This window comes from Aeromonas sp. AE23HZ002T15 (assembly GCF_054165525.2).
Map to the genome: position 1 here is coordinate 3,136,402 of NZ_CM201342.1, position 55,441 is coordinate 3,191,842.

A 55,441-nucleotide genomic window follows, 5' to 3' on the forward strand; every position below is an offset into this window, starting at 1 on the left:
GTTGGATTGGGATGAAGCCTTTCACCTGCCCCTCGGCCATGAAAGCTACGAGTTCGGGGTCTTGAGCAGGGAGGCGCGCCAGACCATTCACATCACCCATCGACTGGGGGCGCTGGCCGCAGCCCTGCTGGTGGGAGGCTTCGCACTGGGCCTGATCCGTCATGGTGGGCCGATGCGAGCGTTCGGAGCTCTGCTCCTCACCCTGCTGCTGGTTCAGATAGCTCTGGGACTGGCCAATGTGCACCTCGCCCTGCCTCTGGCCAACGCGCTCGCCCATAACCTGGTGGGGGCGCACCTGCTGGTGCTGTGTGTGCTGGCTCGTCGGCGCCTCTCCCACGCTGCCACCTCCCCCTCGTTGTCGCCTCTGGCGATCAGGAGCCGGATATGAACGACAAGTCGCTGGCGCAGCTATTCGATCTCCAGTTGCTACGGGACTATTACCAGCTGACCAAACCCAAGGTGGTGGCCCTGCTGCTGCTGACGGCCTGGGTTGGCATGTTGCTGGCCGAGCCGACACTAGCCTCGCTGGATCGCATAGCGTTGGGACTGGCGGGCATAGGTTTGCTGGCGTCGGCTGCGGCAGCCATAAATCACAGCCTGGATAGCGGCATCGACGCCCAGATGCGCAGGACGCGCTGGCGCCCGGTCGCTCGGGGGCGGATCAGCACTCGGGCGGCCATGATCTTTGCTCTCTGGCTGGCCCTGCTGGGATTTGTGCTGCTCTATTGGGGCGTGAACCCCCTGACCGCCTGGCTGACCCTTGCCAGTCTGTTTGGCTATGCCATCGTCTATACCCTGCTGCTGAAGAAGGCTACCCCTCAAAACATCGTCATCGGCGGGCTGGCGGGGGCCATGCCGCCGCTCTTGGGTTGGACATGCATCACGGGGCAGCTCTCGGCCGAGCCCTGGCTGCTGGTGATGATCATCTTCGCCTGGACCCCGCCCCACTTCTGGTCCCTGGCCATTCATCGGCGGGATGAGTACGCTAGCGCCCGGATCCCCATGCTGCCCGTCACCCACGGCATCGCCTTCACCAAGACGGCTATCTTGCTCTATCTGCTGATGCTGACCCTGATCTGCCTGTTGCCCTATCTGATCGGCATGTCTGGCCTCATCTATCTGGTGGGCAGCCTGGGGCTTAACCTGCAATTCTGTTGGCATGGCTGGTTGTTGAAGGTCTCTGACCGGCCTGCCCAGGCGATGCGCACCTTCCGCTTCTCCATCTACCACCTGATACTGCTGTTCGGCCTGCTTCTTCTGGATCACCACTGGTTATGGCGGTTGTCATAAGAAGTGAGATTGAGGGAGGATCCAGAGGGAGGGGAAAAGCAGGAAATGACAATGCAGCGAGGCTGGCCCGGGGCCAGCCTCGTTATTTTCAGAGCTTGACCATGATGTGGCGCGGCACCGTGTAGTCCTCCAGCGCGTAGAGGGAGAGGTCCTTGCCGTAGCCGGACATCTTCATGCCGCCGTGGGGCATCTCGGAGCAGAGCATGAAGTGGGTGTTGATCCAGGTGCAGCCATATTGCAGGTGGCTCGCCACCTTGCTGGCGAGGCCGAGATCCCGGGTCCAGACCGAGGAGGCGAGGCCGTAGTCCGAGTCGTTGGCCCACTGCACCACCTGCTCGGCGTCATTGAAACGCGTCACCGACACCACGGGGCCGAACACCTCTCGCCGCACGATTTCGTCCTCCTGACGGGCGCCGACGATCAGGGTCGGCTCGAAGAAGAAACCGTTGCCTGGGCGGATCTTGCCCCCCGTCGTCACCTCCACGTGGCCGCTGCTCTGGGCCCGCTCCACGAAGCTGGCGACCCGGTTGCGCTGGCGGTCCGAGATGAGTGGCCCCATCTCCACCCCCTCCTCGCGCTGGCCCCCCACCTTGATGGAGGCCACGGCCTCCGTCATGGCGGCGACAAACTTGTCGTAGATCTTGCCCTGGGCGTAGATGCGGCAGGCGGCGGTGCAGTCCTGGCCGGCGTTGTAGAAGCCGAAGGTACGGATGCCCGCCACCACGGCTTCGAGATCTGCATCGTCGAAGATGATGACAGGCGCCTTGCCACCCAGTTCCAGGTGGGTGCGCTTCATGGTGCGGGCGGCGCTCTGCAGGATCTTCTGGCCGGTGGCGATATCGCCGGTGAGGGACACCATGCGTATCAGGGGGTGTTCCACCAGTGGTGCACCAACGCTCTCACCTCGGCCACAGATGATGTTGATGACCCCCCGGGGGAAGAGCTCGCTGGCGAGCCCCGCCAGGCGCAGGGCGGTGAGCGGGGTCTGCTCGGAGGGCTTGAGCACCACCGTATTGCCAGCGGCGAGCACGGGTGCCATCTTCCAGGCCGCCATCATCAGCGGATAGTTCCAGGGCGCTATGCTGCCCACCACGCCTATGGGATCCCGGCGGATCATGCTGGTGTGCCCCTCTAGATACTCTCCCGCCAGCGGTCCTTGCAGGCAACGGGCCGCCCCGGCGAAGAAGCGGAAGCAGTCCACCACGGCGGGCAGCTCGTCGTTCAGCACCGCCAGATAGGGCTTGCCGCAATTGAGGGATTCCAGCGCCGCGAACTCCTCGGCGTGGCGCTCGATCGCATCGGCCAAACGTAGCAGCAGGTTGCTGCGCTGGGCCGGGGTGGTGCGGCTCCACTGGGCGAAGGCCCGCTGGGCGCCGTTCACCGCCCGGCTCACCTGCTCGAACGAGGCTTCTGGCACCGAGGCGATGAGCTCGCCGGTGGCGGGGTTGAGGACGGGCTCGGCCGGACCGTCACCGGTGACAAACTGGCCGTCGATAAGCAATTGGGTATTGAGCTTCATGGTTGCATCCTTGCGCACGCGTTGAGTCGTTATTTGCCGCTGCCGGCGACGTCCTGGCCGTCGCGGGTAAGGTAGTAGGCAAGCAGAATGGGGATGGTGGTGACGGCCACTATGATGAGGGCCACCACGTTGGTGACGGGTCTGTCCCGGGGGCGGATCAGCTCCTGATACATCCAGATGGGCAATGTGGTCTGCTGGCCCGCGGTGAAGGTGGTGACTATCACCTCGTCGAAGCTGAGTGCGAACGCCAGCATGCCCCCCGCCAGCAGAGCGGTGGCGAGGTTTGGCAGGATCACGTAACGCAGGGTCTGGAAGCCGTCGGCCCCGAGATCCATGGACGCCTCGATAAGGCTCTGGTTGGTGCGGCGAAACCGCGCCAGGGCATTGTTGTAGACCACCACCACGCAGAAGGTGGCGTGGCCGATGACTATGGTCCAGAAACTGAACGGGATCTCCAGCAGGCCGTAGGCGGAGCGCAGCGCTATGCCGGTGACGATGCCGGGTAGGGCGATGGGCAGCACCAGCAGCAGCGACACCACCTCCTGGCCGAAGAAGCGGCTGCGGGCAATGGCCCCCGCCGCCAGGGTGCCGAGCACCATGGCGGCCAGGGTGGCGAGCCCGGCCACTTCTAGCGACAGCTGGATGGCGCGCCACACGTCCGGCCGGTTCAGCGTCACCTCGAACCACTTCAGGGTCAGGCCGGGAGGTGGAAACTGGTAGCTCTTGCTCTCGCTGGTGAAGGCGTAGAGGAAGATGAACAGGATGGGGATATGCAGGAACAGCAGCCCGCCGATGGCGGCGTATTTCAGCAGACCTGAGGCCTGATTCACGGGTGGATTAGAGCGCATCGAAGGCTCCCAAGCGTTTCGCGATGGCCAGGTAGACGGCGATGATGAGGATGGGTACCAGGGAGAAGGCGGCGGCGAAGGGCAGGTTGCCCGCCGTCCCCTGCTGGATATAGACCACCTGGCCTATGTACATGATCGAGTTGCCTATGATGCCCGGGATGATGTAGTCCCCGAGCGTCAGGGAGAAGGTGAAGATGGATCCCGCGACCACGCCAGGCAGGGCCAGCGGCAGGATCAGGGTACGGAAGGTCTGGGCCGGGGTGGCACCGAGATCGCCGCTAGCCTCCAGCAGGGATCGCGGGATCCGCTCCACCGCCGCCTGGATCGGCAGGATCATGAAGGGCAGCCAGACGTAGACGAAGACGATAAAGGTGCCGAGCCGCGAGAACGACAACGACGGCCCGCCTATCACCGGCAGGGAGAGGACGCCGTCCAGCAGCCAGTCCAGCCCGAGGCTGTCCGCCAGCCAGCTGATGACCCCCTCCTTGGCCAGGATCAGCTTCCAGGCGTAGACTCGCACCAGATAGCTGGACCAGAGCGGCAGCATGATGCCGAGGTAGAACAGGGCCCGGGTCTTGCCGCTGGTGTAGCGCGCCATGTAGTAGGCGACGGGGAAGCCGAGCAGGGCGCAGGCCAGGGTCACCAGCAGCGCCATGCCTACCGTTCTGAGGATGACGTCCAGGTTCTCCGGTCGCAGCAGGGCGACGAAGTTTTGCAGTCCCAGCTCGTGGCGTACCTGGCCGCTGAACTCGTCCAGCCCGAAGAAGGCGTTGGAGAGCAGCATCAGCAAGGAGCCCACATAGATGATGCCGAGCCAGATCAGGGGCGGGCCGAGTAGGATCCCCAGCAGCAGGCCGGGGCGGCCATAGAGCAGGGTGGAGAGGCGCCGCAGCGGCCGAAGGGTGGATGGTGCAGAGACAGGGTTCATGGGAAGGCTCGCACTCTGGGGGAGGCTCATGGCTGAGTCTCCGGTTCGGAAGCCGTCAGGCGGTGAATGGCCTGCTCCGGCCAGTTGAGACTGACCCGGGCGCCGTGGGGGAGGCGCTCCTGCCCCTCGTTGGGGTGGTTGACGATGATCTCGAGTCTATCCCCCAGATCGACCCGGTAGCGCACGAAGGCCCCCAGATACTCCACCTCGCGGATCTCCCCCGACCATCCCGGCGTGCCGGCCTCGGTGAGCCGGATCCGCTCAGGGCGCACCATCATCTGCTGGCTGTCGCCGCACAGGCGCCTGGCCTGCTCCCCCTCGAACAGGTTGACGGTGCCGACGAAGCGGGCGACGAAGGGGGTGGCCGGGGCGTCGTAGATCCGATCCGGCGGGGCTATCTGCTCGATCCTGCCCTGATTGAAGATGCAGATGCGGTCGCTCATGGAGAGCGCCTCCTGCTGATCGTGGGTGACGAAGATGAAGGTGATGCCGAGCTGGCGCTGTAAGGCTTTCAGCTCGAGCTGCATCTGCTCGCGCAGCTTGAGATCCAGTGCGCCGAGCGGCTCGTCCAGCAGCAGAATGCGCGGCTGGTTGATCAGCGCCCGGGCGATGGCAATGCGCTGGCGCTGGCCGCCGGAGAGCTGGCCTGGGCGGCGATTGCCGACGCCGGGCAGTCGCACCAGCTCCAGCATCTCGTCTACCTTGCGATAGCGTTCCGTCTTTGGCACGCCCCTGAGCATCAGGCCATAGCCGATGTTGTCGCGCACATCCATGTTGGGGAAGAGCGCATAGTCCTGGAACACGGTATTGAGGTTGCGATCGTAGGGCGGCACCCGTGAGCAGGGCTCGCCGAACAGGCGGATCTCCCCGGCGCTCGGGTATTCGAAGCCCGCGATCATCCGCAGACAGGTGGTTTTGCCGGAACCGCTCGGGCCCAGCAGGGTGAAGAACTCGCCGGCAGGGATCTGGAAGGAGATGTCGTCGACCGCCTTCACCTCGCCATAGTGGCGGCTGACCCGGTCAAATTGTACGGCTGTCATGATACGTCCTTGTCATCTAACCGGGCCGGGTCTCCACCTGGCCCGCAAGAGGGCTATGTCAGGCGTTGTTTACCTGAAGGGGCTCAGCGACCACCCAGGATGGCGATATAGTCCGAGACCCAGCGATAGTAGGGGACACAGGTACCCTGGCTCTTGCACTGGGAAACCGGCGTGCGCCAGAAGTGGACCCGATCGAAGTTGTCGATGCCGTTGGTCTTGCATCCATCGGCCCCGAGCAGGGTATTGCCCTCGCAGGCGGCGGGCACCACGGGCACCGAGCCGAACCAGGAGGCGAGATCCCCCTGCAGCTTGTTGTTGAGGGAGTGTTCCAGCCACTTGTAGGCGCAGGTCAGGTTCTTGGCCTCGCTGTGTACCATGCTGGTGTCGGCCCAGCCGGTGACCCCCTCCTTGGGCACAGTGGTGGCGATGGGCTGCTTGTCGGCGATCAGGGTGTTGGCCTGGAAGGGCCAGGAGTCGGAGGCGACCACCCCCTCGTTCTTGAAGTCATCGATCTGGACGAAGGCGTCGTGCCAGTAGCGCCCCACCAGTTGACGCTGCTTGCGCAGCAGTTCGAGGGAGGCCTTGTACTGATCCTCGTTCAGCTCGTAGGGATCCTTGATGCCGAGCCCAGGCTGGTGGCTCATCAGGTAGAGGGCCGCATCGGCGATGTGGATGGGGCCGTCGAACGCCTGTACTCGCCCCTTGTTGGACTTGCCGTCCGGCAGGGTCTGCTCCTCGAATACCACATTCCAGGAGTCGGGGGCCTTGGGGAAGGTCTTGGTGTTGTACATCAGGATGTTGCCGCCCCACTGGTAGGGCACGCCGTAGTGTTTGCCATCCACCGTGTGCCAGGGGGCGCTCTGCAGGCGGGGATCAATCTTGTTGTAGCTCGGGATGAGCGCCAGATTCAGGGCCTGCACCTTGCCGCCGGCGATGAGGCGCAGGCTGGCGTCGCCGGAGGCGGTCACCAGATCGAAGCCCCCCTCGTTCATCAGGGCCACCATCTCGTCCGAGGTGGCCGCCGTCTTGACGCTGACCTTGCAGCCGGTCTCCTGCTCGAAGCCGGTCACCCAGTCGTAGTTCTTGTCGGTCTCGCCGCGCTCCACGTAGCCGGCCCAGGCCACGATATTGAGTTGGCCTTCACCCTTGCCGAGCTCGGTGGGGGCGGCCTGGGTCTGGCCTGCCAGCAGGGCCGGGATCAGGGCCAGGGTCAGTGGGGTCAGTTTCATCTTGCGCTCCTTGCATGATCGGGAGCCATGGCGACATCGTCATGGCATTAACATCCTGTTAACTGCCATGAGCGTAGGAGAGGGACGCCGTAATGAGAATTTCAATTTTTAACCACACAGGTATCTGAAAAACAGATATCGAGTGCATATGAAACTGAATTTTTGGGGGATGAAGAGGATGAGCCCTAGCGGAGAGTCGCCTGACGGGCCCGCAGCCGGCTCTGATCCCGCACTATGTCGATGAACTCGCGGGCGGTCCAGCTCAGGCGTGAACCACGGCGCCATACCAGGCCGATGTCGATGGCGGGAATGGGCTCCTTGATGGGGCGGGCCTCGACCCGCTCCTGCTCCAGGGACCAGGGGCGGTAGGCGAAGTCCGGCAGCAGGGCGGCCCCGAGCTGGCTGGCCACCAGGCTGCGCACCGCCTCCACCGAGGCGGTGCGCAATACGATGCGCGGCGCTATGCCGTAGCGGCGCAGGCCTGAGCCGATGATCTGATCCAGCTGATCGGCGGTGAGGGAGATCATGGGCTCCTCGCCGAGGGCCTTGAGGGAGAGGGTGGATTCGGCGCAGAGGGGGTGGTTGGCGGCGAGCCAGAGTCGCAGCGGCGAGCGGGTCAGCAGCTCGGTATCGAACGCCTCCTGACGGATGGTGCGGTTGGTCATCAGGATCCCCACGTCCACCTCGCCGTTGACAATCTGGTGCTCGAGGTAGGGCTGCTCGTCCTCCTTCACCTCGATGCGCACCGCCGGGAAGGCGCGGCGGAATCGGCCTAGGGCCTCCGACAGATAGTAACCTGCCACTAGCGTCGTCACTCCCAGGGTGAGCTGGCCCTGATCCTGCTGGGCCACCGCCTTGAGGGATTGTCCCGCTTCCGTCATGGCGCCGAGGATCCGTCTGGCGTGCAGCAAGAACTGGTGACCCTGGGCGGTGAGGCTGACCCCGCGCGGGTTGCGCTCGAACAGGGCGGCGCCGAGTTCGGTCTCCAGCTCGCGGATGGAACTGGTGACGGCAGACTGGGAGATGTGCAGCTCGGCGGCGGCGCGGCTCACCGAGAAGCTGTCGGCCACGGCGACGAAATAGCGGATCTGGCGAAAGGTGAAGTTCATCTGGGCATCCTGCCACTGGGTGAGCTGTCAGCTTAACCGTTAACCGCGCCCAAACGAAAGGCGCCTGCAGGCGCCTTTGTCATTGTCTTTGAATGCTTAGCGAGAGCTGGCCGCCTCGATCACCGGCAGCCGGTTCACCCCCTTGCCCAGATAGGCGAGGGTGATGGTCACTATGATGCAGGTGAAGCTGAGCCACATGTAGGGCAGGTAGTCCAGGGTTGCCACCCCCAGCACCCCGGCCATGAAGATGCCGTTGTCGCTCCAGGGCACCATGCCGCAGGTGAGGGTGCCGCCAAACTCAGCGTTGCGGGAGAGGTTCTTGCGAGCCAGTCCCAGCCGGTCGTAATTCTTGGCCATGATCTTGGGGGTCAGGATCAGGGACACATACATGGCCGAACCGAACACGTTGGCCAGGAAGGCGGTGCCTATGGTGTGAGTGGTCAGGCTGCCGGCACTGTTGATCCGCTTCTCGAAGGCGCTGGCGATGACCGTCAGGATGCCGACCTTCTCCAGCAGACCGCCGAAGCCCAGACCGAAGATGATGACGGCCACCGACCCCAGCATGGACTCCATGCCGCCGCGGCCGAGGATGTTGTCGATGAAGTCGACCCCGGAGACGATGGGGAAGGGACTGTAGGCCGAGTGCATCGCCTTGACCGGATCCATGCCCTGGAAGGCGATGGCCCAGATAAGGCCCAGCAGGGCACCGAAGCTGATCACCGGGAAGGCTGGCTTGCGGTTGGCCAAGAGGCCCAGCACCAGCACCACGGGGACTATGGCCAGCGGCGTGATGTTGAACTGCTTGTCGAGGGCTTCCATCACCAGGTTGACCTGCTCCAGGCTGACATTGCCGGAGTACTGTATGCCGACCACGGTGAACAGGGCGGCCGTGATGACGTAGGAGAACAGGCTGATGGGCAGCATGCCCTTGATGTGTTCCACCACGTCGACGTTGGACATGGTGGATGCCAGCACCACGGAGTCCGAGAGGGGGGAGAGCTTGTCACCGAAGTAGACGCCGGAGAGCACGGCACCCGCCACCAGAGGCGCGGGTACCCCCAGGCTGTGGCCTATGCCCATCATGGCGATGCCGGCGGTGGCGGCGGAGCCCCAGGAGGTGCCGGTCGCCAGCGAGGTGAGGGAGCAGATGATCAGGGTTGCCAGCAGGAAGATGGACGGGTGTATCACCTTGAGGCCGAAGTAGATGATGCTGGGGACTATGCCGCCGGCGATCCAGGTGCCGACCAGGGCACCGACGGAGACCAGTATCAGGATGGCGCCCATCCCCTTGGCGACGCCGTCGACGGCGGCCTGCTCCAGGGACTTGTAATCATGGCCGAGCCGGATGCCGAGCCCCATGATGACGAACCAGGCGATGAACAGCGCCAACTGGATTGGCAGATCGAGCACGCTGGTGAAGGAGAAGGCCAGGGCCAGGAAAATCGCCAGGCAGGCGAACACCTGCGGCATGCTTGGCAATCGGATGTGGTTTTGTTGGTTTTGCATAGATACTTCCTAAACTCTTGCTCGCCAAGGTTGGAGCCTCTCGTCCTGTGGATACGCGTATCCCGAGGAGCCAACCCAAAAAGAGGGCGCAATCTACCACAAACCCAAGGCTCGAAATCCCAACTTATTTAGCAAAAATGCATTAATGATTGAAAAACTTGCCCATTAGTTGATCTCGTAAGCATTTTTTGAGTGTTTGGTCGATGCCACACAAATGGGCGAGACCCATAGGAAAGTCCGATTGCACCCTCATAAAATACAAATGATAATTATTATCAATTGTTGCGAGAGGGAATTCACCATGATCTGGATAGTGCGCTGCCTGCTATTGGCAGGGGGGCTGGCGGTATTGGGTTGGGGTCAGGACAAGGCATACGGCATCTGGAGCCTGGGGTTCCTGCTGGCGGCCTGGGTCATGCTGGAACCCAGGCTGAGGCCTGTGTTGATCCTGCTGCCGGTGGCGGGCATGACGGGGGTGGTGGCCCTGATCTGGCAGCAGAGCTGGCACTAGTCGCTAGCGGGAGGGGATGGCCAGGATCCTGTCATGGGCCTGGCGCAGCGCGGCGATGACCCTCTGCTCCATCTCGGTGCGCTCGACCTCTGTGGTGAAGTAGATCATGTCGACGTTGTGGCGAATGTAGTGGGCGGGAAGCTGGTTCAGGGTCAGGCAGCAGAGATCCGCCAGTTGCTGGGGGCTCAGGGCCTGACCCAGCCCCTGCTTCTCTATCTCCTTGAGCACCAGATGCTCATAGAAGTTGTGAATGTCGGTATCCAGGATCATGGGTCGCCCCTGTGGTGGCCTAGTGTTATCAACAGCATAGCCATGAGCCACAAAAACAAAAGGCCCATCACTCTCGTGATGGGCCTTTTGCATGATAGATGGTGCGAAGAGAGGGACTCGAACCCTCACATCCGTGGGACACTAACACCTGAAGCTAGCGCGTCTACCAATTCCGCCACCTTCGCACACTGATTTTCTCCAGCTGGTTTTTAAATGCGGTTGGAGCGCATTCTCTGATTTTACATGTCAGAAGCATGGTGCGAAGAGAGGGACTCGAACCCTCACATCCGTGGGACACTAACACCTGAAGCTAGCGCGTCTACCAATTCCGCCACCTTCGCACATCGGGTTATCAGTCTGGATTTACATGCTGTCTGACAAAAGCATGGTGCGAAGAGAGGGACTCGAACCCTCACACCCGGGGGGCACTAACACCTGAAGCTAGCGCGTCTACCAATTCCGCCACCTTCGCACATCGGGTTATCAGTCTGGATTTACATGCTGTCTGATAAAAGCATGGTGCGAAGAGAGGGACTCGAACCCTCACATCCGTGGGACACTAACACCTGAAGCTAGCGCGTCTACCAATTCCGCCACCTTCGCACATTGTCATCAATCTTGTTTTCCATGCCATCGATGAAGCATGTCGCAGTATGGTGCGAAGAGAGGGACTCGAACCCTCACATCCGTGGGACACTAACACCTGAAGCTAGCGCGTCTACCAATTCCGCCACCTTCGCATCACTGCGGTGGGGGATTCTATAGAGTTTTGGGGGAGCGTCAACAGCCAAAGGGGACTTTTTTCGCTGTTGACGGATAAAGCCGCGCCAAGGGCACAAAACTTCAGCAATCAGCGCCTGTCCCTAGCCAGCGCATCCCGATACATCTGCTCGTATTGGGTCACGGAGTCTGCCCAGTTGAAACGGGTCTGCATGGCCGTGCGCTGCACCTTGGCGAAGCGCTCCGGTTCTTGCAGGTAGTGGAGCAAGCTGCGACGCATGGCATCGAGCAGGGTGCTGGCGGTGGGATCGTTGAAGCAAAAACCGGTGGCCCGCGCAGGGTCCGCGTCCCAGTCCACGACGGTATCCTTCAGGCCGCCGACGGCCCGCACCAGCGGCAGGGTGCCGTAGGCCAGGCTGTACATCTGGTTGAGGCCGCAGGGCTCGAACAGAGAGGGCATCAGGAAGAAGTCGGCGCCGGCCTCCACCAGATGGGCCAACCGATCGTCGTAGGCGTTGATGAAGGCAAACTTGTCGGCGTGTTGCTGGGCGATGGCCTGCAACTGGGCGGCGAGGGACGGGTCGCCCGAGCCGACGATGACCAGCTGGACCTGATGCTGCAGGAACTTGGTCAGGGTGGGGATCAGCAGATGGACCCCTTTCTGCTCGGTCAGGCGGCATACCATGCCGTAAATCGGCAAATCTGCAGCGGGAAGGCCCGCCTCCTGCTGCAGGGTCTGCTTGCAGATACCCTTGCCGGCGAGGTGGTCGGCATCATAGGTCGCGGGCAGATAGGTATCGCAGGCGGGATCCCAGTCCTGATAGTCGCAGCCGTTGAGGATGCCGCACAGATCGCTGGCCCGCTGCTGGAACACGCTGGCCATGCCGTGGGCACCCAGGTGAGTCAGCAGCTCGTTGGCATAGTTGGGGCTGACCGCATTGATCTTGTCCGCATAGAGCACCCCGCATTTGAGCAGGTTGACGTGGCCGTAGTCGTAGTTGATGCGCCGCTCGTAGTCGGTGATCTCGGGCAGGGCCCAGAACTGCGGGCGATCGAACACCCCCTGAAAGGCCGCGTTGTGGATGCTGATGACCGAACGGGTGTGCTGGAAGAAGGGGTTGCCTGCATAGCGGGTCTTGAGCAGCAGGGGCAGCAGACCGGTGTGCCAGTCGTTACAGTGGACGATGTCGGGGGCAAAATCGAGCTGTTCGCAGGCGTGCAGGGCTGCGGCGGCAAAGAAGGCGAACCGCTCGCCGTTGTCGGGGTAGGCCTGGTTGTTCTCCGCGTAGAGCTGGGGGCGCTCGAAGTACTGCGGGCAATCCAGCAGGTAGACGCAGACCCCGTCCAGTTCCAGCTGATAGATGCGATAGCTGATATCGGCCCGATCCGGCGGGGTGGGCAGCCAACGGGAGGCGATGAGTGTCGCCTCGTCCCGGCGCTTGAGGGTCTGGTAGAAGGGCAGGATGATGCGAACGTCGTGGCCCTGGCGGGCGAGATTCAGTGGCAGGGCTCTGGCCACGTCCGCCAGGCCCCCGGTCTTCACCAACCCCTCGACCTCAGAGGCAACAAACAGGATTTTCAACGGGCTAGTAACCAACTCTTGCTCCCTTAGGTACCACGACGATACCGCCTTCGGACACGGTAAACCTCTCTCTGTCATGGTCCAGATTCTCACCGATCACGGTGCCGGGTGCAATTTCAACGTTTTTATCTATGATGGCGCGCCGAATTGAGCAGCCTTCCCCGATCTTCACGTCCCCCAGCAGCACGGATTCGCTGATGTGACTGCAGGGACCTATGTTGCAGCTAAAGCCCAGGATGGAGCGCTGGATCTGGCTGCCCTGGATGAAACAGCCGCCGGAGATCAGGGAGTTGGCGATCTTCACCTTGCAGTCGTCGGTGTCGATGAAGGTGGCGGGGGGCAGGGGCGGATAGTGGGTGTGTAGCGGCCACTTGCGGTTGTAGAGGGAGAAGGGAGCATCATCGGCCACCAGGTCCATGTGTGCCTGCCAATAGGAGTCCAGCGTCCCCACATCGCGCCAGTAGACGTTGGGTTTCTCCCCCGGGATCACGTTGCTGCTGTAGTCGTAGACATAGACGGGGGTGCGGGGGTAGAGGCTGGGGATGATATCCTTGCCAAAGTCGTGGCTGGAGTTCTCCTCCGCGGCATCCCGCTTCAGCTCGCGGTACAGCGTCTCGGTCTCGAAGATGTAGTTGCCCATGGAGACCAGGGCCTGGGTGGGATCCCCGGGGATGTGCTTGGGATGCTTGGGTTTCTCCTCGAAGCCTATCATCCGCCCCTCCTGATCCACCTCGATCACCCCGAAGGCGCTCGCCTCCTCGATGGGCATGCGCAGGGCGGCGACCGTCATGGCGGCGGCCTTCTGCTTGTGGAAGGAGACCATCTGGCTCACGTCCATCTTGTAGATGTGATCCGAGCCGAAGATGCAGACGTGCTCGGGATCCGAGGTCTCGATGAAGCGCAGGTTCTGGTAGATGGCGTCCGCGGTGCCGTCATACCAGCGCTTGCCCATCCGCATCTGGGCCGGGATGGGGTCGATGAAGCGATCCGTGATGCCGACGATGTTCCAGCCCTTCTTCATGTGCAGGTAGAGGGATTGGGACTTGAACTGGGTGAGCACATAGATGCGCAGGAAGTCGGCGTTGACGAAGTTGTTGAGGACGAAGTCGATCAGCCGGTAACTGCCGCCAAAGGGCACCGAGGGTTTGCTGCGGGTGGTGGTCAGTGGCTGGAGACGGGTCCCTTCTCCCCCTGCCAAAATCATGGTCAAAATGCCTGCCATCGTATTTCTCTCTCTGTATGAAAAGGTTTTCAGTCTGCTGCGAAAAAACACCCCGAAAGGGGTGGAAATCGTTTTCTTTCACCTTAACAGATTCCGTCTGGCACTCTCTACTGCTTTTATGACAGCCGTTACACTTAATTACACTTTGCTCAGATAGACCTTGAATTTGGCATCGCTGCCGATCACCTCGGTCTGTCTGAAGTGAGCCTCCAGTATAGGCAGATATCGCAAGAAGGCGTTGGCGACTATGGTCAGGGAGCCGTCGGCACTGAGGTAGGCGGGGGCCTTTTCCAGGAAGGTTTCGGTGGCGGTATAGAAGGTTTTGAGCCCGGCGTGGAAGGGCGGGTTCGAGACGATATGTTGGAATTTTCCATCAATATCGGAGTAGACATCGGAGGCGTGCACATGACCCTGCAGGCCGTTGGCGGCCAGGGTACGGCGGCTGGACTCCAGCGCCAGGGCACTGATGTCCACCATGTTTACTTGCAGCTCGGGGTTGCGCTTGGCCAGCATGGCACCGATGACGCCGGCACCGCAGCCGAAGTCCAGCAGCCTGCCGGTCATGGGGGGGAGGCTGGCCAGCAGCATCTGGCTGCCGAGATCCAGGCCGTCGGCGCTGAATACCCCGGGCAGGGCCATCACCGTCAGCGCCGTGTCACCGGCCTTGCACTCATAGCGGCTGAACCAGGCATCCAGCTCGAACGGGGCGACCGGCTTGCTGAGCTCACCGTGATAGAGGGAGCAGCGGCGCGCCGAGTCCCGCTTGATGGGCTTCTCCCCATAGGCTGCCAGCAGCTTGTCGGCACCGTTGATCCCCCCCCGGTTCTCCCCTGCCAGCAAGAGATCGGCGCCCGCTTCCAGCAAGGGGGTCATCATGGCCAGCAGGTATTGGGCCTCGGCCTTGGCCTTGGGCATCAGCAGCAGCAGGGCATCGAAGCGGGGGGCGCCGCCGAGTCGGTGATCGAACAGGATGCGATCCCCGAGCGCCTCTTGCTGGCCGAGGTAGTAGCAGTAGTCAGTGGTGAAGACGGTCAGGGAGTCGGTCAGTTCGGCCAGTTGGCGTGGGTAGTCATCCTCCAGGGCGCCGCAGACGAGCAGCCGCTTGCCGACGAAGAGGGCTTGGTTACGTTCCAGCATCTGGCTGACGGCACTGACAGGACGGCTCATTGGTTTTCTCCACGCAATTTTGGGCGGCCATTATACATGGCTGCTTTCGCCTTGACATTTATGCCGCCTTCCCGAAATATGCCAGACACCTTATATATCCAGAGATGAGCCATGCGCCAGCGCGTATCGAAACGAAAGCATAAACACAGCCTGTTCCCCGGGCCTGCTGACGTGCGCGCGTAACCTCTCATCCTTGAGACGATTCAAGCCCCGGTAGCGACCCTCGTACCGGGGCTTTTTATTGACCAAACCACCCATTCAGGAGAAGGAAATCCATGTTTCAAGGTTCGATAGTTGCCCTGATCACGCCGTTCAAGCAGGGCCAGCTGGATGAGGCCGCGCTGGCTCGTCTGGTGGAGTGGCACATAGAGCAAGGCACCCATGGCATAGTGCCGGTCGGTACCACGGGGGAGAGCCCGACCCTGACCCACGACGAGCACTGCCGGGTGGTGGAGCTGGTGGTCAAGCAGGTGGCCGGTCGCGTGCCCGTCATCGCGGGCGCCGGTTCCAACAACCCGGTCGAGGCCATCGAATACACCCGTCACGCCGAGCAGGCGGGGGCCGATGCCACCCTGCACGTGGCCGGTTACTACAACCGCCCGAATCAGGAGGGGTTGTATCACCACTTCAAGGCGGTGCACGACGCCACCAGCAAGCCCATCATCGTCTACAACATCCCGCCCCGCGCCATCGTCGATGTGCAGCCGGCGACCCTGGCCCGCCTGGCCGAGCTGCCGCGGATCGCCGGGGTGAAGGATGCCACCGGCGATCTGGCCCGTCCCTGGATCGAGCGCCAGCTCATCAAGAAGCCGTTCGCCTGGCTCTCCGGTGAAGATGCCACCGCGGTCGCCTACAACATAGGCGGCGGTCAGGGTTGCATCTCGGTGACCGCCAACGTGGCCCCCAAGCTGGTGGCCGAGGTGCAGAACCTGGCCCTGGCCGGTGACTGGCAGGCGGCCCGCGAGCTGCAGGACAAGCTGATCCCCCTGCATCAGGCCATGTTCGCCGAACCGAGCCCGGCTGGCGCCAAGTACGCGGTCTCCCTGCTGGGTCTGTGCAGCGAGGAGTGCCGGTTGCCGGTGATGCCCCTGTCCGAGGCCACTCGCGAGCGCATTCGCAGCGCCATGCAGGCGCTGGATCTGCTGTAAAAATGGGCTCTGGATCGCGCTTTTGAGTGTCAGGTCAGTTAGGCGCTGACTTTGTAGATATACTCGCTTGGATACATTTCAAGGATGAGTGGGCATGCAAGAATGGGATCCGGAGCACTTCACCAGTTTCGAACACCTCTGTGAAGTGACCCTGGCCGCGGTCAGAGAGAAGACCGAGGCCGAACAGATCTATCTGTGGCTGCGGGCGCCTGTGCCCCAGCTTTATTGTTACCGGCCGGAGTCGGGCCTGCTCTGTTTGGCTGCCGACACCCTGCCGACCCTCCCCGTCTCTTTTATCGAACGCTCCCTCGTGCTCGGCCAGTTGCTGGTGGAACCCGTGGCACAGGCCCGGGGGCCCTGGGAGAACGTCGAGCCCGAGGCCCCGCGCCTGCGGGTCAGCTTCCCCCTCAAACGGCACCAGGGACTGGAGGCCGTGGTCTATCTGGAGACGAGGCGCCGACTGGATCGTCTGCCCATGCGTCACCAGCAGAGCATTCAACTGCTGATGCATTATCTGGCAGCGGAGCTGGATGGCAGAAGGCTGGCCAGCCAGGTGGACAGGGAGCGGGATCAGCGCCTCAGTACCCAGGCGGACCTTGATCGCAGCCAGGCCCTGCAGGATGCCTTCCTCAATATGCTGCAGGCCCTGCAGGATGCCTTCCTCAATATGCTGCAGGCCCTGCACCAGGTCGGGGTCAAGCTCTCCGGCTGCGACAACGAAGACAGGCTGCTGCACGACGCCGTGGTCCTCGCCAGGGAGGAGCTGCAGTTCGATCGCGTCGCCATCTTCCTCATCGACAACGATCTCAAGACCATGCAGGGCACCTGGGGTACCAACGAGGCGGGGGAGCTCACCAATGAGCGCCACTTCGTCACCCCCATCCCCGAGCACCCCACGGTACAGGAGGCGCTGCGGCGCAAGGATTATGTGCTGGTGCTGGAGGATGCCCCCCTCTATTACGAGCAGCAGGAGGTGGGGCGGGGCTGGAACGCCATGGTCTCCCTGTGGGACGGGACCACCCCCATCGGCTGGATAGCCGCCGACAACCTGCTCTGGCGCCGTCCCCTCAAGGCGTATCAGAGCGAGATCTTCAAGCAGTACGCCGCCGTGCTTTCCCAGTTGCTGATCCGCCAGCGTACCCAGGCCAAGCTGGAGCGCTTCAACCGGGAGCTGGAGCTGAGGGTGCAGGAGCGGACCCGGCAACTGGCCGATACCAACCGGGCGCTGGAGGAGGCGAATCGGCGCCTCTCCCTGCTCTCCCTCGAGGATCCCCTGACCGGGATCGCCAATCGCCGCCAGTGGGACATCACCATGGAGCGGGAGTGGGAGCGGGCCCGCCGCCATCAGGGGGTGCTGGCGGTGCTGATGATCGACGTGGATGAGTTCAAGTCCTACAACGATCACTTCGGTCACGGCAAGGGCGACCAGTGTCTGCAGCGGGTCGCGGCCCTGCTGCAGGAGACGGAGCGGCGGCGCACCAACCTGGTGGCCCGTTACGGGGGGGAGGAGTTCGTCATCCTGCTGTGTGCGCCTCAGCCGGGGGAGGCGGAGCGACTGGCGGAGCAGATCCACCAGGGGCTCAGCAGGCTGCAGATCCCCCATCCGGCCTCTCAGGTGGAGCCGCATCTCACGGTCAGCATCGGCTTCAGCTATCTCATCCCCTCATCGGACAAGGGGTGGCAGACCCTCACCGAGCAGGCGGATCAGGCGCTCTATCACGCCAAGTCCCGGGGGCGGGCCTGCACCCTGGCCTATCTGGTGGATGCGGTCCCCGTCATCGCCCCTCACTGACCCCGGTCGCCGTGACGGCATTCTCCCCCGGCAACCATAAATGGGGCCGCAAGCGTTTCTCATCCTTCGGCACGTGGCGATAAGCCCGCGCTCTGGCTAGAATGGGAGCCCATTTTCCAACCATAGATCCCGCATCATGACCCTATCCGGATTCAAAGGCCTGGTTTTCGACCTCGACGGCACCCTGGTGGACTCCATGCCACTGCACCTGGCCGCCTGGGAGCACACGGCACGGGAGTTTGGCTTCCGCTTCGATGGGGACTGGTTCTATGAGCTAGGGGGCATGCCGAGCCGCAAGATCGCCCTGCTGGTGGCCGAGGAGCAGCGGATTGCGCTGGATCCCCTGGTGGTGACCCGCTGCAAGACGGAGCACTACGTGGCCAACCTGCACAAGGCGACCCCCTTCCCGGCCATGCTGGAGCTGGTGGATCGCTACCACGGCATCATCCCCATGGGGATAGGGACGGGGTCACCCCGCGTCAATGCCGAGGCCGTGCTGCGCAACACCGGGCTGGATCGCTACTTCCCCGTGGTGGTCACCGCCGATGACGTCGAGCTGCACAAACCCCATCCGGACACCTTCCTGCTGGTGGCGCGTCGCCTCGGGGTCGAGCCGGGTCAGTGCCTGGTGTTCGAAGACACGGGGATAGGGGCCCAGGCCGGTCAGGCGGCGGGCATGCAGGTGTGCATGGTGCGTGAAGGAGAGCCGGTCGGATTGACCTATTGAGTCGGGAGGATTCGGGTCTCTAAACCCGGGGTAAAACGTCCACTCTCATACGGGACAGGCGATAAACATGAGAGTGGACAGTCACTCGCGCCAAGGATTGACGTGGCGAAGTGTGGGGGCAAGAAGAGGCGAGCCTTATTGCTCGCTGTTGCCGCCCTGATTGTCATCGTAGCGGCTCGGCGCACCATGGGGGCGCGGCGCCATGGAGACGCGAGGCTTGCGGGCGCGCTGGATGCTCACGGCCGGACGCCCGGAGTGCATGGCGATGGTGGAGATCTTGGCCTTGTAGACCAGCTGCTGGTTGCCATGGGCATCGGTCAACAGCACGCTGTACTGGTCGAAGCCACTGATGGTCCCCTCCAGCTTGATGCCGCTCACCAGGAAGATGGCGACCTGACTGCGATTCTTGCGCAACCAGTTGAGGGCGGAATCTTGCCCGTTCCCAAGAGAGAAGGCCTGCTCAATCGTGGAGTAGCTTGGGGATTCAGTTGTCATAAATTATTGTCCCGCGGAAAAAAGTGGCGTTTGATTGTGCTAAATGGTCACTGCCTTGTCAAAGCCATTCGCGTTTCCCGGATGGGGGCTGAATGACCCAAAGAACAGGGCTGGTGGTTCAGGGCAGTGGCTGCGATAATCGACAGCTCTGGCCATGACAGGCCTCTGCTGGAATCCTATCTTGCATCCGGTTTCAAATCCAATGACTTATACCCATGACGCGACGGCCTGTGAAGAGTGCGATCTGCTGGTGCCGGCAACGACCCTCGCGGTGGGGGAGACGAGCAGCTGTCCCCGTTGCGGTCATACCCTGAGCCGGCACCTGCCCCAGCAGGAGCGCAGGCCCATCGCCTATGGTTTCGCGGCCCTCATCATGTTCGCGCTCGCCAACACCTTCACCTTCATGTCCTTCTCCTCCCACGGGGTGGGGCAGGAGATGACCTTCCTGCAGTGCATCACCACCCTGGTTGAACAGGGCTATCTGTTCCTCGGCGCCGTGCTGAGCCTGACCCTGATAGGCCTGCCGCTGGTCTACGTGGGTTCCATCATGCTGGTGCTGTGGCGCCTCGACAAGGATATGCACAGCCGGGCGCTGCGCTCCCTCGGTCGCCTGCTGTGCCGGATCAAACCCTGGCTGATGGTGGATGTCTTCCTCATCGGGGTGCTCATCTCCCTGGTCAAGCTGATGGGCATGGCGGAGATCAAGATGGGGCTCTCGTTCTGGGCCTTCGTCGGTTACACCGTGCTGCTCATCAAGATGATCTCGTCACTGGATCGGATGTGGCTGTGGCAGCGGCTGTTTGGCCCGACCGAATCGCGGGAGCTGGATCCCGAGGCCGGCGCCATGGAGTCCGAGCTGGTGGGCTGCCATATCTGCGGCGCCCTGAGCGAGGCCGGCACCGACCGCTGCCCGCGCTGCGGCGATCACCTGCATTCGCGCAAGCCCGGGGGGTTGAACCGCACCTGGGCGCTGCTCATCACCTCGGTGATCCTCTACATCCCCGCCAACCTCTATCCCATCATGGATACGGTGTTTCTGGGGGATGACAGCCCCTCGACCATACTGGGCGGGGTGGTGCTGCTGTGGGCCCTGGGCTCCTATCCCATCGCCGCCGTCATCTTCTTCGCCAGCGTGGTGATCCCCCTGGCGAAGATCCTGGCGCTGCTGTGGCTCTGCTACGTGGTGCAGCGGGGCCAGGGAGCCTCGCCGCTGCGCAAGCTGAAACTCTATCGCATGACCGAATTTGTGGGGCGCTGGTCGATGATCGACGTCTTCGTGGTGGCCATATTGGCGGGTCTCATCCGACTCGATAATCTGATGACCATCTACCCTGGCCCCGCGGCCGTCGCCTTCGCGGGGGTCGTCCTGATCACCATGGTGGCCGCCATGAGTTTCGATTCCCGACTGATCTGGGATTTACAACAAGGAGAGCGCGAACGTGAGTGAGCGTAAGACAAGGTGGAAACCCGGCTCGGATTTTCTGAGCTCGGCCGCCGCTATCTGGATGGTGCCCATGCTGGCGCTGTTCATCGGAGCCTGGATGCTGTTCCAGCACTGGTATTCACAAGGCCCCAGCTTCACTCTGACCGTGGCCACCGCCGAGGGCATAGTGGCGGGCAAGACGGTGATCCGCTCCCGCGAGGTGGAAGTGGGCCGCATCGAGGCGGTGGAGCTCAGCGATGACTACAGCCATGCGGTGCTGAAGGCGCGCCTGACCAATGCCGCCGCCGGCATGCTCAAGAAGGACAGCCAGTTCTGGGTGGTCAAGCCCAGGATAGGCCGGGAAGGGGTCTCCGGCCTCGGCACCCTGCTCTCCGGCGCCTACATCGAGCTCTCCCCCGGCAAGAAGGGCAAGGCGCGCAACACCTACGCCATGCTGGACAGGCCGCCCCTGGCGTCGCTCGATGCCAAGGGGCTGCGGCTCTCCCTCACCAGCCGTGACGCCAATGCCCTGGGGGTGGGGTCACCCATCAACTATCAGGGCTTCACCATAGGTCAGGTCGAAGAGGCCAAGTTCCTGCCCGAGAAGAGCGAGATGCAGTACCAGCTCTTCATCAACGCTCCCTATGACATCCTGGTGAGCGGCAACTCCCGCTTCTGGCTGACCCCGGGCTTCGAGGTCTCCATGAGCAGCGAGGGGATGAAGGTCAAGATGGACTCCCTGGAGAGCCTGGTCAACGGCGGCATCACCATGGGACTGCCGCCCGGCTGGCTGCCGGGTGAGCCGGTCAAGCAGAACGACGAGTTCGTGCTGTTCAAGGATGAGGCGAGCGTGCTGGCCGGTAGCCTGGATCAGTTCATCGACTACGTCTTCCTGTTCGAGAACGACGTGGGCGGCCTTCACCCTGGCGCGGCGGTGCAATACCGCGGCATTCGGGTCGGCACCGTCATCTCGGCCCCCTACCTCATCGATGACAAGGGGGTTCAGCTGTTCAAGAGCCGCCAGATCCCGGTGCTGGCGCGCATCGAGGTGCAGCGCCTCTCCCACCGTTACGCCAATGCGGAGAAGGAGCAGTGGCGCGCCCTGTTCAACAAACAGTTCAAGGAGGGCCTGAGGGCTAGCCTGAAGACCGCCAGCCTGCTGACCGGCGGCAAGGTGGTGGATCTCAACTTCTACCCGGACGTGCCCGCCTACCAGCCGCTCAAGGTGGCCGGCTATCAGGTGTTCCCGACCGCCCAGGCTGGGCTGGATCAGATCGAGCGCAAGGTGAACCTCATCCTCGACAAGTTCGTCGACATGGACATGGCCACCACCTTGACCCAGGTCAACAGCACCCTGGCGACCCTGGACAAGACGCTCAAGCACGTCAGTGCCGTGAGCGCCAATCTGGAGCAGTTCACCGGCCAGCCATCGACCCAGCAGTTGCCAGCCTCGCTGAACGAGAGCCTCAAGCAGTTGCAGGAGACGCTGCAGACCTATGATGCCGGTTCCCAGACCAATCAGGAGCTGCGGCAGTCTGTGCAATCCCTCAATCAGCTGATGAGCGAGTTGCAGCCCCTGGTGCATTCGTTGAACGAGCAGCCGAGTTCGCTGATCTTCGACCGCTCCCGTCCCAAGGATCCCGAGCCCAAGCGAGGAAAATGATGAAAAAACGGATGATGACGCTGGCCTTGCTGGGCCTGCTGGCGGGTTGCAGTTCGGCTCCTGCCAGCCTGCACTACTACTCCCTCGATGCGGACAGCCAGCCGGCTCCCCTGATGGCGACCCAGCCCCAGCACCAGCTGGTGCTGAGACCCATTGCCCTGTCCGGGCAGCTGGACAGGGTCAGCCTGGTCTATCAGCTGGAGGGCAATGAGCTGCACTTCGCCGAGTACCATCGCTGGGCGGGCTCTCTGGATGCTCAGTTGAACCAGCTGACCCTGGATGGCCTCTCCAGCCGCCTGCCGGGCTGGGTGGTGCGTCAGGACGGGGCCCGCAAGGGGCCTGTGCTGAGCATCTCGGTGGAGCGCTTCCAGGGGCGCCACGATGGTCGCGCCCTGCTGAGCGGCCGCTGGCGCTTGCTGACCGAGGAGGGAGTCGTGCTGAGGGACGTGCCCTTCCAGCAGGTGCGGGTCTTGCCCGCCGATGGCTATGGCACCCTGGTGGACGAGCTGGGACAGGGCTGGCAGCAGCTGCTGGATCAGATAGCGGCAGAGGTGCGCAAGACAAGTTGAGACTGGCATGAAAAACGGGAGGCCTTGGCCTCCCGTTTTGTTTTGCAGGGTGGAGCAGACGAGGTTATTGCTGTACCTCGGAGACCCCTTGCACCTTGACCTCGACCCGGCGATCCGGGGCCAGGCAGACGATCAGCTCACGCTTGGACTTGCTGGTGCAGCTCTCGCCGGTGACCGGGTTGCTCTTGCCATGGCCTTCCACGTTCACCTTGCCGGCCGGCAGGCCCTTGCCAATCAGGTAGTTGGCCACGGTCTGCGCACGCTGCTCGGAGAGCTTCTGGTTATAGGCATCGGAGCCGATGCGGTCGGTGTACCCGATGACGGTGGCGGAGCCATCCTTGGGTCTGGCTTCCTCAATCTGGTTGTAGAGGGTATCCAGCGCCTGGCCGGCTTCCGGCTTGAGGGTGGCCTTGTTGAAGTCAAACAGCACGTCCGAGCTCAGGGTGAACTGCTTGTCCACCACCACGGGCTCGGGAGCCGGGGCCGGAGCGGCGACCGGCAGGGCCGGGGCGACCTGACCGAAGCGGTAGACGGCGGCGAGCGAGAGCAGGCCGTTGTCCATGCGCAGGCCGGTGTCATCTCGGCTGCCATAGGGGGTGCTGTACTGGTATTCGAGGCGGGCGGCCCAGTCCAGGTTGAGGGCATATTCGGCACCGAGGGCGCCGACGAAGACGCCGCGGCTGTCGTTGTCCAGCTCGTCGCTGCTGCTCCAGCCATAGCCACCACCGACGCGGCCGTAGAGATCCAGGCTCTCGGTGACCGGGAAGCCGAGCTTCAGGGTCAGCTGAGCCAGTTGCGCCTCGACGGAGTCATTGAAGGCCGCACCGTTGCGGGTGCCGCTGTACTTGTATTTGCCGAGATAGTCGTAACCCAGCTCGATCCCCAGGTTCTGGTTGATCTGATAACCCCCGAAGAGACCGGCACCGACTTCGTCATTGTCTTCGTCGGTTGCGGAGATGGTGTTGCTCTCGTCGACACCGTAGAAGTTGGACCAACCCAATTTGGCACCGCCATACCAGGTATTGTCTTGTCCGGCTGCCTGAGCGTTGGCCGCAAGCAAGCCTGAAACCAGCAAGGTAATCAGTGTTTTTTTCATGTGAAGCCTCTGCAATTTTGTTTGTCGGGAGATCGAATCAGTATCGCCTCGCCGTATGGGTTGGGCCAGTGGCCGGCCACAACATGTTTAAACGTAGCCCGTTTTTTTTGATCCACAAGCAACTGATATAAAACATATTGTGATAACTATGCCCATCATAGGGGAGTTATTCGGGCGAGAGGGCCAGTATGGCTCCGATTTGTGACGGGGGTCATATGAGTTGTTTGTTTACTGCTCAGTAGGGCAAAAACAAAAAAGGCCGACGAGATGTCGGCCTTTTGCATGCATGCACAGGTTATTGCGGGATGAACTCATACTGCTGTTCGATGAAGGCGCCGGCCCGCTCGCTCAGGGCGGCGTGCACGACGGTCGTGGGGTGCACCTGATCCCAGAACATCTTGCCCTCGCAGTTGAGCTCGCCCGCGCTGCGGCGGGCCATGGGGGAGGCGACGGCCTGGGCCAGCAAGGGGTTGCCGGCGATGGCGAGGCGCTCCGGCTCGCTGAAGGCAGCGAGCTGGCTGTCAGTGCCGGCGCTGCGGGAGGTGAAGGGCTTCCACACATAGCCGCCACCGTAACAGGCGTTCTCGGTGTCGCTCAGGCCGAAGTTTTGCGGCTCACGCAGCATCTCGGCGAACTGCTTGTCGATCTCGAACAGCTTCACCAGGCCGGTGGGGGCCAGCTGGCGAGCCAGGTTCAGCAGCAGCTCGTTGTGATAGGCCGAGACATGGCTGGCGGCTTCCACCACCTTCTGGCTACGCGCCGAGGGATTCTGACCGAGATCCGGCAGGTTGAACAGCAGTATCTGCTTGGCGCCGTTGAGCACCATGCGGTTCGCCGAGTCGCTGATCACATCCCGTACCCGCTTGGCATCCTGCTCCGTGTTCCAGCCATAGGCCAGGTAGTCGTTGGCGCCGACCCAGAGGATCACCAGGTCGTCCGGCTTGAAGCTGTCCTTCTCCAGGAACTGGGTGATCTCGTAGTCCAGGTTGTTGATGACCTGGTACTTAGGGTTCCAGGAGATCTTGTTGTAGGCCACAGCTGTGGCGCCCCCTTCGGCCTCATTGGCGATCTTCAGGCCCGGGAACTGCTGGGTCAGCTGCTCCAGCCAGACCGGGCCGTTGGAGAAACGGCCCTGATAATAGGGCGGGCTGGAGGGGAGGTAACCGCGCATCTTGCCGTACATCTTGCCGGTATCGGAGAGGCTGTCACCGAACATGACGATGCGGGAGAAGGCGGGACGCGGCTCGGCGGCCTGTGCCGTCAGTGCGCAGAGTCCCAATAAACACAGAAACCATTTTTTCATGTCGTCGTTCTCATAGAATTGAAAGCAGGCCTTGCCTGCGGGCTGTTCCTCGATGGTGAAATGAGCTGGGGACCCATTTGCCACACTGCAGGGTAGGGGGCCGAATTTAATTTCGCATCCACGGGGTATAATTAAATCGATTTCGGTCACACAGGGCTCCCCCAGATGGGTGAAGCTTCACGTTTGTTTCACGGTCGGGGGGGCAAGATAGCCTCATACCGCAACGACAGGAGCATGAGATGAACAAAGCAAGCGTAATCGGCCTGGTGGCCCTGATGTCCGTATCCTCTTTCGCCATGGCAGCCTACACAGGCCCGCAGGAGCAGAACGTCATCACGGTTTCCCAGTTGAAGGATCAGCGTGACGATAACTGGGTGACCCTGGAGGGCAAGCTGACCAAGCACCTGGGGGGCGAGAACTACCTGTTCCGTGACGCCAGTGGCGAGGTGGAAGTAGAAGTGGACGGGGATGTGTGGCGTGGCGTAGAAGTGGGCCCGAACGATCTGATCCGCATCCGCGGCGAGGTGGACCATAGCTGGAACAAGACCGAGGTCGAGGTGGATCGCCTGGAGAAGGTGGGTGCCGAGGCGCCGAGCAAGGGTGGCTTCATCACCAAGTAAGCGGCGAATGCCGGTCCAATGAGAAGGGCGCTCCATGAGCGCCCTTCTTGTTTTTGTGGCTGCCGTCAGCCGGCCCGGCTGGGCACGCTGCGCTTGAACCCCTTCTCGGCCTGATTGACCTTGTAGAGGTAGCGGCGCGCCTCCGCCTTGGGGTGCTGCTCGGTCAGCACCTGGTAGACGGCCTCGGGGGAGAGGCGGTTGATCATGCCGGGGGCCGCCTTGCGATCGCTGGAGAAGGTGTTGAGCACCCCGCCCGCCCCGCCGTTGTAGGCGGAGATCACCGCATAGCGCCTGGACTGGGGATCCTGAATGTCCGCCAGATAGACGGTCTGCAACAGGTGTAGGTAGGCGGTCCCGACGTCTATGTTGTAGGCGGGGTTGAACAGATCCTCCCGGGTCGGTTGGCCGTTCTTGCCCTTGACCCGTACATAGACGTCCCGCCCCGCGGTGGCCGGGATCACCTGCATCAGGCCATAGGCGTTGGCGTGGCTGACCGCATAGGGGTTGAAGCTGCTCTCCGTCTTGATCACCGCGTAGATCAGGCTCTCGGCGACCCCGTACTTGCGGGAGGCGTCGCGGATGATGCTGGCGTACTTGTAGCCGCGCTTGTCCTCGTGGTTCGCCACCATGGGGATGTCGATGAAGAAGATGTTGCGAATGCCGAGGGTGCGCTTCTTCATGGCGGTGTTGAGCAGGTAGTCCGCGTAGCGCTCGGCGCGCCAGCTGGAGCGGATCGGCTGCCCCTGGTTGTCCAGCACCTGGCCATAGAGGAAGGGCTCGCCGCCCGGCATGATCTCCCGGTCGGAGTAAAGATCCACTTCCGCCGGATCGTCAGGCGTCATCAGGGTTTCGATGATGGCGCGGCGCAGGTGGGAGCGGGGATCGATCCCCGACACGGTTTCCACCATGATGTGACCGCTGGAGAAGTCGATGTGGGCCCGGCTCTTGTACTGATCCGTGTATTTGACGTAGTCAAACTTGCCCGCAAATAGCGCCTCTCGCCCCCATATCTCGTTCACGTTGTGGGAGAGGGCACTGATCATGTGTTCGAAGCCGCGCACATCCTTGCCGTTGACCAGATCCTCATCTTCTTCGCGGGGGGCGGGGGAAGAGGAGCAGGCAGAGAGAAACAGCACGGCGCACAGCAGCCAAAAAAGTCGACCCATAAAATCCTCAAGCTGGGTGGCGGGGCCGCCCGTCATTCAAGAACCCTGAGCAAGGGGGGAGTTGGCCGTCGACGGCCTGATGCTGGAAGGCGACCCCTTGCTCAGGGCTAATTGTTACTGGCTGGGAGGGGTGTAGCCGTCGATGGCCACTTCACCCGCCTCGAACAGGTAGCTCACCATCTCCTTCTCCAGCAGCTGGCGATGCTCGAGGTTCATCATGTTCAGCTTCTTCTCATTGATCAGCATCACCTGCTTTTTCTGCCATTCGGTCCAGGCTTCCTTGCTGATGTTGTCGAAGATCCGCTTGCCGAGCTCGCCGGGGTAGAGTTGGAAATCGAGACCCGGCGCCTCTTTCTTCAGACGCTGGCAGAATACGGTACGGCTCATGTTGACCTCTGTGGTTGCAACTCAGGATTGTAAGTCCGGGTAGGCGAGCAGGCGGGCCGTGGCGGCCGCCAACCCCACCTCGGCAGGATGGCGTAAGTTATACCAGAGTCGGGAATCCGCTTCCATGAGCAGCGGGGGCGGCGGGGCAGTCAGTTCGATCAGCAGGGGCTGGATATCCAGGTGGAAGTGACTGAAGGTGTGACGAAAACCAGTCAGTTCCCGGTAGTCGGAGCCGTGCAGTCCCAGCGCCTGCAGACGGTCTTCTATCTCGGCGCGCGCCTCGACCTGAGGGAAGCAGTAGAGCCCGCCCCAGATCCCCTGAGGGGGGCGCTTCTCCAGCAGCAGCTGATCCCCGTGGCGGATGATCAGCATGATGCCGGTCCGGGCGGGGATGCTCTGCTTGGGCTTGCTGTTGGGGTAGGCGGTGGGGTTGCCTTGCGACAGCCCCTGGCAATCGCTCTGGACCGGGCAGCGGGCACAGGCGGGCTTGCTGCGGGTGCAGACGGTGGCTCCCATGTCCATCATGGCCTGGTTGTACTGGGCGACGCCGACTCTCGGGGTGAGGCGGGTGGCCAGCTCCCAGAGGCTGTTCTCCACCGGCTTCTGTCCGGGCCAGCCCGGCAGCGCCAGCCAGCGAGTGAGCACCCGCTTCACGTTGCCGTCCAGGATGGCGTGGGGCTGACCCAGGGAGAGGGAGAGCACGGCACCGGCGGTGGAGCGACCTATGCCGGGCAGGGCCATCACCTCTTCCAGCTGTTCCGGGAACAGGCCGTCGTGCAGATCGCGGATAGTCTGGGCCGCCTTGTGCAGGTTGCGGGCGCGGGCGTAGTAGCCGAGCCCGGTCCAGTGGTGCAACACCTCGTCGATGGGGGCGTCGGCCAGGGCCAGCACGTCGGGGAAGCGCGCCATGAACCGTTCGTAGTAGGGGATGACGGTGGCGACCTGGGTCTGCTGCAGCATGATCTCGGAGATCCAGACCCGGTAGGGGGTCTTGTCCTGCTGCCAGGGCAGGGTCTTGCGGCCATGGATCTGGTACCAATCCAGGATCCGGGTGGCGAATGAGGTGTTGTCTGGGTTGCTCACGATATGCTCATGTTATTGATCTAATAATGAAATCTGGATGTGCCTGCGTTGGATGCCTGAAGGTGTGCCCCTCGGGAGGCTGCTCACCTGTTTGACACCCATCCGGCTTGGCTCATCGATGAAAAAGGGGAGCTCTCGGGCTCCCTCTTGTTGTCTGACTACCCGCGAGTGTAACGGGATTAGCCGCGCCAGTCCTGCAGTGCCTTGAGGCTGGCATGCTGGCCGCCGACCTGCAGCACGATATCATCCTGGGCGATGGCGATCAGGGTCACCCCGGGGGCAATCTCGCTCCCCTCCCGCAGCTCCCGCCCGTTGAGTACCACGGCCCGCTTGGCCGGATCGGAGGAGTAGTTGTGGGCGCCGTAGGTGAGGGGCGGTACCTGCTGCTTGATGGCCGCGGGCAGGGCGCTGAGGGGGATGGCCCCGGCCGAGCGCTCAACCTGGGGCGCCGACTCTTCCACCAGCGGGGTGTTGTTGAGGGCCATCATGATGCGCTCCGCCAGGCTCTGGCCGTTGGCGGCGGCCGTTGCCGTCGTCCTCGGGGCCGGGGCCGCCTTGGGTTGCACCACGGGTTCCGGCAGGGGAGGCGGCAGGGGACGGGTGATCATCGGTTTGGGTTCGACCCGTACGAAGGGGGGCGTCACCACCTCTTTCACCTCGATCTGCTGCTCGATGGGCTTGAGGTGATAGAGGTGCCAGCCATAGTTGGCGCCCGCGCCCATGACGAGGGCGAGGGGGGCCAGCAGCCACCAGATCCAGCGGCGGCTCGGCTCCTCCTCCTGGCTCACGGGCAGCCCCATGAGCGGCATGTGCGGGGTGAACTGGGGTTGATCGGCCCGGCGCAGGGCCTTGAGCAGGGTAGACATCAGGAGTTCTCCTCCACCAATTCATCCAGGTTGACCGGTACGTCGGCGCGCAGGGCGCCATCTTCCAGCTTGGGCATGGGCTCACCGGCCTGTACGTTCAGGCGCAGCAGGGTATTACTGCCGGCGATCCCGTCCGGGGCCAGCCCCTGTTCACGCTGGAACTGTTGCAGCTTGCGTCTGAGTTCGGCATCGAAGCGGCTCACCTTGCGATCCGGCTGTTGCATGGCGCGGCTCAGGGCGTTGTCCAGCCACTGCACCTGGGCCGGACCGGCGTTGTTGCCGATCAGGGTGACGCCCCCCTTGGGCGTGCGCCACAGCAGGGTGTAGCTGCCTCCCCAGGCATCGGCGAGCCACTGACGGTCCACCTGCCAGCTCTGGTTGCCGATGAGCAGGGAGGCCTTGTCCGGCCCCAGGTTTACCAGGGTGGCGTAGTAGAGGCCGCCGGTCTCATCGGTCAGGCTGATGAGGGCCGGGTGCTGCAAGGCCTGCAGCTCGGCCAGGGTGGCCTCCCCCTCCTGGCAGCGCAGGCCGGCGCGGGGGGCGTTGTCACAGGTCGCCTCCTCCAGCTCGGCCTGGTAGCCCCATACCTTGTAGAGATTCTGCATGGCCACATCGGGCTCGAGCGCCTGGTTGATGGCACGGGTCAGCTGCTCCTGCTGTTCCGGGGTATCGTCCACCTTGACCGGCACCTCCACCTTGACCACGGGACGGGTGGGGAAGACGCCGACGAACTGCCAGCCCCACCAGCCGGTGGCTACCAGCAGGGCGCCGACCAGGGCCACGGTCAGACCGGACTGCCAGCTCCCCTCGTCGCGGATGCCGCTCACCTCGAAGGCCGCCTGGCTGATGTCGCCGTGCACTATCTTGTGGCTGCCACGGGCGAAGGCGGCGATCAGGGCGCGATCGCAGATTAGGTTGATGAGGCGCGGGATGCCGCCGGAGAGGCGATGCAGGGTCTGGATCGCCCTGGGGGTGAAGATGGGTTGCACGCAGCCGGCCACCTGCAGTCGGAAGCGCACATAGGCGTCCACGTCCTGGCGCGACAGCGGCAGCAGGTGATAGCGGGCGGTGATGCGCTGGGCCAGCTGGCGCAGCAGGGGTTGGCGCAGCATCTGCTGCAGCTCGGGCTGACCGATGAGCACCACCTGCAGCAGCTTCTTCTCGTCGGTCTCCAGGTTGGTGAGCAGGCGCAACTGCTCCAGCACCCCGGGCAGCAGGTGCTGCGCCTCATCCACCAGCACCACGCTGCGCTTGCCCGCCGCCAGGTTGGCCAGCAGGTGATCGCGAATGAGGTCGAACAGCGGCTTGATGCCGGCCTCCTGCTCGTAGGCAAGCTGGTATTCGTCGCAGATGGCCGCCAGCAGATCCCGCTCGGTCAGGGACGGATTGAGGATGTAGGCGATCTCGGTGTCGGCGGGCAGTTGTTGCAGCAGACAGCGGGAAACCGTGGTCTTGCCCGTCCCCACTTCTCCGGTGAGCAGCACGAAGCCTCCCCCATCCTGCAACCCGTAGTTGAGGTGGGCCAGGGCCTCCCCGTGGCGTTCGCTCATGTAGAGGTATTTGGGGTTGGGCGAGATGGAGAACGGGGGCTCCGACAGACCGAAGAACTGTGTGTACATAAGGATCCATTCCATTGTTATGGGCGGCAGGTTAAAGCCTCCCCAGAGGGATGTCAAAGACCCGGATACCATAAGAGGGTCATCCTGCATGGTGACTCAAACGGCTAGAGTGATCGGGGCCGAATGATTGCGCCGCTCGGCGCCGATGCCGAAGCAAGGAACATCGTCTCCTCGGCTCAAAAGCGGTATCATCGAGGCAGGTTTATCGAGGGAGAGTGCGCGTGCAGACTTATCTGGTTGGGGGAGCGGTGCGGGACCGCCTGTTGGGCTTGCCGCAGGGGGACAGGGATCACCTGGTGGTCGGTGCGACCGTGCAGCAGATGCTGGATCTTGGGTTTACCCAGGTCGGCCGCGACTTCCCCGTGTTCCTGCACCCCAAGACCCAGCAGGAGTATGCCCTGGCCCGTACCGAACGCAAACAGGGGCAGGGCTACACGGGCTTCGTCTGCCATGCCGACCCGAGCGTCACCCTGGAACAGGACCTGCTGCGCCGGGATCTCACCGTCAACGCCATCGCCGAGGATGAGCACGGCCAGTTGCACGATCCCTATGGCGGCCTGCAGGATCTGGAGGCGCGGCTGCTGCGCCACGTCTCCCCGGCCTTCGCCGAGGATCCCCTGCGCATCCTGCGGGTCGCCCGCTTCGCCGCCCGCTTCCACGGCCTGGGTTTCACGGTGGCCCCCGAAACCCTGGCCTTGATGCGGGAGATGGCGGAGGCTGGCGAGCTGGCCCACCTGACCCCTGAGCGGGTGTGGAAGGAATTGGAGAAGGTGCTGCTGGGGCCGACCCCCGCCGTCTTCTTCGAGGTGCTGCGGGAATGCGGCGCCCTCAAGGCCCTGTTCCCCGAGCTGGATGCCCTGTTCGGGGTGCCGGCCCCGGCCAAGTGGCACCCGGAGATCGACACCGGCATCCACACCATGATGGTGCTGGCGCAGGCCTGCCAGCGCTCCTCCGAACTGGCGGTGCGCTTCGCCGCCCTCTGCCACGACTTTGGCAAGGGAGTGACGCCCCCTGAGTTCTGGCCGAGCCACCACGGCCACGGCCAGAAGGGGTTGCCGCTTATTCGGGACTTCTGCGAGCGCTTTAGAGTACCGAACGATTGCCGGGATCTGGCGCTGCTGGTGAGCGATCTGCACACCCATATCCACATCGCGTTCGAGCTCAAGCCCGCGACCCTGCTCAAGCTGTTCGACAAGGCGGATGCCTGGCGCAGGCCAGAGCGTTTCGCTCAGCTGCTCGATACCTGCCGGGCCGACTTCCACGGCCGCACCGGTTTCGAGGAGCGGGTCTATGCCGAGCCGGACTATGTGGCCCAGGCGCTGGCGGCGGCCCAGGCCGTGCCGGTGAAGGAGATAGTGGCGGCGGGCTTCAAGGGGGAGGAGATCCGCGAGCAGCTCGGCAAGCGGCGGCTCGATGCCATCAGCCGGGTGCGGGATGAGTGGACCTTTATCGAGGAGTGATGAGATCCCTGCGGTGATGGCTCGACAGCGGTAGCCGGTACACGATGAAGGGACCTTTATCGCGGAGTAGGCTCGGGGAAGGCGTCGTCAGCCGTTCGAGGCAGCAGAGAGGACAAAAAGAAAAGCCCGGGTCAGTGACCCGAGCTTTTTGCTGGGAGGCGTCTTAGGAGAAGCAGGCCTGCAGCACGTAGAAGATGGCGATGGCCAGGATGGCGCCGGCGGGCAGGGTGATGACCCAGGAGACCACGATGTTGCGCAGCACGCCCAGGTTCAGGGCCGCGATGCCACGGGCAAGCCCCACCCCCATCACAGCACCCACCAGTGTCTGGGTGGTTGAGATGGGCAGACCGGTGCCGGAGGCGATCACCACGGTGGCGGCGGTGGCCAGCTGGGCGGCGAAGCCGCGGCTCGGAGTCAGGTGGGTGATGCCGGTGCCGACGGTGGCCATCACCTTCTCGCCCATGGTGGCGAGGCCGATGACGATACCGATGCCGCCGAGCGGCAGGATCCACCAGGCGATGTGGGAGCTGCCGCCGATCTCGCCGCCCGCCGCGACGATGGAGGCCACCGCGGAGAGCGGGCCGATGGCGTTGGCCACGTCGTTGGAGCCGTGGGCGAAGGCCATGGCACAGGCGGTGATGATCATCAGGATGCCGAATACTTTCTCCACGTTGGCGAAGTGCATCTTGCTGTCATCCTGCGGGTTGTACTGCTGGCCGCGGATGTAGAGCCAGCCGGCAAACGCCACCGCGATGGAGATGGCGACTGAGAGCATGATCCCCTCGCCGTTGCTCAGGTGCAGGCCGACGTGGGTCAGTCCCTTCTTGATGGTGACCAGGCAGATGACCAGGGCCGTCAGGAACATGTAGAAGGGGACGTAGCGCTTGGCGTTGTTCAGGGGATCATCGGTGTTGAAGATGAGCTTCTGCACGCTGATGAACATGAAGTAGGCGATCACCCCGGAGATGGCCGGCGTGACGACCCAGGAGCCGACGATGCCGCCGAACTTGTTCCACTGTACCGCCTCCGGGCCAATGCTCACCACGGCGAAGCCGACGATGGCGCCGATGATGGAGTGGGTGGTGGAGACGGGCCAGCCGAAGTAGGAGGCCAGGATCAGCCACAGACCCGCCGCCAGCAGGGAGGCTATCATGCCGAGCACCAGCAGATCCGGGGTGTCGGCGAAGGCGTTGCTGTCGATGATGCCGTTGCGGATGGTAGCGGTCACCTCGCCACCGGCCAGATAGGCACCGGCGAACTCGAAGATCATGGCGATGATGATCGCCTGACGAATGGTCAGGGATTTGGTACCGACCGATGTCCCCATGGCATTGGCGACGTCATTCGCGCCTATGCCCCAGGCCATCAAAAAGCCGAACAAGGCCGCCACGAGCACCAGGGTGGTGCCGTAATTTGCGATAATGTCCATTAGTAGTGTTTACCCAGTCAGTCGATTACGAACGAGCCAGCATCAGTTCCAGACGGGCGCCAACGCGCTCGGCCTGATCAGCCAGGTCACCTACCCATTCGAGGATCTTGTAGAGGAACATAACGTCGATCGGATTGTATTTGTGCTCAACGGCTTGCAACTGTTGGCGCAGCCCGATCTGCATGGTGTCAGTATCGTCCTCGATGAGATCCAGCTGATGGATCATCTCGGCAACCATTTCAACTTCACGTCCTTTAAAGCCGGTTTCGAGCAGCTCATCGAGTTCTCCGATGGCTTTTTCGGCTTGGGCGGTCGCATCGATACAACGTTTGAGATAGGCCATGAAGTCGGCACGCATCTCGGAGGGGAATTCCATTTTACGACCAAGCATGCGGCCGGAAATATCCTTGGCACGGTTGGCAATCTTGTCCTGCTGGGTCAGCATCTCGAGCAGATCGGTACGGGCGACCGGCAGAAACAGGCCGCGGGGCAGCTTGAGACGAATTTCGCGTTTGAGGATGTCCGCTTCTTTTTCCAGCTGGGCGATCTGCTGCCGGATCTTCTCGGCATCTTCCCAACGGTCTTCGGCAACGGCATCAAAGAACGGAATGAGCTGCTCGCAGCACACGTGAACCTTGACGATATGCTTCTGCAGCGGCTTGATGGGGGACTTGGCGAAAAGTCCCAGGATAGTATTTACTGGCATGGCCAAACCTGTGTCGGTGAAAAAACACTCGATACTATTTCATGAGGGGCGCATGGTAACCGAACTATGCCCTCAATAAAACCGTGAATTAATCCTGATGTTTCGCTGGCATTATATCCCCGTGGCGGGGATCATGCCCCCCAAAGTTGCCAGCCAGCCCGGAATGACTATGCAAACTGAGATCGAGATTAAATTTTTCGTCGCCACAGACATCCAGGAGCAACTCTCCAACCTTCTGAATAAACTCGATATTATCTCCTCGAGCAACACGGGTCTTGGCAACGTTTATTTCGATACCCCGGATCTCGCACTGCGCCGGCTCGACATGGGGCTGCGCATCCGCCGCAGCGATGAATTTTCCGAGCAGACCATCAAGTGCCGGGGCCAGGTGGTCGGTGGGCTGCACGCCCGTCCCGAGTACAACGCCCCCATCGACGGGGATCTGCCCACCCTAGGGAGCTTCCCCGACGCTATCTGGCCAAGCCTGGCCGCACGTGATGAAATCCAGACCCAGCTGGTGGCCCAGTTCAGCACCGATTTTGTGCGCAGCCACTGGCTGATCGCCTTTGACGGTGCCGAGATAGAGCTGGCCTGGGACAGGGGGGAGATAGTCGGGAGCCTGGGGCGCAGCGATATCGACGAGCTGGAGCTTGAGCTGAAAACTGGCGAGGCGAGCGCCCTCTTCGCCCTGGCGGCCGAGCTGGCCGAGCTGGGTGGCGTTCGGTTGGGGGCCCAGTCCAAGGCGCAGCGCGGCTACCGGCTGGCGGGGCTCGGCAAGGCGCTGGCGCCGCAACCCATGCCGGATCCGAACGGGCGGGATGCCAAGGCGCGCATCACCCTCGGGCTGCAACATTGGCAGCATCACGAGCAGCTCTGGTTGGAGTCTGACCAGGCTGCCAGGGCACAGGCCCTGTCTGCTCTCCTGCAAGGGGTGACGCTGCTGAGGGAGGCGGCGACTACCCTGGTGCCGTCCCCCGTCTGGCTACCGGCCCTGCTGGCCCAAGCTGCCCGGCTGGTAGAGGTTGCGAACGAGGAGGACGGTGTCTTTACCCTGGTCCACAGTGCCGAGTACGTGCGGCTGCAACTGGCCATCGCGGCCTGGCTGCATCTGGAGGCTTGAGAGGCCGTTCGCGCCTTCGCGGCAGTTCTGTGAGACCTAACAAAAAGGTGAGCCTGGGCTCACCTTTTTGTTTCTGCAGGGATTGGGGTTATCCCCCGGAGTGATCAGTTCACCACGGCCACGTTGATGCTGCCGTTGCCCTGAGTCATACGCACGCGAGCCCCCGGCACGAAGGTGGGGCTGGCCTTTTGCACCACCACGATGGATTCCCCGTTCTCCTTCTTGATCTCGAGCTCCACGCCGTCGACCTGGTTGAACTTGTCACCGGCCGCCTTGCCTGCCGCGGCGCCCGCGATGGCGCCCCCGGCGGCGGCGATGTCGCTGCCCCGGCCGCCACCTATGGTGCTGCCGAGCAGGCCCCCGACCACGGCGCCGCCTATGGTGCCGAGTACCGAGTTCTCATCGGCCTGGATCTTGACCGGGCGAGTGGACTGTATGGTGCCATAGCTGACGGTCTGGACCTGCTTGGCACGATCCTTGGTGTAGACGTCTCCTGAGTAGACGTCGCTGTTGGCACAGCCGGTGAGGGCTGTGGTCGCGGCCAGCAGGGTGACGATGGCGATACGTTTGAACATGATGAGCCTCCTGGGCGAGCATCGGGTTAATCTTTGTGTCGTGGTTAACTTTACGCCAACCGGATCGCGCATGAAACCCGCAAAATGTAACCATTTATGTGCCGGGGGCCCGTGGCCGCGCTATCTCCTCAGGGTAGAGGCTTCTCCAGCAGCAGGCGATCCTCCCCCGGGCCGAAGTAGCCCGGTTCCTCGGCCAGCAACTGGTAGCCGAGGCGATAGTAGAGGCGCTGGGCCGGGTTGGCCGGATCCACGGTGAGCCTGACTCGCGCCGTCTGCAGCGCCGCCAGCCCCTGCTCAACCCGCAGCATCATCCGCTCGGCGAGGCCGAAGCCACGGGCCTCCGGCAGCACGGCCAGGGAGAGCAGCCAGCCCTGCGACCGATCCTGTCCCAGTCCGCCCAGGGCATAGCCCAGCAGCCTGCCGTCCAGCTCGGCCACGATCAGCAGATCCGGCCAGAGATCCATGGCCTGGCGGAAGAAGAAGGGAGGGTAGACGTCCTCACCGAAGATCTCGGCGTCGAGTCGCCCGATGGCGTGCATGTCGGTGTGGCGGGCCACTCTCAAAAGGGGGGGCTGGTGCATCCTGGCTCCTGTCAGGGGCTTGCTGCCGGGGGGCAGTCAAAAAAGAGCCACAGGGTAGTGAGCCAGTCGGCACTATGCAAGGGGTCGGCCCGACACGGGAGTGTCGCGTCTGTTCAAACCTGAGGTGAACTAAGGCGGGAGTGGCCTGCCATGGGGGCGTCTGGGGGCTTTGCGGCGGCTGTCCAGCAGGTGACGCAGGGCGAGCCAGGGGTGGTGCCACAGCATGCGGGGGCCGCTCCACTTCATGATCTGCTGGATCTGTTTGCGCATGGCGGGGGCATAACAGTGGATGTCGCACTTGGCGCAGGTGGGCTTGTGACCCAGGCCATAGCGGCAGCGGCGCAGCCGTTGGTGGGCGAAATCCCGCAACTGTCGGCAATGCCGGCAGTCGGGATCCTGATGATGGTGGTCGCAGTAGAGACGGATCATGGCGCTGACCGTCAGCTGCTCCCGTCTGAGCCTGGGGTGCTCGGGTGCCTGACTGGCACGGGCACTGCGACGAGTGCCTGGCTGTTCGGAGTTCATGGCGCCATTGTCCTGACCGGGGCGGATGGGGTCTTGATACAGGTCAAAACGGGGATGAAAAACAGGGCCCAAGGGCCCTGTGTCATCAGACAAGCGTACTCGCCTGCGATCAGATGAGGCTGGTCGCCTGCTCCAGCCAGGCGAGATCCTCGCCCTCCAGCAACGGGCTCAGGCGGCGGAAGACCTCCACGTGGTAGTCGTTGATCCAGCGGAACTCGTCCTGGCTCAGCAGGCTGCGGTCGATGAGACGGGTATCGAACGGTACATAGGTCAGCCGCTCGAAGCCCAGCATAGGCAGCTCACCGCGGGCTTCCAGCTCGGTCACCACCACCAGGTTCTCGCAGCGGATGCCGAAGGCATTCTCCCGGTAGTAGCCAGGTTCGTTGGAGAGCACCATGCCCGGCTGCAGCGCCACCAGGCTGCCCTTGGGGGCGATGCGCTGGGGGCCTTCGTGCACGCTGAGGAAGTGGCCGACCCCGTGGCCGGTACCGTGGTCATAGTTGTAGCCGGCCTGCCACAGGGGCATGCGGGCCAGCACGTCCAGCTGGATGCCGGCGGTGCCGCGGGGGAAGCGGGCCTGATCCAGGGCGATGTGGCCCTGCAGCACCCGGGTGAACATCGCCTTGTGCTCCTCGGTCACCTCGCCCACCCGCAGGGTGCGGGTGATGTCGGTGGTACCGTCCAGATACTGGGCGCCGGAGTCCACCAGATAGATGCTGTCCTGGCCGAAGGTGCGCGGCACGCCGTTGGTGTGGCGGTAGTGGCACATGGCGGCGTTGGGGCCGAGCGCGGAGATGGTGTCGAAGCTCGGCTCCACATAGTGATCCTGCTCGCGGCGGAAGGATTCTAGCTGATCTGCCAGGGTACCCTCGTCCACCCCCTCGAACTCGCCGGAGGCGACCAGACGGTCCAGCCAGGCGAGGAAGCGGGTGACGGCGACGCCATCGCGCAGGTGGGCGGTGCGCATGCCCGCCAGCTCCACTTCGTTCTTGCAGGCCTTCGGCAGCATGGTGGGATCCTGACCGGCCACCAGGATGGCGCCTGCCTCCTCCATGACGAGCTGGGTCCAGGCGTTGGCGGTGTTCGGGTCGGCCAGCACCTTCTGATGGTCTTCCCCGATGCGTTGCAGCACGTCACCCAGCTTGTCGATGGGGTAGACGGAGACATCCTGCCCCACGTGCTGGGTGAAGGCGATGCAGTCGATCTTGTCGGTGTCGACGAAGAAATCCATGCTGGTGTTGGCGTAGAGCACGGCGAAGCCCAGTACCACCGGCAGGCGCTCCACGTCGCGGCCGCGCAGGTTCAGCAGCCAGTTGATGGGTTCGGCCTGGGTCAGCAGCACGGCGTCCAGCCCGCGCTTGCGCAGATCCGCTGCCAGTTGCTCGCGCTTGGACTGGCTGGACCGGCCCGCCAGCGCCTCGTTGTAGAGGATGACTGGGGTCTTGGTGGGAAGGGGGCGATCCGTCCAGAGGGGGTCTATGGGGTTCTCGTCCACCCGCACTAGTTCGATGCCGCGATCCGCCAGCACGGCCCTGGCGTTCTGGTACCAGGCCAGGCTGTGCAGGCGGGCGTCGAAGCCGACCCGGGCACCGGCCGGCAGCTGTTCCGCCAGCCACTGCACATGGGGATCCTCGTTCAGATGGAGGAATTCAAACAGCTCGGCGGGGGCCTGCATGCGGGCCTGCACCGTATAACGACCGTCGATGAACAGGGCCGCCCGCTGCGCCATGATGATGGCGAGGCCGGCGGAGCCGTTGAAACCCGTGATCCAGTCCAGACGCTCGGCATGAGCGGGAATGTACTCCCCCAGGTGCTCGTCATCGTGGGGAACGATGAAGGCGTCCAGTTCCTGGGTGGCCAGGGAGGTCCTGAGCTGGGCGACGCGGGTTTCAATAATCTCGAAATGATTCATGTCGTTACTGCCAGATTGTGGTGATGTGAGTGTTCACTGGGATTGGCTGCTCGCCAGGATCTGCTTGATCGACTGGCCAGCCGCCTCGATATGCTGCTTGAGCAGGACCACCGCCTCATGCTTGCGGCGGGCGCGGCACAGCGCCAGCAGCTGAGCGTGCTCGCGCTCTGCCTTGTCCACGCCCCCCTGGGCAAACAGCAGCTCGAAGCGCACGTAGCGGTCACAGCTCAGGTTGATCTGGGCGATGAGCTCCAGCGCCTGGGGGCGGTTGGCGGCCTGATAGAGGGTGGCGTGAAAACTGTGGTTCAACTCGGCCCAGTGCTCGACCTGGGTGCCGGACTCCAGGGCCAGATCGAACTGGGCCAGGATGGCTTGCGCCTTGGCGAAGGTCTCCTCCGTCATCATGTCGACGGCGTGGAACAGGGTATCGGCTTCCAGCAGGGCTCGCAAATAAAAGAGCTCGTCGATGGCCGAGGTGTCCAGCATGGTGACCACGGCGCCGCGATGGGCCTCGAACTTCACCAGCCCCTGGGCCTCCAGCTGCATCAGGGCCTCCCGCACCGGGATGCGACTCACCGCCAGCTCCCTGGCGATGGCGTCCTGGCGCAGGGGGGCGCCGGCGGGGAACTCGCCCCGCAGGATGCGGCCGCGCAGGTTCTCCATCACCATCTGGGTGCGGGTCTTGTAGGGTGGGTTTGGGGTCACGGGGCAGGTTGCAAAATTGTATATTGTATAAAGTTTGGCTGAATCTAACGCGCCACCGTCCCCGTGGCAAGGCTTGGTGGGAGCCAAACGCCGCGCTTTGGCCAAAAAAATACCGGTCAGCTGGGCTGACCGGTATGCAATCCGGGGAGGTGGCTGGTCGTTACAGCTGCGGACCTGCCGCCACCAGACGCTTGCCTTCGTCGTTGTCGGTGAAACGCTCGAAGTTCTTGATGAAGCGTCCCGCCAGATCCACCGCCTTGGCGTCCCATTCGGCCTTGTCGGCGTAGGTATCGCGCGGGTCGAGGATGGCCGGGTTCACATCATGGAGCTCGGTCGGCACTTCCAGGTTGAAGATGGGCAGCACCTTGGTGGGCGCCTGCTCGATGGAACCGTCCAGGATGGCGTCTATGATGGCGCGGGTATCCTTGATGGAGATGCGCTTGCCGGTGCCGTTCCAGCCGGTGTTGACCAGGTAGGCCTCGGCCCCCGCCGCTTCCATCCGCTTCACCAGCTCCTGGCCGTACTTGGTCGGGTGCAGGCTCAGGAAGGCCGCGCCGAAGCAGGAGGAGAAGGTAGGGGTCGGCTCTGTGATGCCGCGCTCGGTACCCGCCAGCTTGGCGGTGAAGCCAGACAGGAAGTGGTACTTGGTCTGCTCCTTGGTCAGCTTGGCGACCGGGGGCAGCACACCGAAGGCATCGGCGGTCAGGAAGATCACCTTGGTGGCGTGACCCGCCTTGGAGACCGGCTTGACGATGTTCTCGATGTGATAGATGGGGTAGGAGACTCGGGTGTTCTCGGTGCGGGAGCCATCGTCGAAGTCGATGGTGCCGTCGGCGGCCACGGTGACGTTCTCCAGCAGCGCATCGCGACGGATGGCGTGGTAGATATCCGGCTCGGCCTCCTCGGAGAGCTTGATGGTCTTGGCGTAGCAGCCCCCTTCGAAGTTGAACACGCCGTTGTCGTCCCAGCCGTGTTCGTCATCGCCGATCAGCTGACGCTTGGGATCGGTGGAGAGGGTGGTCTTGCCGGTGCCGGACAGGCCGAAGAAGATGGCCACGTCGCCGTCCTGACCCACGTTGGCGGAGCAGTGCATGGAGGCTATGCCGCGCAGGGGCAGGAAGTAGTTCATCATGGAGAACATGCCCTTCTTCATCTCGCCACCGTACCAGGTGCCGCCGATGAGTTGCATCTTCTCGGTCATGTTGAAGGCGACGAAGTTCTCGGAGTTGAGGCCCTGCTCCTGCCAGTTCGGGTTGGTGCACTTGGCCCCGTTCATCACCACGAAGTCCGGTTCGAACGTCTTCAGCTCCGCTTCGCTCGGGCGAATGAACATGTTCTTCACGAAGTGCGCCTGCCAGGCCACCTCTGTGATGATGCGCACCGCCAGACGGGTGTCCGGGTTGGCACCGCAGTAGCCGTCGACGACGAACAGGCGTTTGCCGGAGAGCTGTTTGGTCACCAGGGATTTCAGATGTGACCACACTTCAGGGGTAATGGCCTTGTTATCGTTCTTACCCTGGTCAGACCACCACACAGTATTCTGGGTAGTGCCGTCTTTGACGATATATTTATCTTTCGGGGAACGACCGGTGAAGATGCCGGTATTGACGTTGACGGCACCCAGCTCGGTGACGACGCCGCGTTCGAATCCTTCCAGGTCTGGGCGGGTCTCTTCGGCGAAGAGCTGCTCATAACTGGGGTTTCGAATGATTTCCTGGCTGTTTTTGATACCGTACTGGTCCAGTTTCAGTTGTTGGGCCAGGGTGGGTTCTGCCACGATAGTCATTATATTCTCCTGGGTTCAGAGGTTTGTAGGGTTCTATCTGGCGTCCATGCTACCACCTAGGTGGTAGTTTTTAGCGATCGCCATCAAACTTTATAAAATAGGGTATTTTTTTGTTATTTAAGTTAAAGGCGGGTTTTGCCCGCCTTCATTTAGTGTAACTTGTTTGCATCATTACCGGGAGCCCTGCTGAACAGGGTTTCGACGTCGATCCCATCAAATTGGTACTCGGCGCCGCAATAGTCACAATGCATGTCGATCTTGCCGAGCTCCTGCACCATGGCCACCGCCTCTTCCTTCTCTATCTGCAGCAAGGCCCCTTCGCAGCGGGCGCGGGAGCAGGTGCAGCGGAACTCGATGGCCTGGGGATCGAACACCCGCACCTTGTCCTGGTGATAGAGACGGTAGAGGATCTCCTCGGCCTCGAGACCAAACAGCTCCTCGTCCTTGATGGTGGTGGTGAGCTGTTCCAGGTGTTCGAAGTCGGCGCTGTGATCCTCGCTCTGGGCGGGCAGCTCCTGCAGCAGGATCCCGGCGGCGCGGGGCTGGCCCTCGTGATGGCCGGTGCGGATCCAGAGCTTGGTGGCGAGCTGCTCGGACTGGGCGAAGTACTGCTCGAGGCAGCCTGCCAGGGTGTCGGCCTCGAGGGCGATGATGCCCTGATAGCGCTCACCCTGATCCGGGGTGATGGTGATCACCAGCTGGCCGTTGCCGATCAGGCTCTGCAGCTTGCCATCGTCCGGCAGCTCCCCTTCATAGCGGGCCACGCCGCGCAACTGCTGGTTGTGGTCGCCGTTGATCACCGCCAGCCGCACCGGGCCATCCCCTTGCAGCTGCACCGTGATGGAGCCTTCAAACTTGAGGGTGGCGGTCAGCAGGCTGGTGGCGACCAGCAGTTCACCCAACAGCTTCTGCACCTGCACCGGGTAGCTCTGGGCTTCCACTATATGGCGATAGGTGCGATCCAGCTGGACCAGCTCCCCGCGTACTTCGTACTCTTCGAACAGATAGCGATACAGGAGATCTTGGTTACTCATCATGCATTCCTGGGTTCTTCTTAGGGGATATGGACAAAAACATTGTTAAACAGCCGGTTAGGAACTAATTCCCCCGCCTGTCGTCATAAAAGGGCCACGAGGGCTGATTAGTATTGTTTGACCTTGATAAGCTGGCGTCGTTCCTGCTTGTCGGGGCGGCGCTCCGGGCTCGGGGCAAACTGGCTGTTGAAGCGGCGGGCCTCGCTGTTCTCGGCCCGTTTCTTCAGACTCTCGGCGGTCTCTTCATAGAGTCGCTGGGCCAGGGGCGCGGACTTGCGCTGTTCGCTCACCTCGAGTACCCGCACCTCCCGCTCGTCCTGGCCTTGCCAGAAGCGGATGAGGGCGCCGACTTCGACGTGTTTGCCCGGTTTGCTGCGCTGGCCGTTGTAGTGCACCTTGCCGCCATCGATCTGATCCCGGGCCAGGGAGCGGGTCTTGTAGAAACGTGCCGCCCACAGCCACTTGTCGAGGCGGACCAAGGCGCTGGTTTCTGCTAGATTTGGCATGAATCGGCTCCGGATGGCTAAAAGGGAGCCTGATTATACCAGAGGGGAGCCCCGGGGTAGAAACAGGGGACGCCGTGGTGTGACGGAATCTGTATTTTCACCGCTCCACCTCATCCGGTCGGTTGTCTCTGGGTCCATTGCCGTACACAATAGCCAACCGATTTGGATGTCAGAACATTTTGATAAACATGACGCTACCCCCTAGGGATGACCTGCTGAACTCCCTGTTGGCCCGTTGCAAGACGGTGCCACTCGCCCGCTTGAGCCAGCCTCTGTTCTGGCTGCTGCTGCTATTGCTGGCCCAACAGTGTGCCGGTCTCACCTGGCGTCTGTTCGGCCTGACCCAACCGGTTCAATCCCAGCCCTGGCAGCCTTCGGTCACCGCCAGTCAGGGGACGGGGGCCTCCCGTCTCGATATCAGCGGTGTCAGCCGTCTCTCCCTGTTTGGCAAGGCGCCACAGATTGCCGCCGAACAGATGGCCCAGGCGGTCGCGGCCGACGCCCCCAAGACCCAGCTCAACGCCCAGCTCAACGGGGTGCTGGCGAGTTCGGATCCCGCCAAGTCCATCGCCATCATCGCCCATAACGGGTTGCAGAATTCTTACGGTATCGGCGATTACATCGACGGCACCCAGGCCAAGATCCGCCAGGTCTTCGCGGATCGGGTCATCATAGCCCGGGACGGCCGTGACGAGACCCTGATGCTGGACGGGGAGGAGTACGGTAAACCCCTGCCCAAGGCGGCCCAGCCACAGAACAAGCTCTCCACGGTACGCAGCGAGCTGATGAGCAACCCCGGCAAGATCACCGATTACCTCAATATCTCCCCGGTACGGGTGGATGGCCGCATGGTCGGCTATCGCCTCAATCCGGGCAACAATCCTGAATTGTTCAATCAACTCGGGCTGGTCGCCAACGATCTGGCGGTCAGCATCAATGGTCTGGATCTGCGGGATAACGCTCAGGCCATGCAGGCTATGCAGCAAGTGGCGGGCGCCACTGAAATGACCGTCACCGTCGAACGGCAAGGACAGCTCTACGACGTCTATGTCGGCTTGTCAGAATAATGATTGGAGTAGCACCAAGAATGATAAATAAAGGGAAGGGCTGGCGTCTGGCCACGATCGCGGCAGCCTTGATGATGGCGGGCTCTGCCTGGGCCACCGAGTATTCCGCGAGCTTCAAGAATGCCGACATCGAAGAGTTCATCAACACGGTCGGCAAGAACCTGAACAAGACCATCATCATCGAGCCCTCGGTGCGCGGCAAGATCAACGTCCGCAGTTACGATCTGCTCAATGAGGAGCAGTACTACCAGTTCTTCCTGAGCGTGCTCGACGTCTATGGCTTCGCCGTGGTGCCCATGAACAATGGGGTGCTCAAGGTGGTGCGTTCCAAGGATGCCAAGACCTCCGCCATCCCCGTGGTGGATGACAGCAACCCGGGCGTGGGTGACGAGATGGTGACCCGGGTGGTACCGGTGCGCAACGTCTCGGTACGTGAACTGGCGCCCCTGCTGCGTCAGCTCAACGACAACGCCGGCGGCGGCAACGTGGTGCACTACGAGCCTTCCAACGTGCTGCTTATCACCGGCCGCGCCGCCGTGGTCAACCGTCTGGTGGAGGTGGTGCGCCGGGTGGACAAGGCCGGTGACCAGGACATGGATATCATCAAGCTGAAATACGCCTCCGCCGGCGAGATAGTGCGGCTGGTGACCAACCTCAACAAGGATGGCAACAACCAGGGCGGCAACGCCCCCCTGCTGCTGGCTCCCAAGGTGGTGGCGGACGAGCGCACCAACTCCGTGGTGATCAGCGGCGAGCCCAAGGCCCGCGCCCGCATCATCCAGATGGTGCGCCAGCTCGACCGGGATCTGCAGAGCCAGGGCAACACCCGGGTCTTCTACCTGAAATATGGCAAGGCCAAGGATCTGGTGGATGTGCTCAAAGGGGTCAGCTCCAGCATCGAAGCGGACAAGAAGGGGGGTGGCGCGGCGGCCACCGGCGGCGGTGCCAGCATAGGCGGCGGTCAGCTCGCCATCTCCGCCGACGAGACCACCAACGCCCTGGTGATCACCGCCCAGCCGGACGTCATGGCCGAGCTGGAGCAGGTCATCGCCAAGCTCGATATCCGCCGCGCCCAGGTGCTGGTAGAGGCGATCATCGTCGAGGTCTCCGACGGTGACGGCCTGAACCTCGGGGTGCAGTGGGCCAACGCCAATGGCGGCGGCACCCAGTTCACCGATACCGGTCTGCCCATCGGCCCGGCCATCATCGCCGGCAAGGATTACAAGGACAACGGTAACACCGATGGCCTCGACAAGCTGCTCGGCAGCTTTAGCGGCATGGCGGCCGGCTTCTACAAGGGGGACTGGGCGGCTCTGGTGACGGCCCTCTCCACCAACACCAAGAACGACATCCTCTCGACCCCGAGCATCGTCACCATGGACAACAAGGAAGCCTCCTTCAACGTCGGCCAGGAAGTGCCGGTGCAGAGCGGCTCCCAGAGCTCCACCACCAGCGATCAGGTGTTCAATACCATAGAGCGCAAGACGGTGGGGACCAAGCTGGTGGTGACGCCCCAGATCAACGAAGGGGACTCCGTGCTGCTCAACATCGAGCAGGAGGTCTCCAGCGTGGCGCAGACCCAGGCGACCGGTACCGCCAACCTGGGCCCCACCTTCGACACCCGTACCGTGAAGAACGCCGTGCTGGTCAAGAGCGGGGAAACTGTGGTGCTGGGGGGCCTGATGGACGAGAAGACCCAGGAGAAAGTCTCCAAGGTGCCGCTGCTGGGGGATATCCCTGTGCTGGGCTATCTGTTCCGCTCCACCTCCAACACCACGGCCAAGCGTAACCTGATGGTCTTCATCCGACCCACCATATTGCGGGATGCGAACGTCTACACCGGCGTCTCCAGCAACAAGTACACCCTGTTCAGGGCCGAGCAGCTCAATCTGGCCGCCGAGGATCGCTACGCCACCTCGCCCGCCCGCCAGGTGCTGCCCGCCTACGGCCAGGACGTGATGCTGTCCCCCGAGGTGCAAAAACAGATAGAGCTGATGAAGGCGCAGCAGCAGGCGACCGCCACCGGGGTCAGAACCCAGGTGCAGCAGCCCCAGAGCCAACCCTTCGTGCAGAGCAAGCCCTGATGGCTTATCAACTGGACAACAGCGAACTGCCGGCCGAGCTGCCCGAGCTACCGTTCGCCTTCGCCCGCAACTTCGGGGTCATCCTGACCGAGCGCCAGGGAGAGCCCCTGTTGCTCTGCCGTCAGGGGATAAGTCCCCAGACTCTGCTGGAGGTGCGGCGGGTGGCGGGCTGCGGCTTTGCCATCGAGCAGCTTGACAACGACGAGTTCGAGACCCTGCTGATGGCCCACTATCAGCGCGACTCCTCCGAGGCGCGCCAGCTGATGGAGGATCTCGGCAACGAGATGGACTTCTTCGCCCTGGCCGAGGAGCTGCCCCAGAGTGAAGATCTGCTGGACGCCGACGACGACGCCCCCATCATCCGCCTCATCAACGCCATGTTGAGCGAGGCGATAAAAGAAGAGGCGTCCGACATCCACATCGAGACCTTCGAGCGGGCTTTAGTCATTCGCTTCCGTATCGATGGCGTGCTGCGGGAGATATTGCGGCCCCATCGCAAGCTCGCCTCCCTGCTGGTGTCGCGCATCAAGGTCATGTCTCGCATGGACATCGCCGAGAAGCGGGTGCCCCAGGATGGCCGCATCTCCCTGCGCATCGGTGGCCGGGCCGTCGACGTGCGGGTCTCCACCATGCCGTCGAGCTACGGCGAGCGGGTGGTGCTGCGACTGCTGGACAAGAACAACGTGCGCCTCGAGCTCAAGCAGCTCGGCATGACGCTGGCCAATCGCAAGGTGATCAGCGAGCTCATCCGCAAGCCCCACGGCATCATCCTGGTGACGGGGCCGACCGGCTCGGGCAAATCCACCACCCTGTATGCGGCGCTCTCCGAGATCAACTCCCGGGATCGCAACATCCTCACCGTCGAGGATCCCATCGAATATGACCTCGAAGGGGTGGGTCAGACCCAGGTCAACAGCAAGGTGGACATGACCTTCGCCCGGGGTCTGCGCGCCATACTGCGTCAGGATCCGGACGTGGTGATGGTGGGGGAGATCCGGGATCTGGAGACAGCCCAGATCGCGGTGCAGGCCTCCCTCACCGGTCACCTGGTGATGTCGACCCTGCACACCAACACCGCCATCGGCGCCATCACCCGGATGCGGGACATGGGGATAGAGCCCTTCCTGCTCTCCTCGTCCCTGCTGGCGGTGCTGGCCCAGCGGCTGGTGCGCACCCTCTGCCCGGATTGCCGCGCCCCGCGCCCCATCACGGAGCAGGAGCGGCTCGCCATGAGCATGGATCTCCCGCCGGATCAGCAGATCTGGCGCCCGGTCGGCTGCGAGCAGTGCAACCACACCGGCTATCGCGGCCGGACCGGTATCCACGAGCTGGTGGTGATCGACGACGCGGTGCGCGAGGCCATCCACGGCGCCAGCGGTGAGCTCGCCATTGAGCGGCTGATCCGGGGTCATACCCCCAGCATCCGCCGTGACGGCATCGACAAGGTGCTGCTCGGCCAGACCAGCCTCGAAGAAGTGCTGCGCGTGACCCGGGAAGACTGAGATGGCGGCGTTCGAATACAAGGCCCTGGATCTGCGGGGCAGGAACAAGTCCGGGGTGATGGAGGGGGACTCCGCCCGCCAGGTGCGCCAGCTGCTGCGAGAGCAGGGGCTGACGCCGCTCGAGGTCAACGAGACCACGGAGAAGGCGAAACGGGAGGCCAATCGCTTCGTGCTGTTTCGTCGTGGCGCCTCCACCGCCGAGCTGGCCCTCATCACCCGCCAGCTGGCGACCCTGGTGGGGGCCGGCCTCACCATAGAAGAGGCGCTCAAGGCGGTGGCCGAGCAGTGCGAGAAGGCCCATCTGCGCAGCCTGGTGGCGACGGTGCGCAGCAAGGTGGTGGAGGGCTATTCCCTCGCCGACTCCCTCGGTGCCTTCCCCCATGTGTTCGATCAGCTGTTCCGCTCCATGGTGGCGGCCGGCGAGAAGTCCGGTCACCTGGAGAAGGTACTGAACCGGCTCGCCGACTACACGGAGCAGCGCCAGCACATGCGCACCAAGCTGCTGCAGGCGATGATCTACCCCATCGTCCTCACCTGCGTCGCCATAGGCGTCATTTCCATACTGCTCACCGCCGTGGTCCCCAAGGTGGTGGCCCAGTTCGAACACATGGGCCAGCAACTGCCCGGCACCACCCGCTTCCTCATCGGTACCAGCGAACTGCTGCAGCACTACGGCCTCTGGTTCCTGCTGCTGCTCTTCATCGGCGGCTTTGTATGGCGCTGGTGGCTGGGGGATGAAGATCGCCGTCGCCACTGGCACGCCGTGCTGCTGCGCCTGCCAGTCATAGGCCGGGTCAGCCGCGGCCTCAACACCGCCCGTTTCGCCCGCACCCTGAGCATCCTCAACGCCAGCGCCGTGCCCCTGCTCGAGGGGATGAAGATAGCCGGTGAGGTGCTCTCCAACGACTTCGCCCGCCATCGCATCGGTGAGGCGACCGAACGGGTGCGGGAGGGGACCAGCCTGCGCAAGGCGCTGGATGAAACCAAGATTTTCCCGCCCATGATGCTGCACATGATCGCCTCCGGCGAGCAGAGCGGCGAGCTCGACAGCATGCTGGAGCGGGCGGCGGACAACCAGGACAGGGAGTTCGAAACCCAGGTGAACATCGCCCTGGGGGTGTTCGAGCCCATGCTGGTGGTCTCCATGGCCGGGGTGGTGCTGTTTATCGTGATGTCGATACTGCAGCCGATCCTCGAGCTCAACAACATGGTGAATCTCTGATACAGGCCGGGCGCCCTATCTTCGGGTGAGCCCGCCGATTTGAATGCAACAACAAGGTTAATCATCGATGGCCTGCGCCATCTTATTCGTTAGGGAGTCATAGCAATGCACAATCGTCGTCAACGGGGTTTCACCCTGCTGGAAGTCATGGTGGTCATCGTGATCCTGGGGATCCTGGCCAGCCTGGTGGTGCCCAACCTGATGGGCAACAAGGAGAAGGCGGATCAGCAGAAGGCGGTCTCCGACATAGTCGCGCTGGAAAATGCCCTCGACATGTACAAGCTGGACAACAACCGCTACCCCACCACAGAGCAGGGGCTGGATGCCCTGGTCAACAAGCCGACTGCCTCCCCGGAACCGCGGAGCTACCGGGAAGGGGGCTACATCAAGCGTCTGCCGCAGGATCCCTGGGGTAACCAGTACCAGCTGCTGAGCCCTGGCCAGTTCGGCAAGATCGACATCTTCAGCATGGGGCTGGATGGGGAAGCCGGTACCGATGACGACATCGGCAACTGGAACCTGAAGGACTTCCAATAAGTGCGTGATTGCGCCGTGCTTCAGGCTCTGTTGGTCAGGCTCCCGTGAGATCCGCCTCGTCCTGCCATCGCCAGTCCGGCTTTACCCTGCTGGAGGTTTTGCTGGTCGCCATGCTGATGGGGCTTGTCGCCACCGCCGTCACCCTCAGCATGGGGGGCGCCAGGGGTGACAGGGAGCTGGACAAGCAGGCCCGCCGCTTCATGGCGACCCTGCAACAGGCCCAGGAGTATTCGGTGATGGATGGCCGGCTGCTGGGGCTGAGGGTCGAGGATCACGGTTGGCAGTTTATGTCCCGCGCGGCCAAAGACAGAAAATGGCAGGCGCTGACCGGCGACAAGATCCTGGGGCCGGTGGAGCTGCCGGAAGAGATGACCCTGAGCATTGAGCTGGAGGGATTCAGCTGGGGGACAGATTCCGATGAGAAAGCGGAGCAGAACCGTGACGAGCGGGAACGTACGCCCCAGATCCTCATCTTCCCGGGGGGGGAGCTCACCCCCTTCGTGCTGAGCCTGAGCCAGCAGGTGGATGACGAGAAGTACTTGCGCACCGTCAAGGGGGACGAGTTCGGTCGCCTCTCCCTGCAAGAAGACGAAGAGGAAGAAGAGTGAGACGCCAGGCGCCCAGAATGCGCGGCATGACGTTGCTGGAGGTCATGGTGGCACTGGCGGTGTTCGCCATCGCCGGCCTCGCCGTGATGAAGACCGCCAGCGAGCATCTCTCCGGCCTCAGCTATCTGGAAGAGAAGACGCTGGCGACCTGGGTGGTGGAGAACCAGCTGGTGCAGCAGAAACTCGAGGCCAAGTGGCCGGGAGACAGCTGGGTGGAAGGGGACGAGGAGATGGCCGGCCAGACCTGGTACTGGCGCTATCGCGGCGTCGCCACCGCCGACACCAACTTCAAGGCGCTGGACATGGAGGTGCGCACCGCGCCCAAGGCCCAGAGCCCGGTGGCCATGATCAGGACCTATATCAGCCGATGAGCGGGACTCAACATATGGATGGGTGCCAGAGCCAGCGGATGACGCGCCTTGCCCTCCCAGCCCGTCATGGTTGTTCTACCCGGCGCGAGGCGCCGGTTGAGGTATCGCCGGGGCGGCGTGCCGCCATGGCCCGTGGCTTTACCCTGCTGGAGATGCTGGTGGCCATCGCCATCTTCGCCACCCTGAGCCTGGGTGCCTATCAGGTGCTGCAGGGGGTGCTCACCAGCGACGAGGTGGCGAAGAAGAAGGAGAACCGGCTGTCCGAGCTGCAGCTCGCCTTTGGCCTGCTGGAGCGGGACGTCAGCCAGATGGTGCCCCGCAGCGGCCGCATCGACGGCGAGAACAACAAGGTGCTGCTGGCGGCGTCCCGCTTCGGCCAGCAGAGCGATGACTGGGGCATGGCCTTCATCCGCGGCGGCTGGCTCAATCCGGACGGCATACTGCCGCGCTCCGGCCTGCAGCGGGTGGGTTGGCGCCTCAAGGATCAGACCCTGGAGCGGCTGAGCTACCTTTACCCGGATCCCGTGATAGGCACGGAGCCGCGCATCCAGCCCGTACTCAAGGGGGTGACGGCACTGCGCCTCTATTTCTATGACAGGGGTCAGTGGAAGGAGGAGTGGACCCAGCGCGACCAGCTGCCCCATGGGCTGGCGGTGGAGCTGGATCTGGAGGATTACGGTACCATACGCAGGCAGTTCCTGATTGGGGCCGGTGGCCAGAGGGCCGAGAATGGCGGCTAAGCGTCCCTCCCGTCCCGTCCGCCAGGGGGGCATGGCCCTGCTGGTGGTGCTGCTCATCCTGTCGGTGATGGTGATCATTGCCAGCAACATGAGCGGCAGGTTGCAGCTCGAGTTGAGACGGACCAGCAACCTCACCATCGGCAAGCAGGCATGGTGGTACGCCATGTCGGCGGAGGCCCTGGTGATCAAGGTGCTCAACCAGGACTACAAGGACGATCCCGAGGTGGTGAGCCTGGGGCAGAACTGGGCGTGGGAGGACGGGGTCTTCCCGGTGGATGACGGCACCCTGTCCGGCCGGGTGCGGGATCTGCAGTCCTGCTTCAACCTCAACAGCCTGAGCGTGGCGAAGAAAGAGGGGGAGGACGGGGACAACCTGGAGACTCAGCCCTATGCGGTCAAGGCATTCCGTGCCCTGCTGGTGGCGCTGGAGGTCGAGGAGTATGAGGCGGTGCAGCTGACCGATGCCATCCGGGACTGGACCGACAAGGATACCCAGCTGGTGTCCAGCTACGGGGCCGAGGACGCCTACTACGAGGGGCTCACCCCGCCCTATCTGGTGGCCAACCAGTGGATGCTGGGCACGGATGAGCTGAGGGCGGTGCGGGGTATGACGGGAGCGCTCTACGCGAGGCTGGCTCCCTATGTCTGCACCCTGCCCAATGACAAGCTGGTGGTGAACATCAACACCATCAAGCCCGAGCGGGCGGCCCTGCTGGTCGGCCTCTACCAGGGCAAGATTGGGCTGGACGATGCCAAGCAGGTGCTGACCAGCCGCCCCAAGAAGGGGTGGAAGAACAAGCAGGAAATGACGAGTCAGATGCAGGTGCAGCCGGGGGCCGTCAGTGGCCTCGACACCGCCCTGGACATCAAGAGCAGCTACTTCGAGGCCAGCCTGCTGGCCGAGGTGGGTGACGCGCGGGCCCGCCTGAAGTCGGTGTTCCAGCGCGGCAAGGACGGCAAACTGGTCATGTTGCGGCGTCTGAACGACGGCGCAGAATAACCGGGGAGGGCGGCCACAGGGGCGCCTTCCCCGACCCCGTATCGATACCGCAGCCCAGGCTGCGATCCCGCCCATCGACGACGATGGCGCGCACGGCAGGAGAACGATTTGTGAGCGAGAGTCTGGTCATCCGTCTGGGGACCAATGCGCAGCAGCCGGTGCACTGGCTGGTATGGTCGACGCAGGAGCAGGAGATCATCGCCTCCGGCACCCTGGCCTCGGCCCATGCCCTGGGTGAGCTGCAGGAGCGCGCCGGTGGCCGCCCCGTGGTGACCCTGGTGCCCGGCAGCGATCTCATCTTCCGGCGGGTCAGCCTGCCGGGCAAATACAACCGTCAGAGTGCGGCGGCGCTGCCCTACCTGCTGGAGGAGCAGATCGCCTCAGACGTGGACGCCCTGCACCTGGTGGTGCTCGGTCATCAGGGCAACGAGGTGGACCTGATGGCGGTGGACAAGGCCAAGATGCAGGCCTGGCTCGGCTGGTTGCAGCAGGCGGGGCTCAAGACCCTGCAACTGCTGCCGGACGTGCTGGCCTTGCCCCTGGCGGCCGAGGGCTGGTCCGCCCTGCAACTGGGGGAGGAGTGGCTGCTGCGCCAGGGTCCCCGTCAGGGCATAGTGGCGGAAGAGTCCCTGCTGGCCCTGCTGCTGGCCACCCAGGCCGAGCCCGTCACCATCCACAGTCATACACCGCCACCGGCCATGGCCGGTGACAACTGGCTGCCGGCGGATCCCGAGCTGCCCATGCTGTTGCTGGCCAAGGGGGCGATCGCCTGCCAGGCGAATCTGCTGCAGGGGAAGTATCGTCCCCAGACCGAATACGCCCGTTACTGGTTGCAGTGGCGCAAGGTGGCCGTGGTGGCCGGCTTGCTGCTGCTGGTGGCCCTGACCCAGAGAGGCGTGCATCTCTATCAGCTGGCGGAGCAGGACAAGGCGCTCAAGGCCGAGATCCGGCAGGTCTATACCCGGATCTTCCCGGGGGAGAGCCGGATCGTCAACGTGCGCAGCCAGATGGCCCAGCATCTCAAGCTGCTGGGACAGGCACCCCAGGACGGGGTCCTGCTGCTGTTGACCGAGCTGGCTCCCGTGTTCGCCGAGGTGCCCGGTCTCAAGCCCGAGGTGCTGCGCTTCGATGCGGCCAGGGGCGAACTCAGGCTGCAGGTCACCGCCCCCGGCTTCACCGAGATAGAGCGTTTCCGCGAGCTGGCGGGCAAGCACTTCGAGGTGCAGCAGGGAGAGGTGCGCAGCACAGAGGGCAAGGTCGAGGGGGCGCTGGTGCTCAAGGGTAAATCATCATGATGGACAAACTGCAAGGCTGGTGGCGTGGCATCAGCACCCGTGAACAGCGGCTGGTGGCGGTAGGGGGCGGCATCTTGCTGGTCGGGCTCTGCTACTGGGCCATCTGGCAACCTGTGGCCAATCGCATCGCCGAGCGGGAGCGGCAGGTGATCAACCAGCAGCAGACCCTAGCCTGGTTGAAGGAGAAGGGCCAGGAGGTGCTGGCGATGCAGGGCAGCCAGGGTCGTCAGATAGACACCAGCGGCACCCTGGACGGGGTGGTGAACCGCACCGCCTTCAACCAGAAGATCAAGATCGCGCGCCTGCAGCCCCAGGGGCAGGAGTTGCAGGTGTGGATCGACACGGTCCCCTTCGACGATCTGCTGCTCTGGCTCGCGACCCTGTCGGATCAGCACGGGGTACAGGTGCAGATCATCGAGGTGGCCCGGGAGAATCTGGCGCCGGGCCTGGTCAAGGTAAGACGTTTACAGCTGAGTCGTCCCGAATGAAGCATAGAGTTCTAATCCCGGTCATCTTTCTGGTGACCTATCTCGTCTTCCTGCTGGTGCAACTGCCCGCTGCCCTGGTGGTCCGTTATCTGCCGCTGCCCGCCAATCTGGTGCGGCTTGAGGGAGTGAGCGGCACCCTCTGGAGCGGCCAGATAGCCCGGCTGCAATACGCCAGCGAATCCCTGACCCAGCTGCGCTGGGATCTCAACGGCTGGTCCCTGCTGCGCCTCGCCCCCGAGGCCTCTGTGCGTTTCGGGGACAGGGCGGGTCTCAACGGTCAGGGGATTATCGGCTGGAATGGCGCCGCCTTCGGTCGCGACATCACCTTCAATGCGCCTGCCCCCTGGTTGCTGGAGCGGGTGCCCATGCGCCTGCCCTTCCCGCTGACGGCGGCGGGCCAGTTGCAGCTCAAGGTGGATCAGTTTGCCCAGGGCAACCCCTGGTGCGATCAGCTCTATGGCAATCTCTACTGGTACGGGGCCGAGGCCGGCACCCCGGCGGGCAAGCTGGCGCTGGGGGATCCCGAGGCCAAGTTGACCTGCCTGGATTCCCGCCTGGTGGCCGAGCTCAAGCAGGGCTCGGAGGCGGTGCAGGTGGTGGGCAAGCTGGAGTTGCAGGCCAATCGTCAGTACCTGTTCCAGGGCAGTCTCAAACCGGGTCCTGAGCTGCCGGATCAGATGAGGCAGGGTCTGCCCTTCCTCGGTCAGCCTGACGGTCAGGGGCGCTTCCCCCTGCGCTATCAGGGCCGGATCTGAGGCGCTTGTCGATACAAGACACCCCGCTCTTGCGGGGTGTCTTGTTATGGGGTGGGGGAAGAGGTGCCGGTATCCGGTGTCGGGGCCGTGATCAGATGATTGAGGAAGTAACCGAACAGCTCCGCCTGTGAGCCGATGCGCAGCTTGCCGTAGAGGTGCTTGCGGTGATTCTTCACCGTGCCGCTGCCTATCCCCAGGGTGGCGGCTATGGTCTCGGCATCCTGTCCCTGCAGCAGCAGGGTGGCCACCTGTCGCTCCCGCCGGGTCAGCAGCTCGGCCCCCAGGCTGTCCATTCCCTCGTCGATGGCCTGCCTGAGGCTGGCGCCGTCCGGCCTGGTGCCATCACCCTTGGCGGCGCTCTGGGCCAACCAGGGGGTCGCTTGCCGCCAGTGCTGGCGACAGAGGGCGTGCAGTAGGGGGAAGATCTCGTCCAGCCTGGCCCGCTCCCCCTGGCTCAGGGCCCGGCGTTTGGCGAGGCGGCCGAGAAACAGCACTAGGGTGAGGCCGGGGTGGATGGGCAGGACCAGCCCCACCT

At 63.2% G+C, this 55,441-nt stretch carries 54 protein-coding genes and 5 tRNA genes (2 of these 59 running past the window's edge); 24 read left to right on the forward strand and 35 right to left on the reverse strand.

Annotated elements, in window-relative coordinates; all coding sequences use genetic code 11:
• Both ACT5M9_RS14665 and cyoE read left to right on the forward strand, forming a co-directional pair.
• Window positions 1–388, forward strand: the 3' end of a protein-coding gene (locus ACT5M9_RS14665; protein WP_457982198.1) for a COX15/CtaA family protein. It extends 623 nt beyond the left edge of the window; the window shows 388 of its 1,011 coding nt (coding positions 624–1,011); its start codon lies beyond the left edge, outside the window; it ends in the stop codon at window positions 386–388.
• Window positions 385–1,290 carry a heme o synthase gene (gene cyoE / locus ACT5M9_RS14670; protein ID WP_457982199.1) on the forward strand — a complete coding sequence of 302 codons (906 nt, stop codon included), beginning with the start codon at window positions 385–387 and terminating at the stop codon, window positions 1,288–1,290. The genes ACT5M9_RS14665 and cyoE overlap by 4 nt, the downstream gene beginning before the upstream one ends.
• Before the next feature lie 88 nt (window positions 1,291–1,378).
• Here cyoE and ACT5M9_RS14675 read toward each other — a convergent pair whose 3' ends face one another.
• The 7 genes from ACT5M9_RS14675 to nhaC form a co-directional block, all read right to left on the reverse strand.
• Entirely contained in the window at window positions 1,379–2,809 is a 1,431-nt protein-coding gene (locus tag ACT5M9_RS14675; RefSeq protein WP_457982200.1) for a gamma-aminobutyraldehyde dehydrogenase, read from the reverse strand.
• A 29-nt stretch (window positions 2,810–2,838) separates the two neighbouring features.
• Window positions 2,839–3,657, reverse strand: a complete 819-nt coding sequence (locus ACT5M9_RS14680) for an ABC transporter permease (RefSeq protein WP_457982201.1) — start codon at window positions 3,655–3,657, stop codon at window positions 2,839–2,841.
• Window positions 3,647–4,615: an ABC transporter permease gene (locus tag ACT5M9_RS14685; RefSeq protein WP_457982202.1), complete on the reverse strand. Its 969-nt coding sequence runs from the start codon at window positions 4,613–4,615 to the stop codon at window positions 3,647–3,649. Before ACT5M9_RS14685 ends, ACT5M9_RS14680 begins: the two co-directional genes overlap by 11 nt.
• A complete protein-coding gene (locus ACT5M9_RS14690) occupies window positions 4,612–5,625 on the reverse strand; it encodes an ABC transporter ATP-binding protein (protein ID WP_457982203.1) in 1,014 nt (337 codons plus the stop codon). Before ACT5M9_RS14690 ends, ACT5M9_RS14685 begins: the two co-directional genes overlap by 4 nt.
• A gap of 83 nt (window positions 5,626–5,708) precedes the next feature.
• A complete protein-coding gene (locus ACT5M9_RS14695; RefSeq protein WP_457982204.1) occupies window positions 5,709–6,854 on the reverse strand; it encodes an ABC transporter substrate-binding protein in 1,146 nt (381 codons plus the stop codon).
• Between the two features lie 185 nt (window positions 6,855–7,039).
• Window positions 7,040–7,963 (reverse strand): LysR family transcriptional regulator, encoded by a 924-nt coding sequence (locus ACT5M9_RS14700; protein ID WP_457982206.1) that lies wholly within the window; start codon window positions 7,961–7,963, stop codon window positions 7,040–7,042.
• 96 nt (window positions 7,964–8,059) lie between these two features.
• On the reverse strand, window positions 8,060–9,469 hold the full coding sequence (gene nhaC / locus ACT5M9_RS14705; RefSeq protein WP_457982207.1) for a Na+/H+ antiporter NhaC: 1,410 nt from the start codon (window positions 9,467–9,469) through the stop codon (window positions 8,060–8,062).
• Window positions 9,470–9,770: 301 nt separating this feature from the next.
• Between nhaC and ACT5M9_RS14710 the strand changes: the two genes are divergently transcribed.
• The gene (locus ACT5M9_RS14710; protein WP_438549324.1) at window positions 9,771–9,980 is read left to right on the forward strand and encodes a hypothetical protein; all 210 of its coding nucleotides are present in this window, start codon (window positions 9,771–9,773) and stop codon (window positions 9,978–9,980) included.
• A gap of 3 nt (window positions 9,981–9,983) precedes the next feature.
• On the opposite strand, the gene ACT5M9_RS14715 is transcribed toward ACT5M9_RS14710, so the two are convergent.
• The 9 genes from ACT5M9_RS14715 to rsmC form a co-directional block, all read right to left on the reverse strand.
• A complete protein-coding gene (locus tag ACT5M9_RS14715) occupies window positions 9,984–10,250 on the reverse strand; it encodes a late competence development ComFB family protein (protein ID WP_457982208.1) in 267 nt (88 codons plus the stop codon).
• 99 nt (window positions 10,251–10,349) lie between these two features.
• Window positions 10,350–10,435, reverse strand: a tRNA-Leu gene (locus tag ACT5M9_RS14720).
• Window positions 10,436–10,505: 70 nt separating this feature from the next.
• Window positions 10,506–10,591 (reverse strand) — tRNA-Leu (locus ACT5M9_RS14725).
• Window positions 10,592–10,636: 45 nt separating this feature from the next.
• A tRNA-Leu gene (locus tag ACT5M9_RS14730) sits at window positions 10,637–10,722 on the reverse strand.
• Window positions 10,723–10,767: 45 nt separating this feature from the next.
• Window positions 10,768–10,853: transfer RNA gene (locus tag ACT5M9_RS14735), tRNA-Leu, on the reverse strand.
• Window positions 10,854–10,904: 51 nt separating this feature from the next.
• Window positions 10,905–10,990: transfer RNA gene (locus tag ACT5M9_RS14740), tRNA-Leu, on the reverse strand.
• 110 nt (window positions 10,991–11,100) lie between these two features.
• Window positions 11,101–12,567: a glycogen synthase GlgA gene (gene glgA, locus ACT5M9_RS14745; RefSeq protein WP_457982210.1), complete on the reverse strand. Its 1,467-nt coding sequence runs from the start codon at window positions 12,565–12,567 to the stop codon at window positions 11,101–11,103.
• A complete protein-coding gene (glgC, locus tag ACT5M9_RS14750; protein ID WP_457982212.1) occupies window positions 12,557–13,774 on the reverse strand; it encodes a glucose-1-phosphate adenylyltransferase in 1,218 nt (405 codons plus the stop codon). The genes glgA and glgC overlap by 11 nt, the downstream gene beginning before the upstream one ends.
• Before the next feature lie 138 nt (window positions 13,775–13,912).
• On the reverse strand, window positions 13,913–14,941 hold the full coding sequence (rsmC, locus tag ACT5M9_RS14755; protein ID WP_457982213.1) for a 16S rRNA (guanine(1207)-N(2))-methyltransferase RsmC: 1,029 nt from the start codon (window positions 14,939–14,941) through the stop codon (window positions 13,913–13,915).
• Between the two features lie 275 nt (window positions 14,942–15,216).
• On the opposite strand from rsmC, the gene dapA reads away from it, so the two are divergent.
• The 3 genes from dapA (at window position 15,217) to ACT5M9_RS14770 (ending at window position 18,608) form a co-directional block, all read left to right on the forward strand.
• Entirely contained in the window at window positions 15,217–16,089 is an 873-nt protein-coding gene (gene dapA / locus ACT5M9_RS14760) for a 4-hydroxy-tetrahydrodipicolinate synthase (protein ID WP_457982215.1), read from the forward strand.
• 94 nt (window positions 16,090–16,183) lie between these two features.
• Entirely contained in the window at window positions 16,184–17,881 is a 1,698-nt protein-coding gene (locus tag ACT5M9_RS14765; RefSeq protein ID WP_457982216.1) for a sensor domain-containing diguanylate cyclase, read from the forward strand.
• A gap of 136 nt (window positions 17,882–18,017) precedes the next feature.
• Window positions 18,018–18,608, forward strand: coding sequence for an HAD family hydrolase (locus ACT5M9_RS14770; RefSeq protein ID WP_457982217.1), 591 nt, complete (start codon window positions 18,018–18,020; stop codon window positions 18,606–18,608).
• Window positions 18,609–18,743: 135 nt separating this feature from the next.
• Here the strand turns inward: ACT5M9_RS14770 and hfq are convergent, their stop codons facing one another.
• A complete protein-coding gene (gene hfq / locus ACT5M9_RS14775) occupies window positions 18,744–19,103 on the reverse strand; it encodes an RNA chaperone Hfq (protein ID WP_434665469.1) in 360 nt (119 codons plus the stop codon).
• 202 nt (window positions 19,104–19,305) lie between these two features.
• On the opposite strand from hfq, the gene ACT5M9_RS14780 reads away from it, so the two are divergent.
• The 3 genes from ACT5M9_RS14780 to ACT5M9_RS14790 are packed head-to-tail and all read left to right on the forward strand — an operon-like array spanning window position 19,306 to window position 22,758.
• Entirely contained in the window at window positions 19,306–20,550 is a 1,245-nt protein-coding gene (locus ACT5M9_RS14780; RefSeq protein ID WP_457982218.1) for a PqiA/YebS family transporter subunit, read from the forward strand.
• Entirely contained in the window at window positions 20,543–22,189 is a 1,647-nt protein-coding gene (gene pqiB / locus ACT5M9_RS14785) for an intermembrane transport protein PqiB (RefSeq protein ID WP_457982220.1), read from the forward strand. Before ACT5M9_RS14780 ends, pqiB begins: the two co-directional genes overlap by 8 nt.
• The gene (locus tag ACT5M9_RS14790; protein WP_457982221.1) at window positions 22,189–22,758 is read left to right on the forward strand and encodes a PqiC family protein; all 570 of its coding nucleotides are present in this window, start codon (window positions 22,189–22,191) and stop codon (window positions 22,756–22,758) included. Before pqiB ends, ACT5M9_RS14790 begins: the two co-directional genes overlap by 1 nt.
• A gap of 64 nt (window positions 22,759–22,822) precedes the next feature.
• Here ACT5M9_RS14790 and ompA read toward each other — a convergent pair whose 3' ends face one another.
• Both ompA and ACT5M9_RS14800 read right to left on the reverse strand, forming a co-directional pair.
• Window positions 22,823–23,854, reverse strand: a complete 1,032-nt coding sequence (gene ompA, locus ACT5M9_RS14795) for a porin OmpA (protein WP_457982223.1) — start codon at window positions 23,852–23,854, stop codon at window positions 22,823–22,825.
• A gap of 295 nt (window positions 23,855–24,149) precedes the next feature.
• Window positions 24,150–25,157, reverse strand: coding sequence for an SGNH/GDSL hydrolase family protein (locus tag ACT5M9_RS14800; RefSeq protein ID WP_457982225.1), 1,008 nt, complete (start codon window positions 25,155–25,157; stop codon window positions 24,150–24,152).
• A 239-nt stretch (window positions 25,158–25,396) separates the two neighbouring features.
• Between ACT5M9_RS14800 and ACT5M9_RS14805 the strand changes: the two genes are divergently transcribed.
• Complete coding sequence (locus ACT5M9_RS14805) at window positions 25,397–25,777, forward strand: YgiW/YdeI family stress tolerance OB fold protein (RefSeq protein WP_457982227.1); 381 nt, start codon at window positions 25,397–25,399, stop codon at window positions 25,775–25,777.
• A 65-nt stretch (window positions 25,778–25,842) separates the two neighbouring features.
• Here the strand turns inward: ACT5M9_RS14805 and mltC are convergent, their stop codons facing one another.
• The 5 genes from mltC to ACT5M9_RS14830 all read right to left on the reverse strand — a co-directional run bounded on the left by mltC (window position 25,843) and on the right by ACT5M9_RS14830 (window position 30,898).
• On the reverse strand, window positions 25,843–26,943 hold the full coding sequence (mltC, locus tag ACT5M9_RS14810) for a membrane-bound lytic murein transglycosylase MltC (protein WP_438549310.1): 1,101 nt from the start codon (window positions 26,941–26,943) through the stop codon (window positions 25,843–25,845).
• Between the two features lie 114 nt (window positions 26,944–27,057).
• On the reverse strand, window positions 27,058–27,330 hold the full coding sequence (locus ACT5M9_RS14815) for an oxidative damage protection protein (RefSeq protein ID WP_139433930.1): 273 nt from the start codon (window positions 27,328–27,330) through the stop codon (window positions 27,058–27,060).
• Between the two features lie 21 nt (window positions 27,331–27,351).
• Window positions 27,352–28,413 (reverse strand): A/G-specific adenine glycosylase, encoded by a 1,062-nt coding sequence (mutY, locus tag ACT5M9_RS14820; protein WP_457982228.1) that lies wholly within the window; start codon window positions 28,411–28,413, stop codon window positions 27,352–27,354.
• Between the two features lie 179 nt (window positions 28,414–28,592).
• Window positions 28,593–29,279 (reverse strand): GspB family T2SS assembly factor variant ExeB, encoded by a 687-nt coding sequence (gene exeB / locus ACT5M9_RS14825; protein WP_457982230.1) that lies wholly within the window; start codon window positions 29,277–29,279, stop codon window positions 28,593–28,595.
• Window positions 29,279–30,898, reverse strand: coding sequence for an ExeA family protein (locus ACT5M9_RS14830; protein ID WP_457982231.1), 1,620 nt, complete (start codon window positions 30,896–30,898; stop codon window positions 29,279–29,281). Before ACT5M9_RS14830 ends, exeB begins: the two co-directional genes overlap by 1 nt.
• 221 nt (window positions 30,899–31,119) lie before the next feature.
• Here ACT5M9_RS14830 and ACT5M9_RS14835 point away from each other — a divergent pair, with 221 nt between their 5' ends.
• Window positions 31,120–32,358 (forward strand): multifunctional CCA addition/repair protein, encoded by a 1,239-nt coding sequence (locus ACT5M9_RS14835; protein WP_457982232.1) that lies wholly within the window; start codon window positions 31,120–31,122, stop codon window positions 32,356–32,358.
• A gap of 163 nt (window positions 32,359–32,521) precedes the next feature.
• On the opposite strand, the gene ACT5M9_RS14840 is transcribed toward ACT5M9_RS14835, so the two are convergent.
• Both ACT5M9_RS14840 and ACT5M9_RS14845 read right to left on the reverse strand, forming a co-directional pair.
• Window positions 32,522–33,787 (reverse strand): inorganic phosphate transporter, encoded by a 1,266-nt coding sequence (locus tag ACT5M9_RS14840; protein ID WP_457982234.1) that lies wholly within the window; start codon window positions 33,785–33,787, stop codon window positions 32,522–32,524.
• A gap of 25 nt (window positions 33,788–33,812) precedes the next feature.
• On the reverse strand, window positions 33,813–34,493 hold the full coding sequence (locus ACT5M9_RS14845; protein ID WP_349920907.1) for a TIGR00153 family protein: 681 nt from the start codon (window positions 34,491–34,493) through the stop codon (window positions 33,813–33,815).
• 169 nt (window positions 34,494–34,662) lie between these two features.
• Between ACT5M9_RS14845 and ACT5M9_RS14850 the strand changes: the two genes are divergently transcribed.
• A complete protein-coding gene (locus tag ACT5M9_RS14850) occupies window positions 34,663–35,613 on the forward strand; it encodes a CYTH domain-containing protein (RefSeq protein ID WP_457982236.1) in 951 nt (316 codons plus the stop codon).
• A gap of 104 nt (window positions 35,614–35,717) precedes the next feature.
• On the opposite strand, the gene ACT5M9_RS14855 is transcribed toward ACT5M9_RS14850, so the two are convergent.
• The 8 genes from ACT5M9_RS14855 to hslR form a co-directional block, all read right to left on the reverse strand.
• The gene (locus ACT5M9_RS14855) at window positions 35,718–36,188 is read right to left on the reverse strand and encodes an outer membrane lipoprotein (protein ID WP_438549303.1); all 471 of its coding nucleotides are present in this window, start codon (window positions 36,186–36,188) and stop codon (window positions 35,718–35,720) included.
• Window positions 36,189–36,316: 128 nt separating this feature from the next.
• Window positions 36,317–36,769 (reverse strand): GNAT family N-acetyltransferase, encoded by a 453-nt coding sequence (locus ACT5M9_RS14860; RefSeq protein WP_457982237.1) that lies wholly within the window; start codon window positions 36,767–36,769, stop codon window positions 36,317–36,319.
• A 129-nt stretch (window positions 36,770–36,898) separates the two neighbouring features.
• Window positions 36,899–37,294 carry a nitrous oxide-stimulated promoter family protein gene (locus ACT5M9_RS14865; protein ID WP_438549301.1) on the reverse strand — a complete coding sequence of 132 codons (396 nt, stop codon included), beginning with the start codon at window positions 37,292–37,294 and terminating at the stop codon, window positions 36,899–36,901.
• A 109-nt stretch (window positions 37,295–37,403) separates the two neighbouring features.
• Window positions 37,404–39,206, reverse strand: a complete 1,803-nt coding sequence (locus tag ACT5M9_RS14870) for an aminopeptidase P family protein (RefSeq protein ID WP_457982238.1) — start codon at window positions 39,204–39,206, stop codon at window positions 37,404–37,406.
• Window positions 39,207–39,239: 33 nt separating this feature from the next.
• The gene (locus tag ACT5M9_RS14875) at window positions 39,240–39,875 is read right to left on the reverse strand and encodes a GntR family transcriptional regulator (protein ID WP_457982438.1); all 636 of its coding nucleotides are present in this window, start codon (window positions 39,873–39,875) and stop codon (window positions 39,240–39,242) included.
• 196 nt (window positions 39,876–40,071) lie between these two features.
• Window positions 40,072–41,697, reverse strand: coding sequence for a phosphoenolpyruvate carboxykinase (ATP) (gene pckA / locus ACT5M9_RS14880; RefSeq protein ID WP_457982239.1), 1,626 nt, complete (start codon window positions 41,695–41,697; stop codon window positions 40,072–40,074).
• 149 nt (window positions 41,698–41,846) lie between these two features.
• Window positions 41,847–42,731: an Hsp33 family molecular chaperone HslO gene (hslO, locus tag ACT5M9_RS14885; protein ID WP_438549298.1), complete on the reverse strand. Its 885-nt coding sequence runs from the start codon at window positions 42,729–42,731 to the stop codon at window positions 41,847–41,849.
• Window positions 42,732–42,838: 107 nt separating this feature from the next.
• Complete coding sequence (gene hslR / locus ACT5M9_RS14890; RefSeq protein WP_457982241.1) at window positions 42,839–43,237, reverse strand: ribosome-associated heat shock protein Hsp15; 399 nt, start codon at window positions 43,235–43,237, stop codon at window positions 42,839–42,841.
• 212 nt (window positions 43,238–43,449) lie between these two features.
• Between hslR and exeC the strand changes: the two genes are divergently transcribed.
• The 12 genes from exeC (at window position 43,450) to exeN (ending at window position 54,906) form a co-directional block, all read left to right on the forward strand.
• Window positions 43,450–44,304 (forward strand): GspC family type II secretion system variant ExeC, encoded by an 855-nt coding sequence (exeC, locus tag ACT5M9_RS14895; protein ID WP_457982440.1) that lies wholly within the window; start codon window positions 43,450–43,452, stop codon window positions 44,302–44,304.
• 20 nt (window positions 44,305–44,324) lie between these two features.
• Entirely contained in the window at window positions 44,325–46,388 is a 2,064-nt protein-coding gene (gene exeD / locus ACT5M9_RS14900; protein WP_438549296.1) for a GspD family T2SS secretin variant ExeD, read from the forward strand.
• Entirely contained in the window at window positions 46,385–47,890 is a 1,506-nt protein-coding gene (gene exeE / locus ACT5M9_RS14905; RefSeq protein WP_438549452.1) for a GspE family T2SS ATPase variant ExeE, read from the forward strand. The genes exeD and exeE overlap by 4 nt, the downstream gene beginning before the upstream one ends.
• A gap of 1 nt (window position 47,891) precedes the next feature.
• The gene (gene exeF, locus ACT5M9_RS14910; protein WP_457982243.1) at window positions 47,892–49,112 is read left to right on the forward strand and encodes a GspF family T2SS innner membrane protein variant ExeF; all 1,221 of its coding nucleotides are present in this window, start codon (window positions 47,892–47,894) and stop codon (window positions 49,110–49,112) included.
• Window positions 49,113–49,217: 105 nt separating this feature from the next.
• Window positions 49,218–49,649 carry a GspG family T2SS major pseudopilin variant ExeG gene (gene exeG / locus ACT5M9_RS14915; RefSeq protein ID WP_438549294.1) on the forward strand — a complete coding sequence of 144 codons (432 nt, stop codon included), beginning with the start codon at window positions 49,218–49,220 and terminating at the stop codon, window positions 49,647–49,649.
• A 44-nt stretch (window positions 49,650–49,693) separates the two neighbouring features.
• Window positions 49,694–50,257, forward strand: coding sequence for a GspH family T2SS minor pseudopilin variant ExeH (gene exeH, locus ACT5M9_RS14920; protein WP_457982245.1), 564 nt, complete (start codon window positions 49,694–49,696; stop codon window positions 50,255–50,257).
• 17 nt (window positions 50,258–50,274) lie between these two features.
• A complete protein-coding gene (gene exeI / locus ACT5M9_RS14925) occupies window positions 50,275–50,628 on the forward strand; it encodes a GspI family T2SS minor pseudopilin variant ExeI (RefSeq protein ID WP_438549292.1) in 354 nt (117 codons plus the stop codon).
• A gap of 125 nt (window positions 50,629–50,753) precedes the next feature.
• Window positions 50,754–51,368: a GspJ family T2SS minor pseudopilin variant ExeJ gene (gene exeJ, locus ACT5M9_RS14930; protein ID WP_457982442.1), complete on the forward strand. Its 615-nt coding sequence runs from the start codon at window positions 50,754–50,756 to the stop codon at window positions 51,366–51,368.
• Entirely contained in the window at window positions 51,358–52,368 is a 1,011-nt protein-coding gene (gene exeK, locus ACT5M9_RS14935) for a GspK family T2SS minor pseudopilin variant ExeK (protein WP_457982246.1), read from the forward strand. The genes exeJ and exeK overlap by 11 nt, the downstream gene beginning before the upstream one ends.
• Before the next feature lie 110 nt (window positions 52,369–52,478).
• Window positions 52,479–53,663, forward strand: coding sequence for a GspL family type II secretion system protein ExeL (gene exeL, locus ACT5M9_RS14940; RefSeq protein WP_457982248.1), 1,185 nt, complete (start codon window positions 52,479–52,481; stop codon window positions 53,661–53,663).
• Entirely contained in the window at window positions 53,660–54,151 is a 492-nt protein-coding gene (exeM, locus tag ACT5M9_RS14945; protein WP_457982249.1) for a GspM family type II secretion system protein ExeM, read from the forward strand. Before exeL ends, exeM begins: the two co-directional genes overlap by 4 nt.
• Window positions 54,148–54,906 carry a GspN family type II secretion system protein ExeN gene (exeN, locus tag ACT5M9_RS14950; RefSeq protein WP_457982251.1) on the forward strand — a complete coding sequence of 253 codons (759 nt, stop codon included), beginning with the start codon at window positions 54,148–54,150 and terminating at the stop codon, window positions 54,904–54,906. Before exeM ends, exeN begins: the two co-directional genes overlap by 4 nt.
• Window positions 54,907–54,950: 44 nt before the next feature.
• Here the strand turns inward: exeN and ACT5M9_RS14955 are convergent, their stop codons facing one another.
• On the reverse strand, window positions 54,951–55,441 hold the 3' portion of the coding sequence (locus ACT5M9_RS14955; protein ID WP_457982252.1) for a helix-turn-helix transcriptional regulator. It continues 346 nt past the right edge of the window; only the last 491 of its 837 coding nucleotides appear in the window; its start codon lies beyond the right edge, outside the window — the gene reads right to left on this strand; it ends in the stop codon at window positions 54,951–54,953.

Excerpts from the sequence above, each read along its gene's own strand:
- exeB (WP_457982230.1), bottom strand. The coding sequence starts at position 29,279 with ATGTCTACCCTGCTCAAGGCCCTGCGCCGGGCCGATCAACCCCAGTTC.
- ACT5M9_RS14860 (WP_457982237.1), bottom strand. The coding sequence starts at position 36,769 with ATGCACCAGCCCCCCCTTTTGAGAGTGGCCCGCCACACCGACATGCAC.
- ACT5M9_RS14840 (WP_457982234.1), bottom strand. The coding sequence starts at position 33,787 with ATGGACATTATCGCAAATTACGGCACCACCCTGGTGCTCGTGGCGGCC.
- pckA (WP_457982239.1), bottom strand. The coding sequence starts at position 41,697 with ATGACTATCGTGGCAGAACCCACCCTGGCCCAACAACTGAAACTGGAC.
- ACT5M9_RS14855 (WP_438549303.1), bottom strand. The coding sequence starts at position 36,188 with ATGTTCAAACGTATCGCCATCGTCACCCTGCTGGCCGCGACCACAGCC.
- ACT5M9_RS14790 (WP_457982221.1), top strand. The coding sequence starts at position 22,189 with ATGAAAAAACGGATGATGACGCTGGCCTTGCTGGGCCTGCTGGCGGGT.
- cyoE (WP_457982199.1), top strand. The coding sequence starts at position 385 with ATGAACGACAAGTCGCTGGCGCAGCTATTCGATCTCCAGTTGCTACGG.
- hslO (WP_438549298.1), bottom strand. The coding sequence starts at position 42,731 with ATGAGTAACCAAGATCTCCTGTATCGCTATCTGTTCGAAGAGTACGAA.
- ACT5M9_RS14805 (WP_457982227.1), top strand. The coding sequence starts at position 25,397 with ATGAACAAAGCAAGCGTAATCGGCCTGGTGGCCCTGATGTCCGTATCC.
- ACT5M9_RS14690 (WP_457982203.1), bottom strand. The coding sequence starts at position 5,625 with ATGACAGCCGTACAATTTGACCGGGTCAGCCGCCACTATGGCGAGGTG.
- ACT5M9_RS14830 (WP_457982231.1), bottom strand. The coding sequence starts at position 30,898 with ATGTACACACAGTTCTTCGGTCTGTCGGAGCCCCCGTTCTCCATCTCG.
- ACT5M9_RS14870 (WP_457982238.1), bottom strand. The coding sequence starts at position 39,206 with ATGAATCATTTCGAGATTATTGAAACCCGCGTCGCCCAGCTCAGGACC.
- ACT5M9_RS14865 (WP_438549301.1), bottom strand. The coding sequence starts at position 37,294 with ATGAACTCCGAACAGCCAGGCACTCGTCGCAGTGCCCGTGCCAGTCAG.
- exeJ (WP_457982442.1), top strand. The coding sequence starts at position 50,754 with ATGGCCCGTGGCTTTACCCTGCTGGAGATGCTGGTGGCCATCGCCATC.
- glgC (WP_457982212.1), bottom strand. The coding sequence starts at position 13,774 with ATGGCAGGCATTTTGACCATGATTTTGGCAGGGGGAGAAGGGACCCGT.
- exeN (WP_457982251.1), top strand. The coding sequence starts at position 54,148 with ATGAAGCATAGAGTTCTAATCCCGGTCATCTTTCTGGTGACCTATCTC.
- ACT5M9_RS14875 (WP_457982438.1), bottom strand. The coding sequence starts at position 39,875 with ATGGTGATGGAGAACCTGCGCGGCCGCATCCTGCGGGGCGAGTTCCCC.
- hslR (WP_457982241.1), bottom strand. The coding sequence starts at position 43,237 with ATGCCAAATCTAGCAGAAACCAGCGCCTTGGTCCGCCTCGACAAGTGG.
- exeG (WP_438549294.1), top strand. The coding sequence starts at position 49,218 with ATGCACAATCGTCGTCAACGGGGTTTCACCCTGCTGGAAGTCATGGTG.
- ACT5M9_RS14680 (WP_457982201.1), bottom strand. The coding sequence starts at position 3,657 with ATGCGCTCTAATCCACCCGTGAATCAGGCCTCAGGTCTGCTGAAATAC.
- exeI (WP_438549292.1), top strand. The coding sequence starts at position 50,275 with ATGCGCGGCATGACGTTGCTGGAGGTCATGGTGGCACTGGCGGTGTTC.
- ACT5M9_RS14710 (WP_438549324.1), top strand. The coding sequence starts at position 9,771 with ATGATCTGGATAGTGCGCTGCCTGCTATTGGCAGGGGGGCTGGCGGTA.
- ACT5M9_RS14675 (WP_457982200.1), bottom strand. The coding sequence starts at position 2,809 with ATGAAGCTCAATACCCAATTGCTTATCGACGGCCAGTTTGTCACCGGT.
- exeK (WP_457982246.1), top strand. The coding sequence starts at position 51,358 with ATGGCGGCTAAGCGTCCCTCCCGTCCCGTCCGCCAGGGGGGCATGGCC.
- exeD (WP_438549296.1), top strand. The coding sequence starts at position 44,325 with ATGATAAATAAAGGGAAGGGCTGGCGTCTGGCCACGATCGCGGCAGCC.
- ACT5M9_RS14765 (WP_457982216.1), top strand. The coding sequence starts at position 16,184 with ATGCAAGAATGGGATCCGGAGCACTTCACCAGTTTCGAACACCTCTGT.
- exeF (WP_457982243.1), top strand. The coding sequence starts at position 47,892 with ATGGCGGCGTTCGAATACAAGGCCCTGGATCTGCGGGGCAGGAACAAG.
- exeM (WP_457982249.1), top strand. The coding sequence starts at position 53,660 with ATGATGGACAAACTGCAAGGCTGGTGGCGTGGCATCAGCACCCGTGAA.
- ACT5M9_RS14685 (WP_457982202.1), bottom strand. The coding sequence starts at position 4,615 with ATGAGCCTCCCCCAGAGTGCGAGCCTTCCCATGAACCCTGTCTCTGCA.
- dapA (WP_457982215.1), top strand. The coding sequence starts at position 15,217 with ATGTTTCAAGGTTCGATAGTTGCCCTGATCACGCCGTTCAAGCAGGGC.
- mltC (WP_438549310.1), bottom strand. The coding sequence starts at position 26,943 with ATGGGTCGACTTTTTTGGCTGCTGTGCGCCGTGCTGTTTCTCTCTGCC.
- ACT5M9_RS14715 (WP_457982208.1), bottom strand. The coding sequence starts at position 10,250 with ATGATCCTGGATACCGACATTCACAACTTCTATGAGCATCTGGTGCTC.
- ACT5M9_RS14845 (WP_349920907.1), bottom strand. The coding sequence starts at position 34,493 with ATGCCAGTAAATACTATCCTGGGACTTTTCGCCAAGTCCCCCATCAAG.
- ACT5M9_RS14800 (WP_457982225.1), bottom strand. The coding sequence starts at position 25,157 with ATGAAAAAATGGTTTCTGTGTTTATTGGGACTCTGCGCACTGACGGCA.
- ACT5M9_RS14850 (WP_457982236.1), top strand. The coding sequence starts at position 34,663 with ATGCAAACTGAGATCGAGATTAAATTTTTCGTCGCCACAGACATCCAG.
- ACT5M9_RS14700 (WP_457982206.1), bottom strand. The coding sequence starts at position 7,963 with ATGAACTTCACCTTTCGCCAGATCCGCTATTTCGTCGCCGTGGCCGAC.
- nhaC (WP_457982207.1), bottom strand. The coding sequence starts at position 9,469 with ATGCAAAACCAACAAAACCACATCCGATTGCCAAGCATGCCGCAGGTG.
- ompA (WP_457982223.1), bottom strand. The coding sequence starts at position 23,854 with ATGAAAAAAACACTGATTACCTTGCTGGTTTCAGGCTTGCTTGCGGCC.
- hfq (WP_434665469.1), bottom strand. The coding sequence starts at position 19,103 with ATGACAACTGAATCCCCAAGCTACTCCACGATTGAGCAGGCCTTCTCT.
- ACT5M9_RS14770 (WP_457982217.1), top strand. The coding sequence starts at position 18,018 with ATGACCCTATCCGGATTCAAAGGCCTGGTTTTCGACCTCGACGGCACC.
- ACT5M9_RS14780 (WP_457982218.1), top strand. The coding sequence starts at position 19,306 with ATGACTTATACCCATGACGCGACGGCCTGTGAAGAGTGCGATCTGCTG.
- ACT5M9_RS14695 (WP_457982204.1), bottom strand. The coding sequence starts at position 6,854 with ATGAAACTGACCCCACTGACCCTGGCCCTGATCCCGGCCCTGCTGGCA.
- ACT5M9_RS14815 (WP_139433930.1), bottom strand. The coding sequence starts at position 27,330 with ATGAGCCGTACCGTATTCTGCCAGCGTCTGAAGAAAGAGGCGCCGGGT.
- rsmC (WP_457982213.1), bottom strand. The coding sequence starts at position 14,941 with ATGAGCCGTCCTGTCAGTGCCGTCAGCCAGATGCTGGAACGTAACCAA.